Origin of the sequence: Microcoleus sp. PH2017_05_CCC_O_A (assembly GCF_020738785.1) — a bacterium.
Classification (GTDB): domain Bacteria; phylum Cyanobacteriota; class Cyanobacteriia; order Cyanobacteriales; family Microcoleaceae; genus Microcoleus.
The window spans coordinates 1-42,666 of the sequence record NZ_JAEQCB010000170.1 but is presented as its reverse complement, the minus strand read 5'-3'; the positions used below and the strand labels follow the sequence as shown (position 1 = coordinate 42,666).

General features: G+C 46.2%; 37 protein-coding genes. 20 read left to right on the top strand and 17 right to left on the bottom strand.

Annotated elements, in window-relative coordinates; translation table 11 throughout:
* Positions 1-252: hypothetical protein (locus tag JGK20_RS28985; RefSeq protein WP_293233053.1), on the top strand; the 252-nt coding region annotated here is incomplete at its 5' end.
* A gap of 27 nt (positions 253-279) precedes the next feature.
* On the opposite strand, the gene JGK20_RS28980 is transcribed toward JGK20_RS28985, so the two are convergent.
* Both JGK20_RS28980 and JGK20_RS28975 read right to left on the bottom strand, forming a co-directional pair.
* Positions 280-762: a hypothetical protein gene (locus tag JGK20_RS28980; RefSeq protein ID WP_293233051.1), complete on the bottom strand. Its 483-nt coding sequence runs from the start codon at positions 760-762 to the stop codon at positions 280-282.
* Positions 681-3,449, bottom strand: a complete 2,769-nt coding sequence (locus JGK20_RS28975) for a filamentous hemagglutinin N-terminal domain-containing protein (protein ID WP_293233049.1) — start codon at positions 3,447-3,449, stop codon at positions 681-683. Before JGK20_RS28975 ends, JGK20_RS28980 begins: the two co-directional genes overlap by 82 nt.
* A gap of 81 nt (positions 3,450-3,530) precedes the next feature.
* Here JGK20_RS28975 and rnhA point away from each other — a divergent pair, with 81 nt between their 5' ends.
* The 3 genes from rnhA (at position 3,531) to JGK20_RS28960 (ending at position 6,202) form a co-directional block, all read left to right on the top strand.
* Positions 3,531-4,424, top strand: a complete 894-nt coding sequence (gene rnhA, locus JGK20_RS28970) for a ribonuclease HI (RefSeq protein WP_293185270.1) — start codon at positions 3,531-3,533, stop codon at positions 4,422-4,424.
* Between the two features lie 176 nt (positions 4,425-4,600).
* Positions 4,601-5,239 (top strand): pentapeptide repeat-containing protein, encoded by a 639-nt coding sequence (locus JGK20_RS28965; RefSeq protein ID WP_293233047.1) that lies wholly within the window; start codon positions 4,601-4,603, stop codon positions 5,237-5,239.
* Between the two features lie 195 nt (positions 5,240-5,434).
* Complete coding sequence (locus JGK20_RS28960) at positions 5,435-6,202, top strand: alpha/beta fold hydrolase (protein ID WP_293233045.1); 768 nt, start codon at positions 5,435-5,437, stop codon at positions 6,200-6,202.
* 346 nt (positions 6,203-6,548) lie between these two features.
* On the opposite strand, the gene JGK20_RS28955 is transcribed toward JGK20_RS28960, so the two are convergent.
* Entirely contained in the window at positions 6,549-7,073 is a 525-nt protein-coding gene (locus JGK20_RS28955) for a dual specificity protein phosphatase family protein (RefSeq protein ID WP_293185276.1), read from the bottom strand.
* 391 nt (positions 7,074-7,464) lie between these two features.
* Here JGK20_RS28955 and JGK20_RS28950 point away from each other — a divergent pair, with 391 nt between their 5' ends.
* The 5 genes from JGK20_RS28950 to JGK20_RS28930 all read left to right on the top strand — a co-directional run bounded on the left by JGK20_RS28950 (position 7,465) and on the right by JGK20_RS28930 (position 12,072).
* Positions 7,465-8,688 (top strand): calcium-binding protein, encoded by a 1,224-nt coding sequence (locus JGK20_RS28950; RefSeq protein WP_293210192.1) that lies wholly within the window; start codon positions 7,465-7,467, stop codon positions 8,686-8,688.
* A gap of 913 nt (positions 8,689-9,601) precedes the next feature.
* Positions 9,602-9,733 carry a hypothetical protein gene (locus JGK20_RS28945; RefSeq protein WP_293179112.1) on the top strand — a complete coding sequence of 44 codons (132 nt, stop codon included), beginning with the start codon at positions 9,602-9,604 and terminating at the stop codon, positions 9,731-9,733.
* Positions 9,734-9,754: 21 nt separating this feature from the next.
* Complete coding sequence (locus JGK20_RS28940; protein ID WP_293233043.1) at positions 9,755-10,540, top strand: calcium-binding protein; 786 nt, start codon at positions 9,755-9,757, stop codon at positions 10,538-10,540.
* Positions 10,541-11,014: 474 nt separating this feature from the next.
* Positions 11,015-11,800 carry a calcium-binding protein gene (locus JGK20_RS28935; protein ID WP_293233041.1) on the top strand — a complete coding sequence of 262 codons (786 nt, stop codon included), beginning with the start codon at positions 11,015-11,017 and terminating at the stop codon, positions 11,798-11,800.
* Positions 11,801-11,907: 107 nt separating this feature from the next.
* Positions 11,908-12,072, top strand: coding sequence for a hypothetical protein (locus JGK20_RS28930; RefSeq protein ID WP_293179121.1), 165 nt, complete (start codon positions 11,908-11,910; stop codon positions 12,070-12,072).
* A gap of 121 nt (positions 12,073-12,193) precedes the next feature.
* Here the strand turns inward: JGK20_RS28930 and JGK20_RS28925 are convergent, their stop codons facing one another.
* Both JGK20_RS28925 and JGK20_RS28920 read right to left on the bottom strand, forming a co-directional pair.
* A complete protein-coding gene (locus JGK20_RS28925; protein ID WP_293233039.1) occupies positions 12,194-15,811 on the bottom strand; it encodes an NACHT domain-containing protein in 3,618 nt (1,205 codons plus the stop codon).
* A gap of 46 nt (positions 15,812-15,857) precedes the next feature.
* Entirely contained in the window at positions 15,858-16,892 is a 1,035-nt protein-coding gene (locus JGK20_RS28920) for an RRXRR domain-containing protein (RefSeq protein ID WP_293179127.1), read from the bottom strand.
* Between the two features lie 614 nt (positions 16,893-17,506).
* Here JGK20_RS28920 and JGK20_RS28915 point away from each other — a divergent pair.
* A complete protein-coding gene (locus JGK20_RS28915) occupies positions 17,507-18,646 on the top strand; it encodes a helix-turn-helix transcriptional regulator (RefSeq protein ID WP_293233037.1) in 1,140 nt (379 codons plus the stop codon).
* Between the two features lie 133 nt (positions 18,647-18,779).
* Complete coding sequence (locus JGK20_RS28910; protein ID WP_293195784.1) at positions 18,780-18,995, top strand: hypothetical protein; 216 nt, start codon at positions 18,780-18,782, stop codon at positions 18,993-18,995.
* Between the two features lie 369 nt (positions 18,996-19,364).
* Here the strand turns inward: JGK20_RS28910 and JGK20_RS28905 are convergent, their stop codons facing one another.
* Positions 19,365-19,769, bottom strand: a complete 405-nt coding sequence (locus JGK20_RS28905) for a DUF4188 domain-containing protein (protein ID WP_293195781.1) — start codon at positions 19,767-19,769, stop codon at positions 19,365-19,367.
* 121 nt (positions 19,770-19,890) lie between these two features.
* Here JGK20_RS28905 and JGK20_RS28900 point away from each other — a divergent pair, with 121 nt between their 5' ends.
* From JGK20_RS28900 to JGK20_RS28885, 4 genes are all read left to right on the top strand, one after another.
* On the top strand, positions 19,891-20,433 hold the full coding sequence (locus JGK20_RS28900; protein ID WP_293179139.1) for a PadR family transcriptional regulator: 543 nt from the start codon (positions 19,891-19,893) through the stop codon (positions 20,431-20,433).
* A gap of 128 nt (positions 20,434-20,561) precedes the next feature.
* The gene (locus JGK20_RS28895) at positions 20,562-20,951 is read left to right on the top strand and encodes an MAPEG family protein (protein WP_293233035.1); all 390 of its coding nucleotides are present in this window, start codon (positions 20,562-20,564) and stop codon (positions 20,949-20,951) included.
* A 439-nt stretch (positions 20,952-21,390) separates the two neighbouring features.
* Entirely contained in the window at positions 21,391-22,341 is a 951-nt protein-coding gene (locus JGK20_RS28890) for an ABC transporter ATP-binding protein (protein WP_293179145.1), read from the top strand.
* Positions 22,342-22,642: 301 nt separating this feature from the next.
* Positions 22,643-24,322: a hypothetical protein gene (locus tag JGK20_RS28885; protein WP_293217905.1), complete on the top strand. Its 1,680-nt coding sequence runs from the start codon at positions 22,643-22,645 to the stop codon at positions 24,320-24,322.
* A 167-nt stretch (positions 24,323-24,489) separates the two neighbouring features.
* Here the strand turns inward: JGK20_RS28885 and JGK20_RS28880 are convergent, their stop codons facing one another.
* The 9 genes from JGK20_RS28880 to JGK20_RS28840 form a co-directional block, all read right to left on the bottom strand.
* Positions 24,490-24,867 carry a hypothetical protein gene (locus tag JGK20_RS28880; RefSeq protein WP_293179151.1) on the bottom strand — a complete coding sequence of 126 codons (378 nt, stop codon included), beginning with the start codon at positions 24,865-24,867 and terminating at the stop codon, positions 24,490-24,492.
* Complete coding sequence (locus tag JGK20_RS28875; protein WP_293179154.1) at positions 24,839-25,426, bottom strand: type II toxin-antitoxin system antitoxin SocA domain-containing protein; 588 nt, start codon at positions 25,424-25,426, stop codon at positions 24,839-24,841. Before JGK20_RS28875 ends, JGK20_RS28880 begins: the two co-directional genes overlap by 29 nt.
* Positions 25,427-25,442: 16 nt before the next feature.
* Positions 25,443-25,589 carry a hypothetical protein gene (locus JGK20_RS28870; RefSeq protein ID WP_293179157.1) on the bottom strand — a complete coding sequence of 49 codons (147 nt, stop codon included), beginning with the start codon at positions 25,587-25,589 and terminating at the stop codon, positions 25,443-25,445.
* Positions 25,590-25,592: 3 nt separating this feature from the next.
* Positions 25,593-26,783, bottom strand: coding sequence for a 2'-O-glycosyltransferase CruG (gene cruG, locus JGK20_RS28865; protein WP_293179160.1), 1,191 nt, complete (start codon positions 26,781-26,783; stop codon positions 25,593-25,595).
* Positions 26,784-27,270: 487 nt separating this feature from the next.
* On the bottom strand, positions 27,271-28,209 hold the full coding sequence (gene cruF, locus JGK20_RS28860) for a gamma-carotene 1'-hydroxylase CruF (protein ID WP_293233033.1): 939 nt from the start codon (positions 28,207-28,209) through the stop codon (positions 27,271-27,273).
* A 514-nt stretch (positions 28,210-28,723) separates the two neighbouring features.
* A complete protein-coding gene (locus JGK20_RS28855; RefSeq protein WP_293233031.1) occupies positions 28,724-31,339 on the bottom strand; it encodes a CHAT domain-containing protein in 2,616 nt (871 codons plus the stop codon).
* A 694-nt stretch (positions 31,340-32,033) separates the two neighbouring features.
* A complete protein-coding gene (locus JGK20_RS28850; RefSeq protein ID WP_293179169.1) occupies positions 32,034-35,168 on the bottom strand; it encodes an S-layer family protein in 3,135 nt (1,044 codons plus the stop codon).
* Positions 35,169-35,229: 61 nt separating this feature from the next.
* Positions 35,230-38,154 carry a filamentous hemagglutinin N-terminal domain-containing protein gene (locus JGK20_RS28845; protein WP_293179172.1) on the bottom strand — a complete coding sequence of 975 codons (2,925 nt, stop codon included), beginning with the start codon at positions 38,152-38,154 and terminating at the stop codon, positions 35,230-35,232.
* A 52-nt stretch (positions 38,155-38,206) separates the two neighbouring features.
* Positions 38,207-38,824, bottom strand: coding sequence for a Uma2 family endonuclease (locus JGK20_RS28840; protein ID WP_293179175.1), 618 nt, complete (start codon positions 38,822-38,824; stop codon positions 38,207-38,209).
* A 405-nt stretch (positions 38,825-39,229) separates the two neighbouring features.
* Here JGK20_RS28840 and JGK20_RS28835 point away from each other — a divergent pair, with 405 nt between their 5' ends.
* From JGK20_RS28835 to JGK20_RS28815, 5 genes are all read left to right on the top strand, one after another.
* The gene (locus JGK20_RS28835) at positions 39,230-39,466 is read left to right on the top strand and encodes a hypothetical protein (RefSeq protein WP_293179178.1); all 237 of its coding nucleotides are present in this window, start codon (positions 39,230-39,232) and stop codon (positions 39,464-39,466) included.
* Positions 39,467-39,480: 14 nt separating this feature from the next.
* A complete protein-coding gene (locus tag JGK20_RS28830; protein ID WP_293179181.1) occupies positions 39,481-39,819 on the top strand; it encodes a DUF433 domain-containing protein in 339 nt (112 codons plus the stop codon).
* On the top strand, positions 39,813-40,163 hold the full coding sequence (locus JGK20_RS28825) for a DUF5615 family PIN-like protein (RefSeq protein WP_293179184.1): 351 nt from the start codon (positions 39,813-39,815) through the stop codon (positions 40,161-40,163). The genes JGK20_RS28830 and JGK20_RS28825 overlap by 7 nt, the downstream gene beginning before the upstream one ends.
* 23 nt (positions 40,164-40,186) lie before the next feature.
* Positions 40,187-40,402 carry a hypothetical protein gene (locus JGK20_RS28820; protein ID WP_293179187.1) on the top strand — a complete coding sequence of 72 codons (216 nt, stop codon included), beginning with the start codon at positions 40,187-40,189 and terminating at the stop codon, positions 40,400-40,402.
* Positions 40,403-40,638: 236 nt separating this feature from the next.
* Complete coding sequence (locus tag JGK20_RS28815) at positions 40,639-41,832, top strand: AIPR family protein (RefSeq protein WP_293179190.1); 1,194 nt, start codon at positions 40,639-40,641, stop codon at positions 41,830-41,832.
* A gap of 87 nt (positions 41,833-41,919) precedes the next feature.
* Here JGK20_RS28815 and JGK20_RS28810 read toward each other — a convergent pair whose 3' ends face one another.
* Positions 41,920-42,171 carry a BamA/TamA family outer membrane protein gene (locus JGK20_RS28810; RefSeq protein ID WP_293233029.1) on the bottom strand — a complete coding sequence of 84 codons (252 nt, stop codon included), beginning with the start codon at positions 42,169-42,171 and terminating at the stop codon, positions 41,920-41,922.
* The coding region (locus tag JGK20_RS28805) for a ShlB/FhaC/HecB family hemolysin secretion/activation protein (RefSeq protein ID WP_293233027.1) at positions 42,117-42,666 on the bottom strand (550 nt) is incomplete at its 5' end. The genes JGK20_RS28805 and JGK20_RS28810, both read right to left, overlap by 55 nt.

Sequence of the window (42,666 nt, the reverse complement as noted above, 5' to 3'; positions counted from 1 at the left end):
GGATTATTCGGATTATTCGGATTAATTGGATTCTCGGGATTATTCGGATTAATTGGATTATTCGGATTAATTGGATTCTCGGGATTATTCGGATTAATTGGATTATTCGGATTAATTGGATTCTCGGGATTATTCGGATTAATTGGATTCTCGGGATTAGTTGGTTGGTTGGGATTATTCGGATTATTCGGATTAATTGGTTGGTTGGGATTAATTGGCTGGTTGGTAGTGACGATCGCACTATTGCCCTGAGTGTAAGAATTTATGAAAGATTGTCCCTCAGTAATCGTACCATCCGCATTGCTCGCGATCGCCCCAGCCGTTCCATTTCCTCACTGTACCCGGTTGAGTGCCGCCAACAGTCGAGACACTCACAGGAGTACCGTTTTGGTCAAAAGTACCCGTCACCCGCACCAAACCCGGAGTCTGGATATTCACCGTACCGCCCGGAGCATTGATGGATGCAATGCTAATATCATTTTGAGCGTTAAGATTTACTCCAGAAGTGCGATCGACAACCACAGGATTAACATTTATTGCCCCGGTTCTGATTTGCCTTCCCGCTAAAATTTCCACAACTTCCGTAGCATTGATATTACCAGTAGTGACATTTCCCCTACGGCTAGTTAAATCAATTCCTACTCCCTGCAAATTACCCGCAGTCACATTTCCCACCGCATTTAAATTAATATTGCCCGTTGACAAAGTATTGCCGATCGCAATATTGCCACCGCTATTAACATCAACTGAACTTCCTTGCAAATCACCCGCAGTAAAGTTAGTCGGTGTTCTCGAAACAATGCTCGCAGCCGGAGCGCCGAAATCCCAACTTGTTCGGCAGCGGTGAGATTACCAGCGGTGACATTTCCGGTAGTGCTGTTAAGATTAATCCCAACTCCCTGCAAATTCCCGGCATTTAAATTGCCAAAAGCTGTCAAATCTACATTACCTGTAGCGTTGGTATTACCAGTGGTAACAGTTCCCGAATTGCTGGCAACATTAACTCCGATACCCTGCAAATTTCCTGAGTTTATTACATTTCCAGGAGCCCTGATATTGATATTTCCTGTTGATGCAGTATTAGTAGTTGTAATATTCCCCGTGGTGCTGGAAACATCCACTGCTCCCCCCTGCAAATTTCCGGCAGTTAAGTTGTTGGTTGCTCTCAAAGCAACGGTGGCAGTGGGAGCATTAACCGATGCTACATTAATATTAGTGTTCGCGTCCAGATTGACTGTGGGAGTAGTAGGATTAACTGGATTTGCTGCGATCGGATTAACAGTGATTGGCGCTGTAATGATTTGCTGTCCCGCTACAACTCTGACATCTCCCGTAGAGGCGATCGCACCCGTAGCGACATTTCCGGTGCGGCTGGTAGCTCCGACAGTCGCACCCGTGAGGTTCCCCACGTTTAAGTCCCCAGGAGCTGCCAAAGTGACATTCTCGGTTGCTGTAACGCTGGCAGGTGTAGTATTTGGGACGATTGTATTGGGATCGTTCAACACTCCCAGAGCGCCGGAGTTGCTGATAACATTAACTTGAGAACCCCGCAAATTCCCGAAATTGACATTGCCGAATGCTGTGAGTGCGATCGCCCCAGAATTCCCAGTGTCGATCGCGCGAGTTACTATATTGCCCCCAGTCGAATTCAGAGTAATATTGCCGTTGATATCAGCCGGAACGATGTCATTTGTCAAATTAATATTGTTAGCAGCCTGAATATTAATCGTCGAAGCAGACGTTAATCTGCCTCCAACTATCACAGCCCCTTCCCTGCTTTCGAGATTAATTTGACCGCCATTAATATTTCTAGTTGCCACCTCTTGCGCCGCCGACAAAATCACTGGCCCGCCTGCGGAAATGTTTTCCACAGAAATCAAAGTTCTGCCACTCAAAATTGGCGTCGAAGTGAAAATACTATCATCATCTACACTGTCAGAAGAAATACTCACCGGATTTGCCAAACTTGCTACTCCCGCCCGGAGAATTAAGGCTGGACTGCTAGTTAAAATAGCAATATCTGGATCTGAAGTCGCATTTTCAGTCCGCAATCCAACATCCGGGCCGGTAATTGTAATATCCTCCGCAACAATGCTACCCCTCGCCTCGACTTTCAGCGAAACCCCAGTATAATCTCCCAATAAAACATCACCTTCGGAACTGATAATCGGGTCAAATAAACTGACAAAATTTCCCGGCCTTCCCGACAGATTCCGCACCAAAAAATTGCCCCTTGAAGCAAAGTGAGCATCCCCAGAAATTACACCGTTGCTGACTAAACTCAAATTGCCACCGCTTTGAAATTGCGGGGGAAGAGATAAGCCGCCGGTAGCGTTTAAGGTGAGAATGTCGATCGCGCGATCGGCCCTAATCTCTAAATTCCCCCCAGCCTTCGCCAAAAAAGGATTCTGCACGCGATCGCGAACCCGCACCGCATCCCGTGCCAGCAAGTTCAAATCCCCCGCAGTTTGCAGCCTAGCCCCCGCTAACGTCAGATTTCCCGCCGCCGAAATAGTCGCACTTCCCGCATTCACCTGCGGAAGTACAGATATATTCCCAGCAGCGATCGCCACATCCCCAGAATTCACCTGCAAACCAGAGTCCACAAGCTGCACGCTACCATCAGCAGCAACAGCAACACCCGTCGCCTGATTTTGTGCAGAACCTGTCAGCAACTGCGGCAAAGAAACAGGATTTAAACTTTGTTGAGAATTACGCAAATTCTGGTCAGTTGGTATTTCCAAATTCAACAAAAGCCCCCGTTGACTGATCCGCAAAACATTCTCGCCCGGAACAGCAGCAACAGTAATTTGCCCGCCCGGTGCCGACAACTGCCCCGTACTCAAAACCGTACCGCCCAGCAAAGCCAAACTTTGGCCCGGAGTCACAGCCAAATTGCCAGCATTAACAATACTTCCCGGTTGATTCGCCCCAAAATAAAAAGCATTTGGCGCACCAACTAAGGCACTAAAATTATTTGTACCTGCCGCATTAAACCAATTAGAACCAAAACCCACATTATTAGCAGTAGTCGCAGTAAAAGCACCTGGCACATTCAAACTCGCGTTCGGGCCAAACACAATCCCCGCAGGATTAATTAAAAACAGATTAGAATTGCCACCCGTGACCGTAATTAAACCATTAATTAGCGAAGGGTTCCCACCAGCAATGCGAGCTAATATATTTTGAATAGCCGAATTAGTCAGAAAATTAGCAACTTGACCTTCATTCAAGCCGAACTGCCCAAAACTGTGAAAAAGATTCGCCCCGTCTCCCGACAAACTGCCACCGTTAATATCGTAGCGGTTACCATTGCGGATGACAGCAGTGCCAGTACCGTCAGCAGCAGGCACAACTGTTTGCGCCTGGGCGAAAGTATTAAAAATTAACAAAGAAAACGGACAAACAAATAGCCCGACCTTTTTAATCTTTAAGTTGACGTTTTTCATGGGCATCTACAGTCGATCGCAATTTCCCTCAATTATCGCACCCGCGAACAAAATAATCGTAAATAACAAATTAATTAACTCATGACAACTCCCACAATCAAAAGCTTGTACACAGACGGCGCTTGTTCCGGCAATCCAGGCCCCGGCGGTTGGGGTGCAGTCATCTGCTTCGCCGACGGCAAATGTCACGAACTCGGAGGTGCAGACCCTCAAACTACCAACAACCGCATGGAAATGCAGGCGGCCGTCGCTGCATTAGAATTTTTTGCCAATTCCGGTCAAACCGAACCAGTCACCGTTTACACCGACAGCGAATACGTTAAAAACGGCATCACCAAATGGATTCAAGGCTGGAAAAACAAAGGCTGGAAAACCTCAACAGGCAAAGATGTCGTCAACCAAGACCTTTGGCACCTGCTAGACAAGCTGAATTCCCGACAAATCAAGTGGGAACACGTCCGCGGCCACTCCGGCGACTTCTACAACGACAGATGCGATGAAATTGCCCGCAGCTTCTCTCACAATCGCACTCCCGCCCTGCAACAGCATCGACCAACAACAGATGAGTCTGGGTCATCGCCGCTAGACATTGAAAACCCAATTGTTTTGGAAGAAACGGACACAACTGGTAACAAAACGATAGAATCCTATGTCATAACTTCTGACCTTCCGATCTCCAACTCTACCATGATGGATTCAACTGCCGATACCCTGGAGAACTTACCCCGCGAGGTGAGGGTTCAGGAACTCCGCAACCTGATCGAGACGTTGCACATAGCTGACGAAGTTGCCACCAAAGGCTACTTGATTACCAGTTCTGAACTGGCTGATTTGATGGATGTAAATGCCAGCGCTGTCACCAGCCGCGGAGACAACTGGGTTTGGCGCAACTGGGTAGTTTCTCGCGTGCGCCGCGAGGGCAACCAAATTCTCTGGCAATTAGAGCGCATCGACCACGTTAGTACGACTGATTAATCATCAGTCATAAGTCCTCAGTCAGATTGTGACAAAGGCCTTCTGACTGCTGCAATATCTAGGACTAATTGCAAGAACTCAAACGGTAGGTGCGCGCAGCGCACCTTACCTGTTTCCAGAGAGGAAAAATAATTTAACTTATAATTTAAGAAACGCGAACAAATCCTGAATAAACAGTGAAAAACAAGAGTTCGATCGCTTTAATGAACTGGCTGCCACCCAAACCAGAAACCGTTTTGCTTTGCGACTCAATTGCAGCAGCTTCTGAAATGGCATTTATGCTAGGCGGCGAGTGGGATGGCTGCAATAGCTTGGTTCTACCTAAATCCGACAAGGTAGCAATTGAAACAGCCGCGAGTTTGCTGGAGACATCGTGGTGCTATCAAAAGGCGGCAGAACCGGTTTTAACTCGGCTGGGAGTTGACGAATTGCTGCGCCGTTATGCGGCGGGAGACAGATATTTTGTTAATGCTAACTTGAGATGCGCTCAATTGAGCCAACTTTGTTTGGAAAACATCGATCTGAGTTATGCCAAATTGAATTTGGCTGACCTGAGCGGCACTAATTTAAATAAAGCAATTTTAGCAGCAGCACAGATGCAATCGGCTAATTTGAGTGGCTGCAAATTGCATAAGTCACAAATTGTGAGGGCAAATTTAGCTGGGGCAAATTTAAGCAATGCTAATCTCAGAGGTGCCGATTTGACTAATGTAGATTTAAGTAATGCTGACTTAACAAATGCTGATTTAAGAGGTGCAACTTTAGGTAAAGTAGACTTGAAAAAAGCTTGCTTGGATGGGGCTATCTTTGAGTAAAACAAGTTGAGGGGCGACTGCAAATTATTCATGCCGCAGGTTCCAATTATGATTCATATTTGCGATCGCGCAGATCGCTTCCGGTCGATTACCATGACAAAAACGGTTCGTAGTGCGGACTTCAGTCCGTAGCATTATGCGGACTGAAGTCCGCACTACGAACCAATCCGAACAACGTTAAAGTCCAGGTATTTTATGCACATTGCAACTGTCACCGGCCCAGCGGGGCGACTCAATCTCACCGACACGGGCGCAGCAAGCAGCGCAGAAGCAGAACCCATCCCCGTCCTCTTCGTACACGGTATGGCATACCACCTCGGAGTCTGGGACGAGACGATCGCACTTTTGCGCGCCAATCTCGGCCAAAACCAGCGCATTTTGGCGATCGACCTCCGGGGCCACGGCGCATCCGATCCGCCCGCAGACGGCGACTACACCCCCGATAGCTGCGCCACCGACATCATCACCATCCTCGACGCGCTGAATATCCCCCAAGTAGCCCTCGTCGGACACAGCTTCGGTTCCCTCGTCGTCCTCGCCACCGCCGACTGCGCCCCAACTCGCATCACCCGCGTCATCCTAGCCGATCCCCCCGGTGACTTTAACTACCTGCCGCCCTCCGTGTACGAAGAACAGATGGTTCCCTTCCTCGCAGCGCTAGCGGGCGACAGCTACCGCGCTGCGGCAGAGGAAAAGTTCTCCCAAGCCCTCGACGGCGGTACAACTGCGACGCGCGAAACCACGATCGCACGCCTCGCAGCCACGCCGCGCGATCGTCTCATCGGTATGTACAAAGGTATGTTTGCTTACGATGCAGTTGGTGCGATCGATCGCATCCTTGCAACTCCGGGCACCCAAATCTCAGCAGTCCTCGCGCCGGCCAACTCCTGGCCTTTCAGCCTCCACATACTGCGCCCCCAAATTGCCACCACAGTCATACCAGAAACCAGCCACTGCAGTTGACAGTTGACAGTTGACAGTTGACAGTAGTCAGTTGACAGTAGTCAGCTCGCCCCCCGAGCGAAGCCGAAGGGTAGTCAGCAGTCAATAGTCAATAGTCAATAGTCATTGAAGGCGATCGATCTCCTATGTTGAACACCATTTAGGCATTTGCGAGATCAGAAACCGACTTTTTAACCACCAAGAATTGGTTGAAAGCCGGAACCCTTTTCCGGTGACTGTTTAAACAACATCGATGTAACCGGAAACGATATCATTACTCCAATCCTCCTCCTTCCTTTATCAAGTGCACTCAAGCGATCAACTGTCAACTGTCAACTGTCAACTGTCAACTGTCAACTGTCAACTGTCAACGACAATCATCCAACAAAGCATCAAGTTCAGCAGCGACTTTCCACGGATTTCGACCCTTGAAAACAGCAGCGATCGCAGCTTCATAAGGATTTCTGCCAGTTTTTTTCACAGCCGCGATCGCCTTTTGGTTAGAAAAACCCCGCCCGCTAACCAACCAAGCAGCCAAAACCTGTCCTGTGCGCCCAATCCCGCCAGCACAGTGAACCACCACCCGATCGCCCGATCGACTTGCAGATGTCAAAAACGGTAAAATGCGATCGACTAAAATTTCGCGATCGGCCAATTCAAAATCTGCGATCGGAGCCCAGCAAACGCGATCGCACCCAAAAACATTTCCATAGCTTCCCAACAAGTCACCATAGCCGATGAGTTGTGTCTGGGGAAGCAAGCAACAAACTCGATCGATCTTCTGTCGCCGCATAAAATCAATCCAGCCAGCAACTTCCTCATCGCGGTAGCCCGGTTTGGCCGCACCAAACACAACTAATTCATCCTCCGCAGCCGCCGCAAACTTGTACATCAGCCCTCAATTTCAATCCTAAAATAACTTAGAGATTTTTAGATATTCTTACTTTACTTCTTAAGTGGCTAGCTTAACTGTCTAACTGTCCTGGACGTTCACCATAAATCAGGACAAAGTTGATATATCAGCGTGCAGCGTTAGATTTCAACCAATCAGGCAATCAACCCCATGCTATTTAAGTATGGCGATCTGTCCTATTATTTCAATTCACATTTCACTCAAATTCACAGCAAAGTCTTGAGTGCAATGCTCACCTATCGCCGCATCTGGCATCTGCAAATAGCCAATTAGATTTGCAATTTGTAGATAAGTTCTTAACGTATCGCGACACTTTATAGTGCCCGATACAGTTCAGACAAATTCATCATTTTTTTTGGAGAAATTTAACATGGCTAAGATTCCAGGTACTCCCAAAGACGACTTACTACATGGCACTCCTGATAACGATACTCTCACAGGTTTAGCAGGCAACGACACTCTCTACGGTAAAGCAGGAGATGATGAGCTTGATGGTGGTTCTGGTGCAGACAAAATGTATGGTGGTAGCGGTAATGATAAGTACATTGTCGATAATATTGCTGACGTAGTTACTGAGTCTGCTGCCGAAGGTATCGATCTGGTAGAATCTACCGTCAGCTACACTTTAGGAGTGAACGTCGAAGACCTGCATTTGAAGGGAACCGCTGCCATTGATGCGACGGGAAACAACGCGCACAATGCTATTCTAGGTAATGATGCGAACAACTCTCTCTATGGTTTAGGCGATCGCGATTACTTATTTGGTGGAGGTGGTAACGACTTCCTAGATGGTGGTGATGGCGATGACCAAATCTATGGTGGTACAGGCGACGACATCATATATGGTCGTGCTGGTGCCGACGACATGAATGGTGGTAGCGGTAATGACCTTTATTTGGTTGATAATGTTGCTGATTTAGTTACCGAGAAAGCTGCCGAAGGTACTGATACCGTAGTCACTTCCACTATCAGCTATACTTTGGGTGCAAACGTCGAAAACCTCACCTTGAGTGATGCTGCTGATATCGATGGCACTGGTAACGAATTGAATAATTATATGCTGGGTAACGCTGGCAAGAACTTCCTCAAAGGTGAGGATGGAGACGATTTAATCAATGGTAGAGGTGGCAGAGATATCATTCTTGGTGGTAATGGAATTGACACGCTTTTAGGTGATGCTGGAAATGATGACATACAAGGCATGAAAGGTAACGATATCCTCTACGGCAACGATGATAATGACCAACTTTCTGGTGGTGGTGGCGATGACCTTCTTTATGGCGGAAATGGTAATGATGTCTTAACTGGTGGTGGCGATATCGATGCTGCTGGCAATAACATTCTCTACGGTGGTGCAGGCGCGGATGGATTCAGATTCTATTTTGCTCCTACAGGAATTGACACCATCAAAGACTTCCAGAAAAGTGAAGTTGACAAAATTGAAATTCACCGCAGTTTTGGTGCTACTTCCCTAAACCAATTCAGCTATAGCAAGACTACTGGTGATTTATTCTTCGGTCAAGTTAAGTTTGCCACTCTTGAGAATAAGCCAGCAGACTTCTTAGTATCCCGAGATATTGTGCTATTGCCATGAGGATGAATTGAATTGTATCTGAGTTAAACAGACTTGACATTAAGTCCGTTTAACTCAGATATTACACCATTTTCAATCAGCAATTTACGGGGCAGACAGGATGTTCTGCCCCCACTAAATCTTAGGTATGTAGTTGCGCTTGAGCGCTCCGGAAAGGTATGTTGTTGCGCTTGAGCGCTCCGGAAAGGTATGTTGTTGCGCTTGAGCGCTCCGGAAAGGCACGTAGTTGCGCTTGAGCGCTCCGGAAAGGCACGTAGTTGCGCTTGAGCGCGCGCTTGAGCGCTCCGGAAAGGCACGTAGTTGCGCTTGAGCGCTCCGGAAAGGCACGTAGTTGCGCTTGAGCGCTCCGGAAAGGCACGTAGTTGCGCTTCAGCGCTCCGGAAAGGCACGTAGTTGCGCTTCAGCGCTCTTTTATATAGCCTTTCGAGCGATAGATGAGGTATGACTGTAAATCGAGTTGTTAGGCGCATACCTTGCTACACAATAACTCTAAGGAGTGAGTTCATCCCAACAGCGTCCGCGAATCTTTCGCTCGCAGTGTTATATTTAGAAAGAGCGCTGAAGCGCAACAACGTACCTTTTGGGAAACATAAAAATCTGATGCACCCTACAAGTCTATAGTAGCGTGCTAGTTACAATACCGGATGCAAACAAAAGAGTACCCATTGGGCACTCTTTTGTTTGTTTAGATGACAGCATAACTGACTGAATGGCTGAATCTAACCCTGCTAAAAAAAAATTAAATCTTAGTAATATTTATCTTTCAATCTTAATCTATAGGTGGTTTTTTGATATTAGCTTAAGTGGCTAGCTTAACTGTCTAAATGTCCTGGACATTGGCTGTCACTCAGGACAAAGTAGATATATCAGCGTGCAGCGTTAGATTTCAACCAATCAGGAAATTACCTAAATAATGTTTAATTATTGTGGCATTTCCGATTGTTCTAATTCGCATTCAACTCAGATTCACAGCAATGTGTTTAGTGCGACGCTCACCTATCGCGACAGCTTGTATCTGTGCGATCGCAAAATCGATCGATTGTGAATCTAATTCGCAAATTGCAGATTGGTTCTGAACTTTGAGAACCAGAGAAAACAAGCAAACAAACTACAAATTTTAGGAGAAATTCCGATGGCAAAGCCAATTATCGGTACATCATTCAACGATACGTATTTGGATGGTACTAGCGGGGCTGATACTATCTATGCCTTAGCGGGTAACGACTCCTCATCTGGCGGGGCAGGCAACGATACGATGTATGGAGGGTCTGGAAATGATACCTTGTGGGGATACTCGGGCAATGACCAGATCTTCGGTGAAGAGGATAATGACTACCTCTATGGCGAACAAGGCGCGGATACTGTCTGGGGAGGTGGAGGTAATGATTATATCAACGGTAGCAATGGTTTATTCAATAGTACCGATTCTGCTGATAAACTCTACGGAGAAGCCGGCAACGACACCTTAGATGGTTGGACTGGTAACGACACTCTTGACGGTGGATATGACAACGACCTCTTGCTTGGCTCCTTCGGTAATGACTACCTCGACGGTGGTTATGGCAACGATAATCTTTCTGGTGAACCAGGAAATGACACTCTCTTTGGTGGTGGTGGAGCAGATAATTTCATTTTTTACTCCACCCCCGCCTATGAAGGCATTGATTTGATCCAAGACTTTCATTACTGGGAAGGTGATAAAGTCCAAGTCTCGGTAAGTGGAATGGGAGTGTCTTCAGTCAGTGAATTTCAATACAATAACAGCACTGGTGCGCTGTCGTTTAAAAACCAGCAATTTGCCAAAATACCGGGTGGATTTCGTCCCGATTCGGATATCGTCTTTGTTCCTTAGGACTTGTCGCGCTTGCTAGGACATTCCTGGACAAATTAGCTAAAAAAAACCGGGTTTTTTACCTAATCTATGGACTTCAACCAAGGATTTTGGTAAAAAACCCGGTCTTTGATTATTTGTGTGCCGGAACATAAAAAATTAACATCGGCGCTTTGAAAATTAAAAAATCTTTTGTTTGGTAGCCTTTCTTAAGTGGCTAGCTTAAGTGGCTAACTGTCCTGGACATGATTCATGGAGTTGAGTTATTTTGTTAATGTGCTGATAAGTCGGAGCACTGTTTAAATTTGTAAGAATTTTAATCAAAAGCTTGAGTCTGTTTATAGGCACTGCGACCCATAAATAGTCAGCTTGCAAATTTCATGCGACTTTACCTATTTGTTTAACTCCAAAAATTGTAATTATTTGAATTTTAATTGTTGTTAAACAATTCTAGGTTCATTATTTCAATGACAACTTTTTATCAGGTAAGACATCATGGCTTTACAACCAGATCCATCGGAACCGCGCCGCTTAATTGGTGACAATACATCCGAAAACGTTTTTTTATCGATCGCAGATGCCAATAATTTTCCTTTGGGAGTCTGGATGCTCGAAGGTGACGATACAGTTAACATTTCAGCAGCTAACAATTTGGTGTATGGCAATGAAGGAGAAGACGTTCTCAGGGGAAACTCGGGTAATGATTCCTTATTTGGAGGCAGGGGGAAAGACTTACTAGGTGGAGAGGCTGGAAATGACTATCTCAGCGGAGGGCAAGATGCAGATTTGATTTATGGGTTTGGGGGAAACGATATTTTATTGGGCGGTAGAGGCAATGATTTCTTAGTTAGCGGTAATGGGTATGACACTCTTATTGGGGGTTTGGGACGAGATATTTTATTGGGATTTGATGACAATATTTCTGGGCCTAAAATCGGCAGCAACTTGTATGTCTTGCAAGCAGAACCCGGAGTTACAGATATCAATAATGCGGATCTGATTAGCCTTTTCAGAGTTGGTTTCGATCGAATTGGATTAGCAGGGGGTTTGACTGCTGGCGATGTAGTTTTGGAAAACCTGACAAATGTGACAATTATATTGGGGTTTGACGGGCCACAAGTTTTAAAAGACCAAGGTCTGACAAGTTTACTAAATCCTGGCCCTATTGTAACGACAGGAACTCTCATCAAAGTTAAAAATTCCGGCAATATATTGGGTTTTGTTGATGGTGTAACTCCAGCCCAGGTTCAAGGCAATATCATCTCGGTTCAAGGATTTTAATTTGCCACGATCCCAAATCTGGTTTGGTGGTAAGTGAGGTACATAGAAACCCTGTTTCTAGCAAAAATTCTGCATCAAAACCGAGATTTTTTATCAGGTAAGACATCATGGCTTTACAAACAGATCCATCCGAACCGCGCCGCTTAATTGGCGACAATACATCCGAAACAGTTTTTTTGTCGATCGCAGATGCCAATAATTTTCCTTTGGGAGTTTCGATGCTCGGAGGCAACGATACAGTAGACAGTTCGGTAGCTAACAATTTGGTTTAGATCCCAAATCTGGTTTGGTGGTAAGTGAGGTACATAGAAACCCGGTTTCTTTAAGAAACCGGGTATCAACTGTCAACTGTCAACTGTCAACTGTCAACTGTCAACTGTCAACTGTCAACTGTCAACTGTGTGCCCCCAACACCTCCAAAGTGGCTTTCTGAGCTTGTGTAATACCCGTGACTCCGGTAATATTCATAGCTTCATAGGGGCGATCGGCTCTGAGAGTTTTCAAACATTCACCTGTGTTGACATCCCACAGCTTAATCGTCTCATCAGCGCTGGTGCTTGCAAGAACAAAGTCGCGATTTTCTGCCTCATTCGAGACAACAGGACGCCAAGCAACAGACCAAATTTGACTTGTATGTCCCTGTAGAATTTTCGTGCATTCTCCCGTGCCCGCATCCCAGAGTCGAATAGTTCGATCGTGCGAACAACTGGCCAGCATTTCACCGTCAGGACTCCAGACTGCTGCTTTTACCATATCGCTGTGTCCCTGCAAAATTTTCAGACACTTGCCAGTACAGCTATCCCAGAGTCGGATGCTCAGATCCTGGGAAGCACTAGCAAGGGTTTGGCCATCCGGGCTCCAAGATACATATCTAATGGAACTTTCATGTCCCTGCAAGACATCCACGCATTGACCGGTGCTGCTATCCCAGAGTCGCAGATTTCCATCGTGGGAACCGCTAGCAAGGATTTTGCCGTGGGGACTCCAGGCTAAACTCCCAACCCAACTGTCATTTCCCTGCAAGATGTTCAGGCATTTCCGGTGCTTAACATCCCACAACCGAATATTCAGGCCGCCCGCCGCGCTGGCAAGAATTTGACTGTCGGGACTCCAAGCGACAGCCCAAACCCAGGCTGCGTGTCCTTCGAGGGTTGCCAAACATTGGCCGCTGCTGGCATCCCAGAGTCGAACCGTGCAGTCATCGGATCCGCTAGCAAGGGTAGTGCCATCGGGACTCCAGGCTAAACCCCAAATCCAATTGGTGTGACCCTTTAATGTTTTCAAACATTGACCTGTGCGAGGATTCCACAACCGAACCAGACGATCGCCACTGCTGCTGGCAAGGATCGTACCATCGGGACTCCAAACCGCCGCAAACATAGAATTGCTGTATCCCTGCAATGTTTTGAAATTTCGGCACTGATTCGATCGACTGCGATCGACCTCCCACAGTCGCACGGTTTGATCGTGGGAACCACTGGCGATCGTTTTCCCGTCTGGGCTCCAAGCTACAGTCACGTTCCAAATCGAATTGCTGTCTCCCTGTAAGGTTTGCAAGCATTGACTGCTTTCTATATCCCAGATCGCGATATTCTGGTCTCCGCTAGCGCTGGCGAGCATTCTGCTATCGGGACTCCAGGCGACTGAAAATACTGCCCGATCGTCTCTTTGCAAGGTTTTGAGACATTTACCGCTGTCGGCATCCCAAATCTTCACGGTTCGATCTTGACTCCCTGTGGCGAGAAGTTCTCCGTTGGGACTCCAAGCAATTGACCAAATTCCCTTAGTATGTTCGGATAAGATTTTCAGGCACTCACCATTCTGTATATCCCAGACTCGAACCGTTCCATCTAAGGAAGCACTGGCGAGGATTTGACCGTCGGGACTCCAAGCAACAAACATCACCCAATTACTGTGGCCCTGCAAAATCTGGCAACATTCTTTGGTACGAGTATCCCACAGTCGAATCTGGCGATCGTCCCCGCTAGCAAGGATGTGTCCGTGCGGCTGCCATGCTAGGGTTCTGATGGTAGTCTGATGTCCTTGCAAGATTGCCAAACAACTTTCTGATTCAATACTCCACAGTCTGATAGTTCGATCGGCACCGCCGCTGGCGAGGACATACCCTGCTTCGTTTCCCCCGTTAAGAGGCAAGGGAAAGAGACTCCAAGCCAGCGCCCAAACCCAACCGTGATGCGATCTAAATATGGCTCTGGATTGTCCGTTAGAAACTTGCCATAGGGACACCAGATTATTGCTATCTCCAGTTGCTAGCAGTTGACTGTCGGGGCTAAATGCAACCCTTAAAATACTGCCTAACGGTTGGGTAAACCGCGATTTTGATAGGTCAGAATGGGTGAAATTGACTCGATGCAGGTTCACATCCTGAAGATCGGCTTGCCAAATGCTGAGATAGGAAAAGTCGTAGTCAGTTAGGTCAATCTGAAGGTGGCGTAATAGATTGATAATATTGCCACCAGTGTATCCAGCCTGATTCGGACACTCGGTTTGCAGGCGATATAGAATTTGTTTTAGTTGATATGCGATGTCTTTTTGAGAACCCAATTGACTCAGCAACCGATCGCTCAGTGGCTTTAAAATCATGCGATTTTGGCTGTCGCGAATGTAGTCTTTGTCCTGTGCTTTGATTAAGGCATGGGTTTGCAATAGGGAAGAATTTGACAATGGAGTCGGCGATGAGCGATCGGCAATTTCGTCACAAATGCGATCGATCAGTGTCTGCGTGACATATTCCATCACCACAGGTTGTAATGTAAACTGACCTGCGTTAGTTTCAATCAACGATCGCCATTTCAAATTTTGCAGGGCTTCCATCAACTGCGTTTGGGATATGCCAGCATTCAAATCTTCTCGAAGTTCGGCAAAGAAAACCCATTCGCGATCGATCGCCAACCAGCACATTACTTGAGTCTCTAAGATTGAAAGACGACTGCATTGTTGTTGAATCAAATCTGAAACATCACCAAATACAGTAACGTTTTGTTCTAGGAAAAGACCAATATTGCCGCTGAACAAATCTCGAATGGTGGTGGCAACGATTTTTAAGGCTAGGGGATTGCATCGATAGCGATCGCACAAATCCTGTTTTTGACTGTCCGATCCAGTTAATTCCGTCGCCTCAATCAATGCTTCGGAGGCTTCTGGACAACCGCCCAAGGACAAGCTTTGTACTGCTAAGTCGCCCGCTTCCGATTGAGCAAATTGAGGGCATTTTTCCCTGGTGGTTAACACCAAACAGCTTTGATGGCGAGTTTCGGCCACCGCGCGCAACATTTCTCCGTAAGCTTCATAGCCGGGACGATATTGTCCACTCTGATCCCCTGGTTGTGACAGGCTTTCGGTATTGTCTATAACGATCAGACAGCGATGATTCCGCAGACACTGAATCAAGCTGCTAATTTCTGCTTTTGTATCCTGTTGTCCTGAGAGAAATGAGACTAATTCTGCTAAGAAAATTTCCGGCGGCGGGGCATTGCGGAGGCTTCGCCAAATGACGTAGCTAAATTGGTTTTGTAGCTGTTCTGCTAATTTGACAGATAAAGCGGTTTTCCCGATGCCACCAATCCCAAAAATACACACCAACCGACAATTATCTTGTAAAATCCATTGGGTGAGGGTGGTAAGTTCTGCGGTACGCCCGTAAAAGCGGGAAACATCTATGGCTTCTCCCCAATTTTGGGCGATCGACTTTACAGGCTGGCGTTCTGCGGTTGTTGGTTCTGGCTGGATGTAGTCTTGCTCGGTTATAGTCAGGTTAAAGGCGCGAAATAACTCTTCTAGGGTTTGGCGATCGACTGCTGCTTTGCCACTTCGCAGCCGTCCGATCGATCGAGCACTGAGCCCTGTCAAATTGCTTAATCGCTCTAATGTGTAAGCAGAACCGCCATTTTCAGCAATGGCTAATTGTTCCTGGGTATTCTGTAGACGCTGCAAACCCCAATCTGAAAGAATCACGCCTCGGCGCTTGCGCTTTTGCGGCAGTTTAGTCATCAGAAAAATCGGTGTGAAACCCCGTCCTTATAGGACGGCTTTACAATTAATTGGCAATGCGCCACGAGTTCGGGGACAAAAACTTACAATCTCCCGGCAACGCATTTTGGCACAACCGCTTGCCAGTCCCTAAACTGTGCAAACTAATTGTTTTCCGGTTTGGGTCTTTTTTCGTTGGTGACGCTTGCCAGCCACCGACATAGCAAAACCCATACTTGGGATGTTTGACGATTGAGCCGCGTTTAAACCCTGCGCTAATCGTACCGCCATATCTAGAACGAATATGACCGGGAGCGTGTTGCAATCGATGTAGCTGTCTTCTGTGAAACTCCAGAGGCATCACTTCTATCAACACTGTGTTATCGGGTTCAAAATGTCCTCCAACATACCAATTAGCAAGCACCCAAGAATCAACGCAGTGAGCCTCAAATTTGTTTGACAATTTCTGCTTTGATTTCTTGAGTCCCAGACTTTGACGCAGATTGTAGGTATCGTTACCCGTTTTGATTTCAAGGTGTGCAATACGAGTAAGTTCCCGATAAAACCAGCGTTTGCCTACTTCCAGAGGGCTAAACGACACGTTCCACTTGCGTGCGTTTTTCCTCTTTCGGGCTTTGATATCTTCGACGACGAAAGTTGATACCGGAAACATCAAGGTTAGCCATTTAGCTATTCTTAATTTCCACTGCCACCTCGCCTTAGTCGATGGGGGCAGGCGATGTTTGTTGACCAGTCGGTTTGCTCGGTTTTGGCGGCATGGCGTCTTGCGAAAACGTCTGGCGCGTCGCATATTTCGCCGTGTCTCAATATGGTCTTTCACCCAATCGACGGCGTGGGTTTGCACGTTGAGGTAGGCATGAGCTTTGGATTTGACTGTAAAAGCTTCTCGCTTTGAACCTGGGTCAATACCAACTGCTATTGGTTGGCGGTGCGTGTTTGATGGTTCTACATTGAGTCGAACGCAAAACACTCCTTTTTTCCAAAATGGGGTGGCGATGCCCGCCTTAATCCAACGCCGCGCACGACTTGGCGTAGTAGGCATTAGCGGTCTGTTTTCACTATCTAGAACTGGTACAAACATTTACGGTAAGTCTCTTGCGAGTATATATTTCCCTTCGACACTGACAGCTATAGAGGTTAAAAACTAGGGAGGCATTCTTGACGTATTTCGAGCTACCACGCCCAGGCTGTTCAGTTTTTTGTCCCAACGATGCGGTTGGCGTCTAGACACTATTTTAGTCTCAAATTAAGAAGTTGGTGAATCTCCCTCTTTCAAGCCCCATGCCTTAAGGCTGGGGTTAGTGACATTTTAACTATTTCAACTATTCCAACTTGAACTTAGGACTTGTTGTTACATTCGTAGTGTCATTTAACCGCTATAAGATTCGATCGCGCGTGCGTCGGGAGTGTCCGCTCTCAAGCTGCGGACTGAAGTCCGCACTACAAACCGTTTTTGTTATGTTAATCAACTGTCAACTGTCCCAGGTCAACTGTCAACTGTCCCAGGTCAACTGTCAACTGTCCCAGGTCAACTGTCAACTGTTTTTAAAGCTTGTCATATCTCAAATCTAGATTCAACCCGTCATTTGCCGTAGTCAATTGTTACAAAAAAGATACAAAAGCATCTATTTCTCCTCGCAACTCGTCTTACTCTATATCGAGTCCGAATGATTAGCGACTATTTTATCAGGGACAATGCAACACTTAACTCAGCATGATTTTCAAATTTTTTCAGGATGCCTACAGGAACTATACAAAACTTGTAGCGTTGAGGATTTCTCATCTCATCTGCTGGCGATCGTCTCGAAGGTTATTTCCGCAGTAGATTACACCTACACCACCCTCTCCTTCGAGAATAGCAAGACTACCTCCCTCGACTATAAACCCGCCCCTGGGTTCGATCGCCTTGATACAGTGAATTTTGAGAAAGTTGCTCACCAGCATTTTTACGAAAACCCTCTAGTCGGTAATTATCTCCGAACTCGTGACAATCGAGCGCATAAGGTTTCAGACTTCTTAAACGAGCAGCAACTGCACCGTCTGGAAGGATTGTATGGAAAGGTGATGCAGCCTAGAGGAATCAAGGATCTGATCGCAGTTTCACTACCTCTTGCTTTGGCTGCTAAATCTGCGAGCAAGCTCTACTCTGGACAAGATGATATTATTGCGATTACACTTTTGGGAGATCGGATTTTTACTGAGCGCGATCGCTATTTATTCAATTTACTGCACCCTCATCTGGTACAAGCCCAGCAAAACATGAATCAGTTTACCCAAATAGAACAGGAGTGGGTAGAACAGCGTCATACTCTGGAGGCATTAGGAATTATTTCTCTCAACGGAGATGGGCAAGTTCAATTCATGAGCGAACGAGCTTTGCATTGGCTGAAACAGTATTTTCAAGACTCACATTTTTCAACAAAATGTTTGCCAGACAATTTGCAGAGATGGGTTAAATATCAGTTGTCGCTGGTAACACCAAGTGATGAAATCCCTGCACCTCATTTACCGCTGAAATTAGAACAAGCAGGAAAACAATTAATTGTACGCTTTCTGACTGAGCAACCGCTGGAAAAATATCTATTGTTGCTTGAAGAAGAGGAGTTTTTAACTCTATCATCCGTATCTTTGGAATTCCTAGGATTAACCAAGCGGGAAACAGAAGTATTGTTTGAGGTGACGCAAGGTAAGACTAATCCAGAAATTGCGGCAACACTGAGTCTGAGCATTGGTACAGTCAGAAAGTATTTAGAACATATCTACTCAAAGCTGGGAGTACAAACTCGTGCGGAGGCGGTAGTAAGTGCTTTGAAACAGCTTGGGAAACTTCGTTAAAGTGGGAATTTACTGATTGTATTCCCAAAGGAGTTGTTAGGATGGATAAGAATTCCGGCTTCTTAGTAGAATCGGCTCATTTTCCAAAATCGATTTCTATCTCTCTTTGGTTACTTTAGGTGATTTAAAAATCATGTCAAATCTTGTGAATCCAGAAGATTATGATTCGATCGCCCAGACGAATGACGAGTCGATCGCACTTGCGATCGCGATTACGGTAATTCCTCAAGAAAACGGGTACACACTGGTTTTTGCGAGAATCTCCCAAGTGCGATCGAACATTTGCTCGATCGAATGGTGTGGCCCTCAGTCGATTGTAGATTTTCAACAGTTGACAGTTGACAGTTGACAGTTGACAGTTTGAGAGCTACCTCTACCCTTAAGTCAGAGAATTGGAGTAATGAATCGTCTTTTTAATTTCTCCCTCAAATGGTTCCGGCTTTCAACCAATTCTTTCTGGTAGATTTTAGATTTACTTTTTTTTAGCGAAAGATGAAATACCACAGCAAAAGCAGATCGAGCTAATTGATTTTAGCCGAGAACTGACATCAGATTTTCTGTTACCTCAGCGGGAGCATCTCAGTTTTGCATTTGTAGTGCTGTCCCCGCACAGCAAAGCTTTATAAAGCACGCGAGCGAGACGCTCGCACTGCGTAAAAAATGCTTTTTACCAAATTGGGATGCTGCCCGAACATCAAGCTACTTGGCACGTTATTGCTCATTTTGCAAAACTAGGATAAAGCGTTGCCATCCCTTGCGGTTCGTGGCTGTATTTCCCACTTTGCGAAGGTGTGTATGTCTCGTTATACAAACAGAGGCTATCAGGATTTTTCAACACAAACTGCATCATCCGCCGATGGGCTTCACCTCGGAAAAACTGTTTCAGATCGGCTTCTGAACGCCAGTAACTGACCATAATCACTTCCTTTGGCCCACAAATTCCTGCTTTCACTTGCACGCAGCCTTCAGCTTTACCAGTCGAAGTGCCGATCGACACTAGATTTTTCCACATCCAGAAAAACCCCGCGCGATCGCGTGCCACAAAGCCGTTGACAAACACCACTGCTTCCGCGCGATCCGGCAAATCGATCTGGTAAATCGAATATCTGTTTGCATTTGCCATCTTCAAACTCCTTGAAAATCTTACTACCTGGAAATTACATATTCAATCTCACGACTATTCACTAAATTGAATATACAATTTATGATATATTCAACTTAGTGAGTATGTCAACCCCTAGCCTATGTCTCTTAGCTATGCCATTCTGTCAGTCTTAGTAAGCGCCCCCAGCAGTGGCTACGACCTAGCCAAGCGCTTCAATCCCTCTGTGGAAGGATCGGTTGGTTTTTTTTGGAGTGCCAGCTTCCAGCAGATTTACCGAGAATTGAGCCGCCTCGAAGAAAAGCAGTGGCTGCAAGCCGAATCCGTACAGCAGGAAAATCGACCCGACAAACGTATCTATACCGTGACGGGATTGGGTAAACAGCAGTTGTGTCAATGGATTGCTGAGTCGGAGGAGATGGCACCAATCAAAGATGAGTTACTCGTCAAACTCTATGCTGGCTATCTGGTGTCTCCTCAGATAATCGTGGCAAAACTCGAAGTGCACCGCCAGCAACATCAGCAGCGATTAATGATTTATCAACAAATTAAAACCCAGGAATTTACAAATCCCCAAAAGTTGTCAAACAGCCTAAAATTTCAGTACATGACTTTACTGCGCGGGATTCACTACGAAACAGGCTGGCTAGCTTGGTGTGACGAGATCCTGCTGTTGCTGCAATAAGTGCAAGGCGAAGGCAATTTTTTACTAAAATTCTGCAATTTTCTCCTAGATTCCTGAGTGGTAACTTTTCTAAAGTATTAGCAGCAGTTTCGCCAGGTAGAAAGATGATCCAAATTCAAACGACAAATATGACCCTCCCTCTCTGGGGTTTGGTAATTTTCATCCTGTGGACGATCGCAATTGTCATCGCCCTCATAGCAGTCAGGATTCGGCATCTATCTGCGGGCGGATCTCCCAAAGATTTTGGTACACAAAACGATGAAAGCTTGCTGTGGCGACTATTTAGAGTACAATCTAACTTGATAGAAAACCTGCCTTTGTATTTGGGAGTTTTTTTTATGCTAACAGTTAGGGGCGTCTCTGGAATAGCCGTAGATTCGCTGATTGTTGCCTACATTGTATTTCGGCTGCTGCATTCAATGATTCACATCGCCGGTCTCAATCCCATGTTTAGGGTATTAAGCTTAGGGATGCAGTTAAGCTGCTTGTTAGCCTTAATTGTTATGGCAGTTTTGTAGTTGATGACTTACACAACGAACACATATATTGTAGGGTGCGTCAAGCCCACAATCTAATTATTTCGCACGCAGCCTAAGTCTGACGCACCTTACTTACAAGTCTATAGATCGTCTAAAATTACTGTCTGTGATTTCGCTAACCAACCTAAATTATGGAATCGCGTTAGCAATCTTTGGCTGGTATAATAATAAGCTGTTTTAGTTTTTACATTTTGGACTGACTCGCGTCCCCAGGCCACAAAAGTTGGATTATTTTTGAGATTTAGTTTAAATACTGAGCGAGCTTATTTTTAAACATAAATCGTAATCTTTTTAAAATTTAACAGTTAATTTTCCGCAATCCCCCTGACAACTGCTGTATCAAAAGGCTAAGCTAGATACAAGCTTAAACTTCCTTTTCTAGAGACAAACCGCAGCCAATTTCACTCGCCTTTTAACTATGGCAAAAGAATTAGCAATAGACACTCGCGGACTTACCAAACAATTCGATCGCCATATTGCCGTCAATGACATCGACTTGCAAGTCGCCGCTGGCGAAATCTGCGGACTCATCGGCCCCAACGGTGCGGGCAAAACTACCTTGCTGCGAATGTTGGCCTCCGCTGAAGAACCTACTACAGGGGAGATTTACATCAACGGCAAACGCTTGTTGCGCGATCGATCTAATCCCACTCTCAAACAGCGCATCGGTTTTCTTCCCGACGATTTTCCGCTTTACGACGATTTGACTGTTTGCGATTATTTAGATTACTTTGCCAGACTCTACAACCTGCGACAACCCCGGCGCAGAGAGCGCATCTATGCAGTTTTAGAACTCGTGCAATTAACCAACAAGCGCAACAGCTTAATTTCCACTCTGTCGCGGGGAATGAAGCAGCGCCTGAGTTTGGGGCGCACGATTATTCACGAACCGCTGTTGTTGCTGTTAGACGAACCAGTTTCGGGTTTAGATCCGATCGCGCGATCGCAATTTCGCGAAATCATCAAATCCTTGCAACAAGCCGGCATGACCGTAGTCATATCATCCCACGTTCTCAGCGATTTAGCCGAACTTTGCACCTGGGTAGGGATTATGGAATTGGGCTATCTTGTGGAAAGCGCCCCTTTACAAGAACTTTACAAACGCCTCGGGAAACAGCAAATTTTCCTGTCAACTTTGGGCAATATAGAAGCACTGACATCCGAACTCAAGAACTTTCCTTGGGTTGAAAGTTGGGAAATAGTGCCGGAAACTCAGCAGGTGTGCGTTCATTTTTCAGGAAGCCGGGAAGATGCAGCGAATTTATTGCGATCGCTCGTCAATGCCAATATTCCCCTCACAGAATTTCACTGCACTCAAGAAGACTTAGAAACTATCTTTCTGAAAATGGGACACAAACAAGCATCTTAAATAGCCTTGGACGCACGGGCGGTCAAAAACCTGGTTTTTACCAAAATCTTTCATCGGAGCCACGAGACTCACAAAAAAACCCGGTTTCTGTGGTCTAAATGCGTTCAATGGGTGCATCTGGGTTTTGAAGAGGGCGAAGCATGACCGCATATAAGTTATTAGTTATAATCCCATATTGACTGCGGTCATGCTTCGCCCCTACAAACATATTTGCCTTGCACAGGTCGCTGCACCCAGTTCAAGACTATTAAATAAATCACCCGATTTCCAATTGTTCACTCACAACTCAAAACAATTATCTATGACTCTCAACTTGCTAGACACAATCGGTAACTGGAATTCCCAGTTATTTCGAGAACTTAAAGGCCGGCTGAAAATGGGCAATATTGCGATCGCCAGCGTCCTTTCCCTCAGCAGTCAACTGGTGCTGTTTTTGTCGTCGAGGAGCCAGATACCCGTTGCGCCTCTTCCCAGCGATTACAAGTACCCCATTCATCACAGATTCTGCACTGGATTTGATGGCAATCCCAAAAGTGATGCAATCAAGTGTATCCAAGATGCGGCAGGAAATTTCATCATTAACTGGCCCTCTTGGTGGCTAGAAATATTCGTTTACCTGAGCATATTTAGTGCGATCGCACTTTTAGTAGCCGGCACTTATATGCTTGTGAGCGACTTAGACAAAGAGGAACGTCGAGGTACACTCAACTTTATTCGCCTCAGCCCCCAATCTGCCAACACAATTTTTCTGGGTAAAATTCTCGGCGTCCCAATTTTACTGTATCTGGCAGCAATTCTTGCTGTACCGCTGCACCTGTACAGCGGATTAGCAGCTCAAATACCTCTGCATCATATTTTATGTTTCGACATAGCAATGGTAGCTAGCTGTGCTTTATTTTACAGCGGTGCAATGCTATTTGGTTTAACAACCAGTTGGTTGGGAGGGTTTCAGCCTTGGCTGGCTAGTGCTGCGGTTTTGGGTTTTATTAGCACAGCTTTTAAGGCACCATCAGTCGGCAATGCTGCGGACTTGTTAGCATTTTTCTCTCCGGCTGCTGTCTTGAAACAGGTAGCTTATCAAGTTAATGAGTCATCCCATTCTAACCTTAACTGGTTAACTGAGGAGTTCGATAGTCTGGAATGGTTCCATTTGCAGATTGGCAAAAATCTTGTGTCTTCTACCGCCTTATCTTTATTGATTTGTGCAGTGGCAACCTATTGGATATACCAGGGATGGCAGCGTCGCTTTCCCAACCCCACCGCAACTGTTTTGAGCAAGCGACAAAGTTATTTGCTGGTGATTTCCTATCAGTCAATAATTTTAGGATTTGCACTCCAATCAAATAAATACTCCCTTGATGAAATCGTCTGTTTGTCGATCCCAAATTTGATGGTTTTTTTAGCTTTGATTGCGGCTTTAACCTCGGAAAGACAAGCTTTGTATGATTGGGCGAGGTATCGGAAACAAATCGTTCCGAGTAGTCAGAAGTTGTGGCGCAAATACCCAATACTCGATTTAATTTGGAGCGAAAAAAGTCCAGCACCAATTGCAATAGCAATCAATCTCCTCAGTTCGACAATGATTTTAACACCTTGGCTGCTGGTGAATCACACCGCTTTTCCTGCGATGATTGCGTTTATCAATCTTATCCTGATTTACGCCGGCCTCACTCAGCTATTCATGTTCGCAAAAATCCGAAATCAAGCAGTTTGGGCGACTTGTACAGTCGGAGGGGCTATCCTTTTACCACCAATTATTTTGTCTGTGCTTTCCCTCTACCCAGCAAAAGCTCCTTTCATTTGGCTGTCTTTAGTATTTCCCATCTTTGGATCTTCATCTGCCTTGAGAGACCAGTCAATATATGACATTTGTGTCTCGATACTCTGCCAGTGGACTGTGTTGGTGCTGCTGAATCTGCAATTGAGGAGGCAACTCCGAATCGCTGGGGAATCGGCATCTAAAGCTTTGCTGAAGGCTTGAAAAAGGGAGAATGCAGTGCGCCCCGATCGCAATCGGTGGGCATTCCTGACCTCAAAAACCCGGTTTCTTTGTAGATTTATCGTCAACGCAAAACTCGTAGAAACCGGGTTTAAAGCTATCTTTGGAGCGGCAATTAAACTCTCCGAAGTCTTGTTCAGTTTGTTGATTTAAAATTCTAAAATTTCTCTAAGTACACTCTTTAAATCCGCATCAGCAGGACGTTTTGAAAACTGCTCGTGACTGTAAATCCAAACGAGTTTAATAATACAAGTAGTTGCGTTAACTAAGTACATTAGTCTAATCTGTCCCGAAGCTCCTTTAGCAATCCTAAAATCTATCTTGTGAAATGTCCATTCTTCTGGCAACTTAATTTTTCCCGGTAAAGGCTCATTACGGGAATTGTTTGGATATTGGTAATCAATTAATTCTTCCAAAACTTTTGAAATTATTTCAACAAAGCTAGCTCCGTGAATTTTTGCAAGTTTTTTAAAGGAACGGTTGAAATTGTCGGAAGCTTCAATCGAGAAGGGAGTTGAGCCACTCATGGACTTCTCCTTTTTCAATACGATTTGATGATTCGGAATCAAAGGTATCCTTCAAAACTTCAGACATTGCTAGTTCGTATGCGGGGTGCTTGCGCTCTATCAAATCGAGCTTCTGATAACCTAATGCTTTCATGTCTTCGAGAAGAATTGGCTCCGTTGAACTTGCTTCAGGAAGTAGACCTTTACGAGCTTTTTTCCAAGGAAATTCACCGTGAGTCATATTGCTTAATCCATAAGCATGATAACCACCGAAATATCCCCAAATTTCTTCTAAAAGCTCTTGCTTATCAGAGGTAAGCTGCAATAAGGATTCTTTGTTAGGAATAGGTAGCTGGCTAGCTTCAAACTCACTGTAAAACCTATAAGCAGGAGGACAAACAGGGCCGTAGCGCCATGCTTGGATTTCTTCTCCAAAGAAGGCCTCATCATAGAGTGCCAAATGCAAGCTCTGTGCGTAGTATAAAAGCTTCTGAATCTTCATATTAGTCATGTCAGCTTCTATACCATCTTCATAAGCTCTGATAATGAAGTAGCGAGCCAAATTGAGACAGTCGATCATAGCTCCGACCCTCAGTCTAGAACAAATACTTTTCGATCGCCAGATTGGCAGCATATCGATACATACTATTATAATTGAAACTGAGTCGCGAGTGTAATATCAAATCAGCCGATCGCACAAATGTAAATTCGATCGCCCATTCCAATCGCGATCCGCCTCTCATAAGCTAACTATACTTGCGGCCGCGCCACTGAGTCGGCTGATTAAACGCAGAAATTAGAATCCGCACAAACGCTAACGGATCGGCTAAAGGTGACAGCCAAAATAGCCATTTACCAGAAGCTTGGGTGCGATCGTAACTCGGAGCGATCGCAAAACACAAAGCCGATCGCACCGCAACCAAAAATACATTCAATCCCCACAGCCCAAACTGCCCAGATACAGCGATCGCAGGTAGGGAACCCGATAGCAAATACCAAAGGACGATCGGCACCGGCAAACCTTGAACCGCCAACAACAGCCACAAATCGCCCCAAATTTGACCGCTAGAAGCAGCATCTTTGAGATCGAGCGATCGCCCCCATTCATTCCAAGTCTCGATCGCCCCCTCATACATCCGCACCTTCAAGACTTTCGCCCCATCCAAAAAGCCCACCTTAAAGCCCTGAGCCGCAGCATAGCGAGCCAGAGTCACATCATCGCAAAAAGAACCTTTTGCGACTTCATAGCCCCCTAAAGCCACCAAAACCTCGCGCTTGCAGAGGAAACACTGACCGTTTGCCATCACCCGTTCCGGCACATCCCCGCCAGTTCCCGTGGGGCCGAAGCGATACACCAAAGTCATTAACAGCGCAGGTTGCAGCCACAACTCGCCCGGATACTTGAGAATGAACTGCGGCGACAGCGAAATCAAATCGTAATTTCCAGCAGCAGCAGTTTTGAGCAAACTCGCGATCAAACCCGGATGCGGCTGAGTATCCGCATCTATCCCCAAAATCCACTCGCACTTCTCGGAAGTTGCCAAAAAACCCCAATTCAGCGCCCACGGACGCCCCACCCAACCAGGCGGTAACGGATCGTCGTTAATTAAGCGAAACCGGGGGTCTTTTTCGGCGGCAGCTTTGACTAAATCCCCTGTTCCATCTACCGAATAGCTGTCAACAACTACCACCTCTCGGAGCTCGTAACTTTGGTGACTCAATCCTTCCAAACAAGGTGCAATTCTTTCTGCTTCGTTCAAAGTCGGCACCACCGCAGTACAAGCACCCAACAAGTCCAGCGTCGGGGAATCTGGTTCCAGGGGCGGGATGCGCGATGGGCCTTTAATTAACCGCGACATTAAAAGGGCGGTAGCGGGTAATTGCAACAGCAAAAGTGCGGCAGGGATGATGATTGTAAGGTGGTTAGGATCGATCATAGGATTTTAGATTTTAGATTTTAGATTTTCAATTGAATAATTTGGAATTACGGCTGGTGTCAATTTGAAAAATTTAATCAACTTTTGATATCATGTCCTATCGATTACCACAACAAAAACGGTTCGTAGTGCGGACTTTAGTCCGCAAGATCGGAGCGGACTAAAGTCCGCACTACGAACGAATATTATTGCGGTTAATTGACGATCGGACACGATATGACATCAAACATATTACAGGAATTTGGCATGAAAATATAATTGCTGAAAAACCCGGTTTCTTGTTAAAACCGGGTTTTTAAATTAGCTCAAAATTTCCTGTGAATTTTTGCCAAATCAGCAGTGAGCTCGTGTCCGCTCAATTACCATAACAAAAACGGTTCGTAGTGCGGACTTAAGTCCGCAGCCTGAGTGCGGACTAAAGTCCGCACTACGAACGAATATTATTGCAGTCAATCGACCGGAAACGATATGATTCCTCATCAGCCGCTTACTTCCGCAAAGCGCCTACGCGCTGAGATGGAATTTCAGCTTTGAGAGCAGATTCCAAAGACGGAATTGCTTCTGTTATGTCATCTGCTGCGGGTTTAGCGATCGAGCTTAATACGATCGCCGGAACTACACCCAGAAGCACAGCTAGCGATGTTGGGAACCAGAACCGAGAATCCAAGGAAGTGACAGTGATAATTGCTCCGAAAGCAAAGTTTACCAAATAAACAATTAAAGGCAAACTCAATTCCGATCGCTCTAATTTTATCGAAGTTTTTCTCCAAAAGAAAGCTGCGGAGGACATAAACAGCGCCCCGGTGCCCATCCAGCCCGCCAAATTGCGGTAAGGCATCCCAAAGAAAGCGCCAAGTTCCTCAAACTCCCAAAAAGGTACAGAAGTTTGACTCATCGCCGGATCTAGTACAAAATCCCAAGCTGTCAATAATAGAGCGCCAAGGGCGATCGCGCCTATTTGGCGCACCCAATTCAATTCGCCTTTACCACCAGCCAGCCCAGCGCGAGCAATTATATATGAAACCAGTCCTAGATAAAACCACGACATGGGAATTGTAAACGGCACCAGCCCTGCAATTTTGTAGCCCAACCCGCTTAAATAGTGGTAATGGCCGAAGGGAAAACCCGTACTCGTTCCCAACAACTCGCTACTCAAAGATAAAAACACAGAAGGCAGCAAAAATGTCAGAGTTGCACCCAGCCCCAACGTCCGATAGGCATAGAGAGCAACCGCTGCTGCGCCAAAAATGATATAAACTACTCCACCCCCAGCCATCCCCCATTGGAACAAAGTTTGTCCGGCGGGCGATAAATTCATCACGAATTCGGGATGGGGTAAAATCAGCAGCAACCCTGCCAATCCAAAGGCCATTGACAAGACGTGGGCAATCAGGCAAAAGCGCTCAGCTATCAAAAGTTGCTTCATGGGACTCCTCGAAAAAATATTAGATGCAGAAAGCACTCGTTACAGTTTACAATTTTTTACAATAAACCAACACCAATAGGGCACCGGCATTTTTCCAAGATTTGCGCCCAAGCCCGAGAAACCCCGTTGCTGATTGAGTGTCTGGTTGCAACAAGCCTATACAAAATTGCAAAAATAGCTGGGAAGATCCCCAGAACCCGTCCCAAAAATCAGCAGTCATTACACAAATTAGGTACGTTGTTGGGATGCGAGCCCTCTTTGCTTAGATCTTATGAAAGAGCGCTGAAGCGCAACTACATACCTTGATGGGAGCACTCTTTGCTGAGATCTAGGAAAGAGCGCTGAAGCGCAACTACGTACCTTGGCCCAAGCACGAGCCAATCTTCGATCGATAATTTTGGTAGTTTCAGATTTCTTTTCCCGACAATAAAACCACCCAACTAAGAGGGCGGGCCAGGGGGCACCGCCCCTACAAACTGCTTTCGGAGTCAACAGTCAACAGTCAACAGTCAACTTATTGCCAATTCCCTACTAGCACGAAAGGCGCCCAGAAATAAGGATTTTGATACTCTTCGTTTTGCAGCAGGGTTAATTGAGCGTTGCGGAGGGCTTCAGCTTTGCTGGCTTTAGAACCACCAAGCTGGCGGTAAAACTCAGTCATAAAAATAGCGGTAGATTCGTCGTTTACTTGCCAAAGGGTGGCGACTGTGCTGCGAGCACCCGATCGAATTGCGGCGCCAGCTAAACCCAATGCGGCCCGGTTATCGCCGGAAGCAGTTTCGCAAGCACTCAACACCAAAAGCTCGATCGGCTGTTGTTTCTCCCCAGTGCGCGATCGCAAAAGTCGATCGAACTCCTTAACATTTACTTTTTGATCCCAAGTCACAATAAAAGTATCCGCCGCATTCGAGCTAAACTGACCGTGAGTTGCTAAATGGACGATCGGGTAAGACAAAGCTTTAATGCGATCGTGCAACTGCGTGCTGACAAAATCTTGATTCAGCAGCGCACTCGCCGGCATCTGGGCTGAAATTTGTTCGAGTTCCTCTTTCACCCCCGGCAAAGCCGAGAAGCCTTGACGCGATTCCGACAAGCCACCTGTTAGCACTTTTAACTTTACTTGGCTGAGCGGTTTCGGTGCCAGCAATTGCAGTCCCGGCGCCAAAGCAATACTGTATTTTTCTACCAAAAACTTTTCGCCATCGTGCAGCACTGCGATCGGCAGATTTCGCAAGTAACCATCGAGCACAAATACCAGCGTTTTAATCCCGCTGGCAGTCAAATCGGCTTCTGCGGGGCGGATTAACCAGTCGTAAACCTGTTGAATAGGTGGGAACCTGTCGCGCACAAAAGCAGAAGGCCTGATGGTATTTTTGGCTAGTCTGAAGGCTGTTTCTAACTCGGATTGAGACTTCTTAGTCGTATAGCGGCGCAGAGGCTTGCCGGGAATTGACAAAATTACCTCCAAACGATCGCTCAAAATAATTGGGTAAATCACCGCCGCCGTCGGATCGATTTCCTCGATCGACTTTGGTTTAGCATCAGCACAAGCATCCCGAAAAAAGTTATCCAATTCCGCCAACTGCAAAGATTCCACCGTTTGGCGAGCCTGTTTTAACTTATCTTGAGTGGGGGATTCATCTTGCAACAGCAGCCCGACTAATTCCCGATAAACTGGTTCGGCACTTTCCCGAAACGAAAATTGCACTTCGGGATTAACTGTTACCAAATCGCCGCGCAGAGAAGACAATACATTTACAGCTTGAGTATATTGAACGATCGCCCCTTCTGTATTCCCCTGAGCTTTCCGAATCCGTCCGAGTTGCCACAATAATTGATAGGCAATATCGGGAGATTGAAACGCCGGTGCTAAACTCAAAGCTTCAAGAGTCAAAGTTTCAGCTATAGAATGCTGTTGTTTGAGTTCGTAAACCTTGCCCCTAGCTCCTAAAATATAAGCTTGTATTCGTTTGTCGCCCAAACGGTTTGCCGATTCCCCAGCCAAGGAAAGCATTTGAGCGATATCGCTCAAACCTGGAGTACCGATTGGTAATTTATCCAATTTAATCAAGGTCTGTGCTAGATTAATTTGAGCGTAAAGCCCAGCACGATTGGAGGGGAATTGAGCGACTTGAGGTTCAAGAGAACGCCACAAAATCTCTGCTTCTGAGGCATTTTGGCTATCTGCAAACAGACTCAATTGATTCAACCTCGCCTGCATCCCGATAGTTGATTTCCCCGGCATCGCCTCTGCCGCTAGAGCATAATATTCTAAGGCGGAGCGTTCCAAATCAGTCCGCTTTTCCATACTCAAACCCGGTTTATTGCTTTTAGCCCGGGCTGTGTTTCCCAAATTCAAATAAATTGCAGCCTCTTCTTGTGGGACACCTATTTTTCGGGCTGCTTCCATTCCCGCTGACAGCAAATCCTCCGAGCGTTCCAGTTGTCCCAAAACCCGCAGCACCCTGGCTAAAGCATTAATTGCCCGAATATTTTCTAAGGAAACAGATTGATTTTTCAAACTTACTAAGCCTGCGGGCAAAACTTCACAGGTTTTGTTTTCCAGGTTCAAAGAACCTAACAATATTTTGCAAGCTCTGGGGTAAAGTCCGAGAGTTTCCCAAGCTCGACTTTGATTGATTTGAACTTGCAAAAGTTGATTTTTGCTATCAATTTGCTCAAAAAATTTAGCAGCTTGCGTCCAAATGTCGATCGCATCTTGAGTCTGCCCCCGTTCGAGTTTAATCTGTCCTTGAATGTTGAGAGTTTCCGCCCAAATCCGCTGCTGTTCGGGAGTTTTGGGTTGCGCCCGCACCACCGACAAACTCGAATTCACAGCTTGTTCTGCTTGTTCCCAAAGCGCTAGTTGCCCGTAGGTTGCAGCTAAATTGCTCAAAGCCGCCGCGCGATCGAGATTTTGACCTTTTGCCTCAAATTGCGTCGCCGCTTGCTGTAACAGCGGCACAGCTTCGGAAAAACGTTCTGAAGCATACAGAGTTCGAGCTTGTCGGACAAGCTGCACCGCTGGTGGTGACCGCATCTGAGCAACTGCGGGAGGAATCGCCACCGCTAGCAGACAGGATATCAGAAATAAGAGAATTGCTTGTCGGAGCGATCGGGTAAATTTCATATTCAAGCACTTGTAGGAAGACGGGGAGAGAGTGGGAGAGGGTGAAATAGGGCATTAAAATACAATAGGCTTGGGTTATAATTGTCATTGCGAGGAACGAAGCAATCCCAGAATCTATTTTTCACATTGCTTTTTCCCCCTGTACCGTCCTAAGTAAACTGTATTGGGTGATAATTGTCATTGCGAGGAACGAAGCAATCGATACGGTTTACTTAATGCTTTTTTGTCATTGCGAACGTCCACGCGCGGCAATCGCAGCGTCTATTTTTCACCTCGTTTTTCCAACGGACTGTCTTAAGTAAACCGTATTGGCTTATACACGCACGCGAGCGGGGACGCACGCGAGCGGGGACGCTCGCGAGCGGGGACGCACGCGAGCGGGGACGCTCGCACTATAGCAAAACTGAGATGCTCCCATCGCAGAATTTATTTTTCACATGGCTTTTGCTCTCTTGGCGGTCTGCTCTCAATTGTATTGCATTAAAATAGACAATTTAAATTCAGTACACCACTTACCAATCACCAATTAATCGGGTGCATCTGGTTTTTGAAGCCTGAAGAAGCATGACTGCATATAAGTTATTAGTTATAATCTTATATTCACTGCGGTCATGCTATAGCCCATACAAACATATTTGCTTGCATTGAGATGCACCCAATTAATCCGCGTTTATCCGCCGTAAAAAACATCTTGTCAGCGCGACGGACAAAGAGAATTCGATCGAGGATTGCGAGACTCAGCAGCATTACCTGGATTGTATCCAACCAGCGTCACCTCCCCTTTCTCATTCACCACCCAACCGCGCGCCGGAACTACTTCCCGAGCTTTTTTTTCCCTTTCTTCCTTCGGACTTCTATCCGTTACATCCGTTACATCCCGTACAGCGCTCGTTGCCGAACTTCCTTCTGCTTCCACCCACGGAAACGGCGTTTGTGCGCTACCAAGAAAGTCATTAGGACTCGGTGGCACTCCTCCTTTCCCCGTGACAGTAAACTCGTTATCGGCTCCTTCAACGCAGGGATTAGCAGCAATTAACGCAGCCGGATTCACCACATTTTGTGGCAACTCTACTAAACCTTGAGCGGGATTTACCCCAGAAGCAGTAAATGTTACCGCCCCTTGCAAAGCCGGGCCAGCACTTTGAGAAATCGCGGTGATGTCGCTACTTTGAAGCAGAGATGTGGGACTGACTTGCAAAGCTGCAAATTGCGCGTCACTGAGATTCAACCTGCTTCTGACTTGTTCCCGGCCAACTGCTGCAAAGCCCAAGACATTCGGGACATTAACATTGACGCGGCCGCCACCTGCGGTGCGGGCGTTGGCGGTGATGTCGCTGTTTTCTTGGGGGAGGGCGAGCAAAGTATTGCTATTAATATTGATATTGCCACCTTCAGAAGTACCCGCATCGGTGGTAATTCGACTTCCGCGGCGCAATTGGATGTCTCGTGCTTGCAGGTTAATATTTGCTCCGACACCGGATGCACTTCTACCATCAATGCTACCTTTGTTGTCAAGGCCGATCGCATTTGCGACAATATTGATATTACCAGCGCGCCCGGTTCCCAAAGCTTGCACCGTCACATTGCCTTCATTCCGGACAATCAATCGATCGACATTCAAGTTCACCGAACCTGCATTTGCCGTAGCATTGGGATTATCACCCGTCGCCTTGCCAACAGAAGCATCAATAGAACTGTTAAAACGAGGATTACCTAAACTACCATTTACTTCGACGCGATCGGCATTAATCGTAATATCCCCCACGTTTCCTTTACCCGAAGAATTAGAAGAAATGAAGCCCCCATCCCGCAGAATCAGGTTTCGCGTGTCAATGCGGATATCCCCGGCCCGGCTAGAACTAATTGTTCCAGAGGAAAAAGCACTAGCAACTTGATTCCCATTGCTCAAAACTTCAGAAATACCTGCAATTTCTACTGATTCGCTAGCCCTAACAGTTAAGTTTCCTCCTGGCCCCCCATTCGTAGAGAAGATAACTCCGCCAACCGAAACACCGCTCCCCAAGGTGAACGCGGAGCCCCCAGAAAGACTCAGCCGTTTTGTATCGATAGTGATATCTCCCGCCTTTCCGGTAGAGCCGATGGTAAGCGTGCTGATGCCGCTTGCGACAGCAGTTTGAGAAATGGTGTTCGACAATTGTACCGATTCAGCAGCTTTAATTGTTATATTTCCCGATCGGGCAGCGTTGTAGCTAGTGCTGGCGAGAATAGCACCATCGCGCAGGATCAATCTTTGGACATCAACGGTGATATTTCCTGCCGCACCGGTACTCCCTTTCGTTGTTGCGTTGTTGCTCCCAGAACCCTGAATCTCAAAAGTATTCGCACGGATGCTTAAATTTCCACCATTTCCAGCACCAAAAGCTATGCCGCCAAATATTGCACCATCCCGCATCAGCAGGCGTCCAGTATCGATTTTAATGTCTCCGGCTGCTCCAGCGCCAGCAGTAGCATTAAGCAACACAAAGTTCGCAGCTAATGGGTCGATTAGTCCCGATGCCAGATATTTAATTACAATCTGTTGAAAGCCCTCAATTCCCAGCCCGCTGATTTCTATTGCATCAGCAGCACGCAAATTGATATTACCTCCAGCACCATCTCCAAAAGTGAAAGTAGACAATTGCGTCCCGTTTTGCACTTGCAACTTTTGGGTGTTTATATCAATACCTTTTCCATCAATATTCCCGAAGGTGAGCGCATATATTCGTGCAGCATTGATGCCGATATTTCCACCTTTTAGTTCTACTCTACCGCCACCTATTCCACTCGTGTTAATCAGCGTACTATTGGATATTTGAATATTGCCAAAGTTTTGAATGTTGCCATAATTTAAACTTAAACTCCCCTGCTGTGGACTCGATGTCAGTGCCAAATCTACTAAACCGGGACTGGCTACGCTACCGAGTGCAATTTGTCCGCCACTAGCAGTTAAATTGCCACCTGGGATTTGGATGTCGCCACCAATCAGTGCTAAAGTCTGACCCTTGTCTACTGCTAAGCCAACTCGATCTGTAATCGGAATCGCTACGGGAGATGTTGCTGGGAGATTGACTGTTCCTGTAGCTGTGGATTGATTGACAATTGTACCGGGATTGTCTCTAAATCTCAGACCAACTGGAATATTAACTGTTAACAGCGGGGATGTTTGCCCTGTGGTGCTGCTGAATTCAAAGCCGTTATTAAATACAATACTCTCAGCAGTTGATGCGACAAATGAACCGCGCAAATCTAACCGAGCGTTGGGGCCGAAAATAAGTCCTCTGGGATTGATTAAAAATAAGTTGGCATTGCCTTGGACTCCGAGGGTTCCTAAAATATTTGAGGGTTGCCCGCCCGTGACGCGGGTGAAGATGTTAGCAATTCCGCTGGGATTTTCAAAATAAGCTCCCTCTCCACTTTTGATGTTAAATTCTCGAAAACTGTGAAATAAATTCACGCCGCGAGTGGCACCACCAGTGATTCGCTCTGATGGTAAGTTGTTGATATTATCGGGTACAAGGCGCGAACTTTCTGCTCCCAAGCTGCTGTCGGGGACGATTTGGGCGATCGCACTTTCAGCAAACAGACACAGGTAAAAAAATGCAAATAATATCAGGTTCCGTCGATTGACCGCAACAAGTAAAGTTCGTAGTGCGTCCTGGTGTCCGCAGAATAAAAGCGGACTAAAGTCCGCACTACGAACCGTTTTTCTTTTCGTAATCGACCGATCTCGATCTAAAAGGTAAATCACTCTTAAAATATAGTATTTGTCTCGGTCTTTGAGTTCATTAATTTGGCAAATCTGCCATAAGTAGAGATATTGGAAAATCATAATCAACCTTTTGTTAGCTAACATTCGGTCATAAAATTTCTAGCATTTGCCCTGTTTGTAGTTATCGAGGCTGACAAACAGAATCAGGACGCCTCGTGCGCTGTGGAAATTGACCGGCAACTTCCGCAGCCACCAGCGTAACTTCCCCTTTCTCATTCATCACCCAGCCTTGAGCAGGAACAACTTCCCGATCGGGAATTTCACCTTCTTCCCTTCTTCCCTTCTTCCTTCTTCCTTCTTCCTTCTTCCTTCTTCCTTCCTCTTCTATTTCTATCCACGGAAACGGTGTTTCTGTGCTACCCAGAGAGTCATTGGGGCTAGGAGGCACTCCCCCCCGACCAGTAACAGTAAACTCGTTATCGGCTCCTTCAATGCAGGGATTTGCCGCAATTAATGCAGCCGGATTCACCACATTTTGTGGCAATTCTACCAAACCTTGAGCGGGATTCACCCCAGAAGAACTAAAAGTAACAGTACCTTGCAAAGCCGGGCCTGCACTTTGAGAAATCGCGGCGATGTCGCTACTCTCAAGCAGAGAAGTAGGACTGACTTGCAAAGCTGCAAATTGCGCGTCACTGAGATTCAACCTGCTTCTGACTTGTTCCCGGCCGACTGCTGCAAAGCCCAAGACATTCGGGACATTAACATTGACGCGGCCGCCACCTGCGGTGCGGGCGTTGGCGGTGATGTCGCTATTTTCTTGGGGGAGGGCGACTAGAATCTGGCTGTTGAGATTGATGTTACCGCCGTCGGAATTACCTGCATCGGTAGTAATCCGGCTGCCGCGTCGCAACTCAATGCTTTTTGCTTGCAGGTTAATATTTGCACCCGTACCGGATACAGTTGTGCCGTCAATGCTGCTTTTGGCGTCAAGGGAAATTGCATCTGCGACAACATTGATATTACCAGCCCGTCCGGTTCCCCTAGCCTGCACCGTGACTGTAGCGCCATCCCGAACGATCAATTGACGGGTATTAAGATTCAATTCGCCAGCATTCGCCGTCGGGTTGGGACTATTAATCGGGAACCGGCTGCCGACAGAAGCATCAATTGAACTGACAGATAAACCGTTACTGCTGATGCCACTGACTTCAATGCGATCGGCATTAATAGTAACATCACCTCCATTTCCAGCACCAAAAGATCTCGTAGAAATTAGCCCCCCATCCCGCACCACCAACCTCGGCGTATCGACGCGGATATTCCCGCCCCGACTAGAACTCAAAGTTGCAGAACTCAGCGCACTATCAGTGCGATTCCCGCTAGTCAAAACAGGAGAAATTCCTGTAATTTCCACTGACTCGCTGGCCCTAACTGTTAAGTTTCCCGCCGCTCCGCCGTTCCTGGAAAACAGAAAGCCCACTAATATACCTGTTCCTAATGTAAAAGCAGAACCGTCAGCAAGACTCAAGCGCTTGGTATCAACCGTAATATCCCCTGCTCTGCCGCTAGAACCGATACTGAGAGTGCTGATTCCAGTTGATATAGCAGTTCTGCTACTGGAGTTGGACAGTTCTACCGATTCAGCAGCTTTTACGGTGATATTTCCCGACGGCCCGTTACTGTAACTCGTACTGCCGAGAAGGGAACCATCGCGCATAATTAACCGCCCAACATCAAGGTTGATGCTTCCTCCGGCACCGCTACTATCTTTAGCTGTGGCGTTGTTGATTCCAGAACTCGCGATTTCAAAAGTGTTGGCGCGGATATTCAGATTGCCGCCATTTCCAGCACCTAAAGTAATGCCGCTACCTACTACCCCATCGCGCATCAGCAGCCGTCCGGTATCGATGTTGACGCTTCCCCCATTTCCGGCGCCAGCAGTACCGTTAAAAAACATAAACTTAGGGTCAAAAGGGTCAACTGTTCCCGATAGGAGATATTTAATTACAATTTGTTGAAAGCTCTCAATTCCCTGCCCGCTCATTTCTACCGAATCAGCACCGCGCAAATTGATATTACCTCCAGCACCATCTCCTAAAGTGAAAGTAGACAATTGCGTGCCATTTTTTACTTGCATTTTTTGGGCGTTTATATCAATACCTTTTCCGCCAGCATTTCCAAAGGTGAACGCATATATTTGTGCAGCGTTGATACCGATATTTCCACCTGTTATTTCTACTCTACCGCCACCTGTTCCACTCGTGTTAATCAGCGTACCATTGGATATTTGAATATTGCCAAAGTTTTGAATGTTGCCATAATTTAAAGTAAGATTACCAGGCCCGGATACACCAGGGGTTAGTGCCAAATCTACTAAACCAGGACTGGCTACGCTACCGAGCAAAATTTGTCCGCCACTAGCGGTTAAATTGCCGCCTGGGATTTGGATGTCGCCGCCAATCAGTGCTAAAGTTTGACCCTTGTCTACTGCTAAGCCAACTCTCTCGGTAATTGGAATCGCTACGGGAGATGTTCCTGGGAGATTGACTGTTCCTGTAGCTGTGGATTGATTGACAATTGTACCGGGATTGTCTCTAAATCTCAGACCAACTGGAATATTAACTGTTAACAGTGGGGATGTTTGCCCTGTGGTGGTGCTGAATTCAAAGCCGTTATTAAATACAATACTGTCAGCCGTTGAAGCGACAAATGAACCGCGCAAATCTAATCTTGCATTGGGGCCGAAGACAATTCCTTTCGGGTTGATTAAAAATAAGTTGGCATTGCCTTGGACTCCGAGGGTTCCTAAAATATTTGAGGGTTGCCCGCCCGTGACGCGGGTGAAGATGTTAGAAACTGCGCTGGGATTTTCAAAATAAAGTCCCCGCCCTTCACCGATGTTGAAGGAGCGGAAACTGTGAAAGAGATTAGAGCCGCGAGTTGCGCCTCCTGAAATGCGATCTGAGGGTAAGTTGTTGATTGTATCCGGTACAAGGCGCGAACTTTCGGCACCTAAAGTGCTGTCGGGGATGATTTGGGCGATCGCACTTGCGGGAAATAGCAACAGGAAGGCAAACAGTAGGGAGTAATGTAAGCGAGGCATAAAAAAATTATTTTTAGGATAAAGTCGATCTGTGTAAGCTCATCTCGTTTCTCTAAAGGTTTTGCATTTGGCTGCTAATCACAATTTGCTCTACAGTGATTTCTAGTTCGGGAAAAGTTTTAGAGATAATGCGCTCATTACCTGTAAAACTTTGAACTAAATAGCGGTCATTTTCCAAAGAGTAAACAAAAACTGTGGGAATTTTGGGATTACCTAAATAAGCCCTAGAAGCGATAGCTAAATAGTCCACAATCCAATATTCACAAATACCGAGCCGTTGATACTCATCCAACTTATCAACATAGTCGTCTTCCCAGTTAGTTGAAGTTACTTCTACTGCTAATTGTATAGGTTCGGTAAGGGCTCCGTAGCCGCGGACATTGCTATTCCATACTGATGCCTTGACCACGCCGACATCAGGATTTCTGCCTTGCTCTTGCCCCCTCGCTGTTACAGTTCTGAAAACTATATCTTTGTCAACGATATAGTCAAGTTCCAAGCGCCTGATTTCATCGTTAAAGCCAAATACTAGAAATCGTGCTACATTTTTATGAGCTCTGGTTGCTTCCACTTTGACAATCTCTCCATTTACAAGTTCGTAGATGCCCGATCCGTCGGGGTACTTTTCGATAAACTCTACAAATGTTAGTTTAGTTTTTGTCTGAACCATAAGACAAGCCCTCTTGTGTTAACTAGGTTAGGATTTATATCGTTTCCGGTTCCATTATAATTATATATTTGGATCGTATCAGTGCGATCGCGATCCAAGTAGCGATCGAGACCGCCACTTAATAAAATTTGACTGTCAGCGCTAAAATGTGAGAAATTTATCAAAGGTTTTGAATGTAAGATCGTTGACCGTTGCACGATCGTGATTTAACCACAGAGAACGCAGAGAACACAGAGGGAGATAAGAGAGATGAAAAATTCTGATGCTACGGGATTTGATATAACTCAGAGGAGAAAGAGTCATGAGTTTGAATGAGTTACCGGGAACAGAGCTAATTCTACCTGGTCATGGAGAACGCAATCGTTCATACTAGATGGTAGACACCTTCAATCTTAGGAGCCGTCTATGTTGCTAGAAGAAGTCAAAGAGCAGGTCTTCAAACTGCCACCGAGCGATCGCCTTGCGTTAGTGAGCGCCATCATTGAGTCCTTGCAATATCCGCCAGTTACCAGGGGCGATCGTTCTGGTGCGATTCAGCGGATGCGAGGCTTGCTAAAGACAGACCAACCCGCACCGACAGATGAGGACGTGGCTGCAATGTTGGAAGCGCGACGAGTGGATTTGCTACTATTGGGATATTGAATTTGAAGATGCTTATGACACTGACAATCGTAGCTGAACGGGCTCCTTTAAATGCAAATGAAGATGGTGTGATTCTCGTCGGCAAAACTCGCGTTACATTAGATACTGTAATCGGTGTTTTTCAGCAGGGCGCGACCGCAGAAGAAACTGTTTATCGCTATCCGTCTCTGAATCTAGCTGACGTTTATGCCACGATCGCCTTCTATCTCAAGCACGAATCGGAAGTAGAAGCGTACTTGCAACAGCGACGGCAGCAATCGCAAGAGATTCGCACTATGAATCAAGCAAAATTCGACCCACAAGGCTTGCGCGATCGCCTGCTTGCCCGCAAAACAGCGCAAGAACCATGTTAAAATTTCTTGCTGATGAAAACTTCGACAATACGATCGTTCGAGGGTTATTTCGCCGTAACCTAAAGCTCGACATCGTTCGCGTACAAGATGTTGGGCTGTCAGGGAAAGATGATCCAACCGTCTTAGAGTGGGCAGCGCAGGAAGGGCGTATTCTGCTGACTCACGATGTCGCTACGATTACTCGCTATGCCTACGATCGAGTGAGGCAAAGTCAGCCGATGCCAGGGGTGATCGAAATTAGCACGGATGCTCCGATCGGACGAGTGATTGAGGACATTCTTGTCCTTGTAGAGTGCAGTCAGGAGGGAGAGTTGGAAGGTCAAGTTCAGTACCTCCCGTGGTGAAAGGATTAACTAGGGAAACTCAAATGGCAATTAACACTTCTTTAGAGAAACGGCTTGCAGTAGTGGAAGCAGCGATCGCCCAGTTGCAGAACCAAATTGTAGCTTCTCAACCGACGAATTGGTTGCAGCAAATTATAGGGTCTTTCAAAGATGAACCTGCCTTTGAGGAGCTACTTGCCTATGGACGAGCGATTCGCCAAGGGGATGAGTCTCTCCTCAAAGCTCAAGATGAGCTATGAAATATTTACTGGATACAGATCATCTGAGTATTCTTCAACGTCAACTGGCAAAGATGGATGCTTCGATTATATCCAGTATTGCACCCCAACTGCCATACAATTAGCTCTCTAATTTTTGTGAGTTGGCTAAAAGAGGATATTTACTAGGCTTGCCTTTTCAAAAATCTGTGCTAGATTAGTAGATAGGTTCTGTTGAACCTAATTAATCGTTCTGTTGAACAAAGGAAAAGTGAATTATGAAAGATAAGCAGCAAGTTCAATTCTCTGCCAAATCTGCCTGTCGCGTGTTTCAAGATAGCGACGATAAGCGGCAGCTTTGGTCTTTAACATTAGCAGTTAAAGATTTACCACAAGGTTTTCCTTTCGGACCAAATGCTAGGAATGCTGACCTGACTGCAAAGCCTGCAAAGGCTATGCTAGAAACCTTAAGGTTAGAACCGCAGCAGTTTATCTATAACAACAACGGAATTATGCTGGTTGTTGACTCCCTTCAAGCGAAACGAGTTGAGGGCGGAGACTTTAAAGTCCGAATCATATACAATGAGCCGAACGAAGAAACAGAAGACTTTCTGGGGCACGGTGTTCTTAATGGAGGACACACCTACAAGGCTCTGATGCACGCTCTATATGGGAAGCACAAGCGAGGAGAAAATTATCCAACTATTCACGAAGCTCATGTTCAAGTCACGGTAGCAGTTGGGGTTGATGAAGAGAATGTTGCAAGTATTAGTCGTGCCAGAAATCTATCCAAGGCAGTGCCAGATTATGCACTAAAGAATCTTGAAGGGGACTGGCAGGCAATTGAAAAGCATTTACCTCCAGAATATCGCAAAAATGTGATTTTCAAGCCAAATGAATTTGAGGATAACCCAGATAATGCTCCAAAATACACTGTCGTGGATCTTGTTCAACGACTTGCTTTGCTGAATAATGAGCTGTTTGATTTCAGAAAAGAGAGTCATCCCATAACTGCCTATACGGGCAAGGGTTCTCTTGTAAGTAAATGGAGTAACAAAAATTACGAACATATTCTCCCTTTGTTACCTGAGATTTTGTGGTTGGAGGAAAAAGTTATGGAGACTCATCAAGCTCTGAATGGGCACAGTAGCAATGGCAAAAAGATTGTCATCTCTAAAGTCAGTGGATGCAGTAATCAACCATCTACTTTGATTACAGGGCGAACCTTTAACCTTACTGTTGCACCACCGTTTGTGATGCCTGTTTTAGCAGCTTTCCGTCTTTTGATTAAAGATGGTCAGTGGATCAGTCCTGTGGAAGAATTGTGGGAGAAATATGGAATGATGCTTGTCGATCGCCTTTGGGATACATATAAAGCCGAAGCACGGTCAAGCGCGGCTTCTTTCGGTCGTTCCAAAAGTACTTGGAATACTCTCACAAATATAATTGCCATGAAATTTGTCCAAATCTAATTGAGTCTTCAGTAGAGGGCTAACAAGTCGAAGAGGCAGATGGTCAGAAGATTTAGGTTTCGATCGCACTCAACGCAACCTACAATATTAAAACGGAAAATAATTGATCCGAAAGTAGAAGCCTTTTTCCTGGAAAGTTCGATCGCCCCCTCGGACATTAATCAAAGGAATACCATAGTCTAAACGCACATTCAGCCGATCGCCCATTTGCCACACCAATCCAACACCCGCACCCAAAAGTTTGTCAGAGTCAGCATTCGCTTTTTCTCCGGAATTGTTCCAGCCTACCCCAAAATCCACAAACGGAGCGACTTGCAACAATCCTTTGACTTTCGGCACGCGCCAAACTGGGATACGCACCTCTGCCGGTATCCGCGCACGCTTTGCACGCCGCCGATCCCGATTTGTTCGAGGGAAAGCAGCGGGCGATCGGCGAACTGAATGTCGGAACGCACTATTAGCAAGGTTTCCGGCGCTAGCAGCCTCACGTACTGCGCTTGTCCGCGCCACGCCAGGAAGCGACTGTCAGGGCCGCTATCGTTCGCAGTAGCACCCAAAAAATTGGTACCGATGGAAAACTGCGATCGCGCTGCGAGCACTTGTCGGGTATTCCGCTGCACGTATTCTTGAAAAAACCGCACCGCCGAAACCCGCGTTTCGCCGCGCTCGTTTGCTCCCGCTGACAGCGCAAATCTTTCTCCCAACAGGAATGTATCGCTTTCTTGGCGCGAAAAAGTTACTCCCACAGCCAAAGTGCGATCGGGCTTTTCGACGATCGGCTGGCGGTAAGTTAACTCGTAAGTTCGCGATTTCCCCTCAATTTCCGCAGCATCA

What these genes read in the sequence shown, in the direction of transcription:
- JGK20_RS28815 (WP_293179190.1), top strand. Translation starts at nt 40,639, where the DNA reads ATGAAAGATAAGCAGCAAGTTCAATTCTCTGCCAAATCTGCCTGTCGC.
- JGK20_RS28895 (WP_293233035.1), top strand. Translation starts at nt 20,562, where the DNA reads ATGACCCTCCCTCTCTGGGGTTTGGTAATTTTCATCCTGTGGACGATC.
- JGK20_RS28910 (WP_293195784.1), top strand. Translation starts at nt 18,780, where the DNA reads ATGTCAAATCTTGTGAATCCAGAAGATTATGATTCGATCGCCCAGACG.
- JGK20_RS28855 (WP_293233031.1), bottom strand. Translation starts at nt 31,339, where the DNA reads ATGAAATTTACCCGATCGCTCCGACAAGCAATTCTCTTATTTCTGATA.
- cruG (WP_293179160.1), bottom strand. Translation starts at nt 26,783, where the DNA reads ATGATCGATCCTAACCACCTTACAATCATCATCCCTGCCGCACTTTTG.
- JGK20_RS28840 (WP_293179175.1), bottom strand. Translation starts at nt 38,824, where the DNA reads ATGGTTCAGACAAAAACTAAACTAACATTTGTAGAGTTTATCGAAAAG.
- JGK20_RS28835 (WP_293179178.1), top strand. Translation starts at nt 39,230, where the DNA reads ATGTTGCTAGAAGAAGTCAAAGAGCAGGTCTTCAAACTGCCACCGAGC.
- JGK20_RS28925 (WP_293233039.1), bottom strand. Translation starts at nt 15,811, where the DNA reads ATGACTAAACTGCCGCAAAAGCGCAAGCGCCGAGGCGTGATTCTTTCA.
- JGK20_RS28875 (WP_293179154.1), bottom strand. Translation starts at nt 25,426, where the DNA reads ATGATCGACTGTCTCAATTTGGCTCGCTACTTCATTATCAGAGCTTAT.
- JGK20_RS28930 (WP_293179121.1), top strand. Translation starts at nt 11,908, where the DNA reads ATGGCTTTACAAACAGATCCATCCGAACCGCGCCGCTTAATTGGCGAC.
- JGK20_RS28820 (WP_293179187.1), top strand. Translation starts at nt 40,187, where the DNA reads ATGGCAATTAACACTTCTTTAGAGAAACGGCTTGCAGTAGTGGAAGCA.
- JGK20_RS28935 (WP_293233041.1), top strand. Translation starts at nt 11,015, where the DNA reads ATGGCTTTACAACCAGATCCATCGGAACCGCGCCGCTTAATTGGTGAC.
- JGK20_RS28825 (WP_293179184.1), top strand. Translation starts at nt 39,813, where the DNA reads ATGTTAAAATTTCTTGCTGATGAAAACTTCGACAATACGATCGTTCGA.
- JGK20_RS28975 (WP_293233049.1), bottom strand. Translation starts at nt 3,449, where the DNA reads ATGAAAAACGTCAACTTAAAGATTAAAAAGGTCGGGCTATTTGTTTGT.
- cruF (WP_293233033.1), bottom strand. Translation starts at nt 28,209, where the DNA reads ATGAAGCAACTTTTGATAGCTGAGCGCTTTTGCCTGATTGCCCACGTC.
- JGK20_RS28950 (WP_293210192.1), top strand. Translation starts at nt 7,465, where the DNA reads ATGGCTAAGATTCCAGGTACTCCCAAAGACGACTTACTACATGGCACT.
- JGK20_RS28850 (WP_293179169.1), bottom strand. Translation starts at nt 35,168, where the DNA reads ATGATTTTCCAATATCTCTACTTATGGCAGATTTGCCAAATTAATGAA.
- JGK20_RS28960 (WP_293233045.1), top strand. Translation starts at nt 5,435, where the DNA reads ATGCACATTGCAACTGTCACCGGCCCAGCGGGGCGACTCAATCTCACC.
- JGK20_RS28915 (WP_293233037.1), top strand. Translation starts at nt 17,507, where the DNA reads ATGCAACACTTAACTCAGCATGATTTTCAAATTTTTTCAGGATGCCTA.
- rnhA (WP_293185270.1), top strand. Translation starts at nt 3,531, where the DNA reads ATGACAACTCCCACAATCAAAAGCTTGTACACAGACGGCGCTTGTTCC.
- JGK20_RS28900 (WP_293179139.1), top strand. Translation starts at nt 19,891, where the DNA reads ATGTCTCTTAGCTATGCCATTCTGTCAGTCTTAGTAAGCGCCCCCAGC.
- JGK20_RS28955 (WP_293185276.1), bottom strand. Translation starts at nt 7,073, where the DNA reads ATGTACAAGTTTGCGGCGGCTGCGGAGGATGAATTAGTTGTGTTTGGT.
- JGK20_RS28905 (WP_293195781.1), bottom strand. Translation starts at nt 19,769, where the DNA reads ATGGCAAATGCAAACAGATATTCGATTTACCAGATCGATTTGCCGGAT.
- JGK20_RS28830 (WP_293179181.1), top strand. Translation starts at nt 39,481, where the DNA reads ATGACACTGACAATCGTAGCTGAACGGGCTCCTTTAAATGCAAATGAA.
- JGK20_RS28885 (WP_293217905.1), top strand. Translation starts at nt 22,643, where the DNA reads ATGACTCTCAACTTGCTAGACACAATCGGTAACTGGAATTCCCAGTTA.
- JGK20_RS28890 (WP_293179145.1), top strand. Translation starts at nt 21,391, where the DNA reads ATGGCAAAAGAATTAGCAATAGACACTCGCGGACTTACCAAACAATTC.
- JGK20_RS28880 (WP_293179151.1), bottom strand. Translation starts at nt 24,867, where the DNA reads ATGAGTGGCTCAACTCCCTTCTCGATTGAAGCTTCCGACAATTTCAAC.
- JGK20_RS28945 (WP_293179112.1), top strand. Translation starts at nt 9,602, where the DNA reads ATGTTTAATTATTGTGGCATTTCCGATTGTTCTAATTCGCATTCAACT.
- JGK20_RS28920 (WP_293179127.1), bottom strand. Translation starts at nt 16,892, where the DNA reads ATGTTTGTACCAGTTCTAGATAGTGAAAACAGACCGCTAATGCCTACT.
- JGK20_RS28845 (WP_293179172.1), bottom strand. Translation starts at nt 38,154, where the DNA reads ATGCCTCGCTTACATTACTCCCTACTGTTTGCCTTCCTGTTGCTATTT.
- JGK20_RS28870 (WP_293179157.1), bottom strand. Translation starts at nt 25,589, where the DNA reads ATGAGAGGCGGATCGCGATTGGAATGGGCGATCGAATTTACATTTGTG.